Raw genomic sequence first — 57,057 nt, 5'->3', positions numbered from 1 at the left:
TGGAAAAATGGCTGGCGTTCTTATCTGACAAGCGTCCGAGAACCGGAAATATTGCCTCCCTATGTAGTGGCAGATTTATATCAAAGACGTTGGCGAATTGAAGACGCCTTTTGTATAGTAAAGAGACTCCTAAATTTAAGTTATTTATGGACAGGTTCGGTCAACGGAATCAAGCTCCAAATCTGGGCTACCTGGCTATTTTATGCAGTTTTGGTAGACTTAGGGGATGCTGTTGCAGATGAATTAGGAGTACCAATTGAACGTGTTTCATTAGAAATGATTTATCGGGGAATGTATCATTTTTCTGTGGCTTATCAAAAAGGAGCAGCTTCTGATCTAGTTAAGTATTTTGCCGATCAGAAAAATCAAGATTTAGGGATTCGATCGCGAATGCGAAAACCTCATGTCAGGCTAATTATTTCTCCTTTCCCTGGAACTCAAAGAAGTCCCGAACAATTTTTTGGCAATAATAAGGCAACAAATGGAGTCATATTTTAATTGGTATCTCGGTAAAAAATGAGTAAGATTACTCATTGACAACAGTGTTTTTAGCTTAACTTGTGAGTAATGGTCTCCAGTAAATATAAAGCCGGCCACTGAAGAAGAGGTTTTAAACCCTATTTCCTGATAAAATTAACCAGCAGTACCGGTTTTATGGTAGTGTTGGTTAATGGTCCTGTCAGACCCACACCTCTCACATCAGTAGCAAACCAACGGTGCAGACCTGTGCCTGCCGCAAGTCTTTTCCTCGTAGTTTTTGCACAGCATTCAGGGTAATGCCATAAGGATAATCTGCACCAGGCGCAACGCCCTGTAAAGATTGGTTAGCAAACATGAGAATTTATTCCCAACCAGGAATTCAGCATTGGCAGCATCGGTTAATCCATTAACCGTGTTATATTTCCTCCCCCACCGCTCGGGTGTTGGGGCTTTCCACACTCCCGTCATGTCTGATGAAAGGCTGCAAAAAATCCTCGCCCAGTGGGGCATTGCCTCTCGCCGTCTTGCAGAACAGATGATTGTAGCTGGACGAGTCCGGGTTAATGGCAATATTGTTCGTTTAGGACAAAAGGCGAATCCCGATCGCGATTTCATCGAAGTCGATGGAGTCCATGTGAAACCAACAGATAGACCGGCAGAGGTCTATCTGTTGCTCAACAAACCCGCAGGCGTAGTTTCTACTTGCAGCGATCCCAGGGCGCGCTCGAAAGTTCTCGACCTGCTGCCGCCCAAACTGCGATCTGGTCAAGGCATCCATCCCGTAGGACGCTTAGATGCAGATTCCACAGGCGCCCTATTGCTCACCAATGATGGTAAGCTGACATTTTGTTTGACCCATCCGCGTCACTCGATCGCCAAAACTTATCAAGTTTGGGTGCTCGGCGATCCCCCGGAACCCATACTACAAGCGTGGCGTCAGGGCATTATCTTGTCCGGTAGAAAAACATTACCCGCGAAAGTTAGAGTTATCGATCGCGCGCGAGACCAAACTCTGTTAGAAGTAATTCTATCAGAAGGGAGAAACCGACAGATTCGGCGCACCGCCGAGCAGTTGGGATATCCAGTGGTACGCCTGCACCGCACAGCCATTGGCCCGATTCAATTGCAGCCCCCCGCAGGGCCGATATTGGCACCGGGCTGCTACCGACCCCTAGAAGATTCAGAAATTATTTTTTTATGGAATCTAGTCAACCTAACATCAATAAGCGTGCCAGTGAATCCCCAGGAGCACAGCATATGACAAAGAATTTATTGTTTTTATTCTCCCAAATAACTAAGAAGAAACTGCACTCCCAAGAGCCAGAAACTCCTCAGAAGAAATTAGCGGCAATAGGAGCTCAACTCCGCGAGTACCGCGAACAGCAGTCGATTTCTTTGGACAGAGTAGCTGTGGTAACCATGATTCGGCGGAATCTGCTGCAAGCCATCGAAGACGGCCAACTCGACCAACTCCCCGAACCCGTCTACACTCAAGGTTTGATCAAGCGGTACGCCGAAGCAATGGGTTTGGACGGAACTCAGTTTGCCGACTTTTTCCCGATCGAACCGCCACCGCGATCGACCACCAAGCTATCCTGGCAGAATGGGCCACAATTGCGGCCGATGCACCTGTACCTTTTTTACACATTTCTAATTATCTGTTCAGTCAATGTCTTATCTCAGTTGATGGGCGGTTCTCTGACAACAAAAAACGGTACGGGAACCAAAGAACTAGCTCTTGAGCAAGAACAAGCTCGTTTAGCCCAGAGCGCCTCAAAAAATCAGAAAGCCGATAGTTACGATGCTGTGGAAGCAACAAGAACAGGTCAAAATTTAGATAAATCTGGCAATAAACCAGTCATGGTTAACGTCAGTTTAAAAGACGAATCATGGATGAAGATTGAAGTTGATGGCAAACCCGAGTTTGAGGGAACTTTGCCTTCAGGAACTGTCCGCACCTGGCAGGCCCAAAACAAATTGGTAGTTCTAGCTGGTAACGCCGGCGGTGTAATGATTGCTGTGAATAACGGACAAGCCGAACAACTCGGAGAATCTGGGGTTGCCAAACAAGTTGTTTTTACCGCCGACGAACTCAAGCCTTCAGCAAAGCCCAAAAATGAAGGATAATCGGTAATCGGGAATCGGGAATCGGTAATTGGGAATGGCTGGAACTCCACATTTTTTAATTAGAATGTCGGTCTTTATTGACTGATATCATGTCAGGTCGATTACCATAACAATCACAGTTCGTAGTGCGGACTTCAGTCCGCCACCGTATAGCGGACTGAAGTCCGCACTACAAACCAATCTGATTGCGGTCGATCGATCGGACACGATATGATTACCAAATACCAATTACCAATTACCCACTACCAATGTTTGTTCAATTTTTCTGGGGAGCGCGCCCGCAGATGTAAGTCATGGTTTTGAGCCGATCGCGCACCTCCCAATTCAAAGCTTCGCGCCGATACCGCCAGCCCCAATTTCCCTCTGCTTTCCCCGGAAAATTCATCCGCGCGTCGGTATCCAAACCCAACAAATCTTGAAAGGGCACGATCGCCAAATTAGCAATAGAAAACCAACCCATGCGGATTAAAGACCAGTGAATTCCTTGGGGATCGATGCAGCCCAAATAACGCAAAACCTCATCTCTTTCGTAGTTTTGCAGTTGATTGAACCAGCCAACAGTCGTGTCGTTGTCGTGGGTACCCGTGTAAACTACACAGTTACGAACATAATTGAAAGGCAAAAAAGGATCGCCAGGCCCCGCACCGAAAGCAAACTGCAAAATCTTCATTCCGGGAAACTCAAACCGATCGCGCAAAGCTTCCACTTCCGGAGTAATTACCCCCAAATCCTCAGCGATAATCGGCAAATTGCCGAACTTCTCGTTAATTACCTCAAACAAAGCCGTTCCCGGCGCATTAATCCACTCTCCGTCGATCGCAGTTTCCTGCCCGCGTTTCACCGCCCAGTAAGCATCAAATCCTCGAAAGTGGTCGATCCGAGTCACATCTACATAAGCGAAAATCGCCTCAAAACGCTGCACCCACCACTGAAAATTAGTTGCTTCCAAAGCCTCCCAATTGTAAACAGGATTGCCCCACAATTGACCTGTTGCGCTGAAGTAATCCGGCGGAACTCCCGCCATCAAAGCTGGTTCTCCAGTTGCTTCATCCAAACAAAACAAGTCCGGATGCGACCACACATCAGCACTGTCGTGAGCGACATAAATCGGAATGTCACCAATAATTTTAATGTCGCGCAGGTTCGCATAGCGTTTCAACTCAGTCCACTGGCGGAAAAACTCGAACTGCACGTATTTGTAGTAATAAATCTCATTATGTAGCTGCTGCCGCCACTTGTCTAGCGCCTCCGGTTGGCGCTGTGCAATTTCTGGTTCCCAAGTGTGCCAGCTCGTGCCGTTGAAGCTGTCTTTTAGTGCCATAAATAAGGCATAATCTTCCAGCCAAGTCGCTTTGCTCTCGCAAAAAGCCGAGAATTCTCTTTGCTGCACCGGCGATGCTTTCGCTTTGAAGTTTTCGCAGGCTTTTTTGAGCAGGGGTATTTTGTGTGCGATCGCGCGATCGAATTCTACTGTATCCAGGGGAAATTCCGGCGAATGAGCTAAATCTTCATCGCTGAGCAATTGCTCGTCCCGCAGAATTTCCGGGCTCAGCATCAGCGGATTTCCTGCCATTGCTGAATAGCACGAATAAGGAGAATTGCCGTATCCTGTCGGGCCCAGCGGCAATATCTGCCAGTATTGCTGGTCGCTCTCTACTAAAAAGTCAATAAAGCGATATGCTTCTATTCCCATATCCCCAACGCCAAATCGGCTGGGAAAAGATGTCGGGTGGAGTAAAATGCCGCTAGCTCGGGGAAAAAGCATAATCTATCTAAAGATATAGGAGTTAAACATTGACAATTTGACCGATATTCCCTACAGGTTAAACTTTGCAGTTTGTTGGGCGATTTTCAGGGCAAATACTTTTGCGATTGTCTCATATTTTCTGCTGGAACGTGCTTGCTAAATATTTGTGTCGCAATCTCATCACAAATGCTGAGGCGATCGCAAAATATCAAGCTCCCCACTTACACCCTTGCCAGCACTGCGGTCAATTGGGATCTCTTACCCAGGATCGTTTGCTGCTGACTATTTTGGTCGATCGCACCCAGTTTATGCACAAGTTTATTTATAACTTTTAAGTGGCTTTCGCTCTATCTGTCTGGAGTCGTACATTGCGATCTCCGGGCCAAACATCAAACAAGTTCCCAAACAGGATGCAACTATATCTCGGCGTTCCAAATCCTTATGCAGTAAGTGCTTCGATTTTAGATTTTAGATTCTTCGACCGGAGCGACCGAACAAGTTTTAGACTTTAGGTTTACTTCACATATTCATCACCCGAGCAGGAACAGGAGTCTAAAATTTTGGGTTCTGCACACTCATAGCTTCAGGGGCACGGTACCGGTTTTTGGGCGGGGTTATCGATCGTCGAAAATCTTTAATGCCCAAATCAAAAATGGCATCAGCCCTGCTTCTCATCAGAGCCAATGCACAAATCAGCCGACTGTTTTTGTATCTCAACAAACAGTCGGCTGCAAAATTACGGTGAAAATGCTGAGTTTAAGTTTCCTTATTCAACAATTTCTCAACTTGTTTGAGAGCTATAGTGCCGACGTTGTAAGCAGCCCAGCCGCCCGCCAACAAAACCGGACTCAATACTATTAGTATGCGCCAGTCAAAATCCATGAGTTCTCCTCCTAAAGTTTTTTAACAAATTCTCATAATCTATTTGTATCTCATTTTGTCGCCATTCTCCTGACTCCTCAAGCAAATATTGTCGCCGAAAAAGTTCCTCTGCAGCAACGAGCGATCGCGCTTGCAGGAAATCGCGCCCCAGTAATTGAGACTGCAACTCGCTCTCGTCAACCTTCATCAGAAAATTGGGTTGGAAACCCCGTCCTTCTAGGACGGCTTTGTGTTAAAATCTAGATGGTCAATGACCCACCCGTGACGATGGATCAGACAGCTCGGGCGGGCGAAGCCCGGATGTATCCGGCGGCGCAGCAAAATCGGTAGACCGGGAAAAGAGGACGGGGCAATGGTGAACATCCCTAGAATCACGCACAGCACCAAGAATTCCTTTTAAGGTTTTCGACACATAAAAACCGCTGGACTAGCGGGGTTAGTCTGTGGAGCGAGCGTAAGACCATAAAACTCCTTGGAGGGTGGAGGCAGTTGCTATGAAGCAGAAACCTAAATCGTGAGGTTTAGGAATCACCGCACTTTTAGGGCGGTGAGGATGTCAACCGCTGTCCTTACACCAAATTATCCCAAAATCTGTTTGGCAATCCCTTCCACCACTTGAGTTAGAGGGTCTTTAGGGAAGTGCAGGGCAAACACCCCCTTGCTGGCTAACAGCATCATCTTGTCGCTGTGGGGCAGCACCCCTCCAACTGGGATGTTGTAAATACTCTCTACTTGCTGCTTCAAATCCTCGAAATCCAAGGATTCTGGCGCTTTGTTGATCGCGATCAAAATCTTGGGAACTTCTAATTTGCGGGCCACATCTACCGTGACAGCCGTTCCCTGAAAATCTTGCTGATCCGGACGCAGAATCAGCAGCAGGATGTCCGAAATCGTGATGCTGAGCAGGGTTTCTTCGTTGAGTCCTGGGTGCGTGTCGATAAATAGGTAGTCTAAGTTCAGAACGTCGATCAGTTCTTGAAAGCCGTCCGTAAGCAGTCCCACGTCGTAGCCTTCCCGCAAAACTCGCGCTATCTCCCCTGCTTTAATGCTCGAAGGAATCAGGTAGAGGCTGCCGTTACGGGCTAATTTTGGCAGCAGCGAACTCACATTGTAGGCCGTATCCGAGATCGGACACCGGCCCCACAGGTAATCGTTGAGGCAGCGATCCATGTTGTTCTCGCTGAAACCGAACAGCACGTGAATCCCGGGCGATTGAATGTCTGTGTCCACAATGGCGACCCTGTTTCCGCCGCGAGCGATAATAGATGCCAGGTTTGCAGTCATGTTAGATTTGCCAGTGCCACCCCGGTAAGAGTGGACAGAGATGATTTTGGACATGATAGGCGTATTGCAAAGATTAAACAATTATCTCTTTAAGTCTAATCATTTATGGACTTTCAAGTTTTTGAGATGCTGGACTTTTATTTAGATTCAGTTGTTGATTTATGTCCTCTATAGTTGGGAACCCTGCTTAGCTACGAAGTCTGCCAATCAATCAGACTCTAGAAAAGAAGGCATTAATGAGAGGTAGATCGGATTGTAGTCTACAACCAAAAGTAATCTCAATAACCCGATAGGTAAAATAGATACAGGGCGTAGTAATTAGTCAACTAGGCTTAACACCGTCAAAACGGAATGTAAATCATATTTGACCGTAGATTCTACAACGATGACAGGGAGAAACGCGGACAATCAATTATTATGCAATTCACGATCGCATCATATATCATAAAGTATCAATTTTTTCCTCTTCGATCTTCTTGTCTGCCTTCCGGCGCTGCCGCATCTGCTTTGCCCTGGCTTGCAAATCGCTGAACCCCTCATCGGGTTCGGTTTCGCCAGAACTAGCACTCGCGCCAGGATCGATCGCGCTTTCTGTTTTTGAGTCGCTTTCCGATGCAGTCGCCGCGGCCCGCTGCTTCTGCTGTTTAGCTTTTAGCTGCAACTGAGCTAAGAATTCGTCTGCGTCGCTTTGGGCCTGGGGAAGATCCACATTACCCACCGTTATTTCTTGGGGATCCGAGGGAGTTTTTTCAGAGGTATCTTTTTTACTACTTTTGAGTTCATCTTTCTTGAGCTGCAATTCTTTAAAGAAATCTGATTCTACAATGTCTGCAACTTGTTGTTCTTTTTGGGCTTGGTCTATTTCGATTTTGAATACTTGTTTTACGCGATCGGTAATTGCTTTCCCGTATCCCGATTTATTAAATCTGTCTGCTGATACAATGCTGCCACCAGTTAGGATTAATGCTAAGGCTGGCGCTGCTACAGGCACCCACCCTCCCAACAGAAAAATCCCAAAACCGATCGCGCCACACCCCGACAGTATTGCTGCGAATGTCAGCGCCAGCTTCCATGGGTGAGCCATCCGCGATGCCACGGTTCCTCCCACAATTGACCATCCTGCAATCCACAGGATTTCTGCCCATTCCGGCCAAAACCAAAACATCGGTCTCTTGTCTAAAACAGCACTCAAAATTTGGCTGATTACTTGTGCGTGTACCACGATCCCCGGCATGAATTGGTTTTTTTGCTGCTGTCCACTGTAAGGAGTATAAAATATATCTTTAACGGTTTCTGATGTGTAACCGATCAGCACTATTTTATCTTTCACTAAATTCGGATTGACTTTCCCTTGTAAAACATCGCTAATTGTAACTTTGTTTGCAACTTGGTTTCTGGAGTGATAGTTAATTAGTATTTGATATCCCCTCGCATCGATATTGCTGTATCCTCCGTCATTGCTTTTTAATTTTTTTAAATTAGTTTTTCCCAGCCATAAAGATTGATCTGCTCCCAGTCTGGGGAAAATTTTATACTTTTGCAAGTAGCGGAGTGATAGCTGGAGGTTGAAGGAAGTTAAAACTTGAAAATTGTCATTGCAAAGATGTTTTTCTACCGAGTTATCGCCCTTAATTATCGGTGGTTTCATAAATAATAAAGCCCTGCGGAGTATGCCGCCCGGATCGATTCCAAAATCTGCAAATCCCACCCGGTTTGCTGGTATTCCCGGAGGAGGGGGAGAACCGGGAGTGTCGGGGCCTCCGTCGGTGACTAAACATACCCCGATAATTCGATCGCTTTTTTGTAAAACTTTAGTTAATTCCTCGCGCCCCTCTCCTAAAGGTACATCTCGCAGTACGTCTAAGCCGATGACTGCCGGCTGCATTTTTTCTAGTTTTTGTAATATTTCAGCTATTTTGCGATCGGATATCGGCCACTGCTTTAGTTTCTGAATGTCTGCTTCGGTAATCCCCACAATTAGCAAGCGCGGATCTGGCTTTTCGTCGGGACGCCATCTCAGCATTTGGTCGTAAGCGCTTAATTCTGCTGGTTCCAGTATTCCTAGGTGCCTAGCCCCACCCAACCATAATGTTACTGCCGCGCTTCCAATTAATACAGAGCTAACAACTGTTAGTGATGGTTTATACAGTTGACTCAATTGAGCCGCTGCCCAACGAATTTTGTCAGATAGAAATTTGTTAGATATTTTAGTCATTGCCAGATTATAAAATTTTGAGTCGTTTCACCGAACAGCAGTTATGTTGCTTGTCGGCACCTACACGAGACTTCTTCCATCTTAGAACACCCGGAAACTCCGACCGATTTGTAACAAAACTTTACAGTTCGCTGGTAGCGAAATGTATATGGAATCACACTCGCGACCTCGACCGCTGGATTTACCGTCCCCAGAATCCAGTTGCAGCTCCAATTAATTAATGTTATTGATTTGTCAAGCTTCAAATTCTGTATCTGCGGTGTGAGACTAGCTTCTCAAAAATATTGGTCGCCAGCAGGGAGAAAAAATTTATGTACCAAAAAACATTTAAAGTTGATGAATCCGGGATTGTTGAAATTAGCATTCTCGCTACGGGCGACAGCAACAAATCACTGGAAGTTGGCAAGCGTTACGTGCGATCGTTTTCGATGATTTGCGAACCAGACGCTCGATCGGCAGATGGCAGATACAGTTGTTAAAGGGTTCGTACAGCGCATCGCACCCCAGCCAACTCTCAATAGCGATTTGGCAAATCCCGACCCGATGACGTGGCTCGAAGTTTATGCTAAAAATGAGATTTGGTACGAAACTCTCGCTACTTGAACCCAAATGCGGCGACAGACACCGAGATATGCGAGACCCAGAGCCAAGTAGACCTAATTGTTGCAGTCCCAAGGACTGGAATCAGTGGTAGGTCAATCGCTGGTTGAGTCTCTTTAAAAATCGCTATTTATTGAACTTTTTTCCTTCTTTTGATGGCGATGCGAACAATCAAAACTTGACCGGATCGCGCCCGGGCTGAGAACTCCGGACTAACAGTAGAGACGAGATCTATAATATATCTATAAGGTTGGTGAAAAAATGAAACGTTTTCTACATTTTACTGCACTCGCGATCGCTGTATGTGCGATCGCACTTAGTCTCCCCAGTTTCCTGCCACCGATGCAGGCTGTGCCTGCACCAATGCTGCTGAGTCAGAATGTTAAATTTAAACCTCCCGATGTAGACGCCCCCGACAACAGGCAATCGGCGACGCATCGAGGGAATGCTTGTCCGAAGGATTTATCTATTGTTCCTTTAATACCTAAAAGCAATGATGGTTTAACCATAGCAGAATCGCCAACATTCTTGGCCTATGTTTCTCACCCTTCGACTCAAGTCGAGTTTACGTTGCAAGCTGACGATGGAAAAGGAATCGATGCTTATAAAACGACTTTCAAAGTTGAAAAACCGGGGATAATTGAGGTCAGTATTCCTAACAAAGGGGAGGGCAAAAAATCTCTGGAGGTTAACCAGCGGTATCAGTGGTCGTTTTCCGTGGCTTGCAATGACGATCCGTCGGGAAATTATTTTGTTAAAGGGTTTGTGAAGCGCATTGAACCCGAGGAAACTCTCAAGAAAAATTTGGCAAATCCTGACCCTATGGCCTTGGCGATCGCTTATGCTGAAAATAATATTTGGTACGATACAATTGGTACTCTAGCCCAAATGCGGCGAGGATCACCCAATGATGCGAGTCTCAGGGCCGAGTGGAAGCAATTGTTGCAGTCCCAAAAACTCGAATCAGTTGCCGATCAACCGCTAGTTCAGTCTTTTTAAGCCTCCCTATTTCTCAAGGCTTTCTTTTGTCCTTCTTCTGAGGCTCTGAAGATTGACAAATTAAACCGATCGCCCGCTGCGATTCCTACTCCTAGTCAGGAGTAAAAATCCGAACCCTGATTTTATTCTATCTGGTGAAAAAAATGAAACGTTTTCTACATTTTACGGCACTGGCGATCGCTGTATTGGCGATCGCAATTACTCTCCCCAGCTTGTTTTCACCGATGCAGGCTGTCCCTGCACCAACTCCCCTGGGTCAGAATGTTAATTTCACACCGCCAGAGGTAACAGCCCCCGAGAACCGGCAAGGGGGAGCACATCGAGGCTGTCAGTTGCAGGATGGCTTATCGATTACTCCCTTAATACCTGAAAGCAATATTGGCTTAACCCTCACAGAGTCGCCAACATTTTTTGTCTATGTTTCTCAGCCGGCGGCTCAAGTAGAGTTTGTTTTGCTAAACGAAGATGAATCCGAAGTAGTCTACGAATCTAGTTTGAAAGTTGACAAAGCTGGAATTGTGGGAGTCAGCCTTTCTGACAAAGGTAAGACAAAAAATATTGAGGTTGGTAAGCGATATGTCTGGTCGTTTGCACTGGCTTGCGATCCTCAGGAACGATCGGGAGATTATATTATTAAAGGATGGATGCAGCGAGTTGAACCGCAAGGAACTCTCAAGAGCGCTTTGGCAAATCCCGACCCGAGGGCGAAGCTGATCGCTTATGCTAAAAATGGCATTTGGTACGAGACTCTGGCGACTTTAGCCCAAATGCGTAGTGTCGCACCCGATGATGCGCGGCTGAAGACTGAGTGGACGCAATTGTTGAAGTCCCAAAAACTCGAAGCAGTCGCCGATAAACCCCTAGTTCAGCCTCTTTAAGCGTCCCGATTTCTCAAGGCTTAATTTGTCCTTCTTATGAGAATCTGAAGATTGACAAATTAAGCCGATCGCCCGCTGCGATTCAAACTCCTAGGGATGATTCAACAGTTGACAGTTGACAGTTGACAATTGACAGGTTGAGAGCGACCTCTACCGATAAGGAAGAGAATTGAAATAGTTAATAATTTTGTTTTATTTCCCTGTCGAAGGAGGAGGCTTTAAACCCATTCTTCTTGGTAAAAATGCCAACCCCAACCTTCCTGTTATGTGGTTAAAAAATGAAACGTTTTCTGAATGGGGTTGCACTCGCGATCGTCGCATTGGCGATCGCACTTACTATCCCCAGTTTACTGCCACCGATGCAGGCAGTGCCTGCACAAATTCTCCTGAGTCAGAATATTAATTTCAAACCTCCAGATGTTACAGCACCCAATAGTAGAGTAGCAGGGACTCATCGAAGCGGAGGTTGTGTGAAGGATGTATCTATTATTCCTTTAATACCTAAAAGCAATATTGGTTTAACCGTAGCAGAAATGCCAACATTTTTGGCTGACATTTCTTCTGCTGCGACTCAAGAAATCGAGTTTGCTTTACAAACTTACGATGGCAAAAATAACGAGGTTTACCAAACTACTTTCAAGGTTGAAAAACCAGGGATAGTTGAGATCGATATTCCTAAAAAAGGCGATGGCAAAACATCTCTTCAACTTAACCAGCCCTATCAGTGGTCGTTGTCAGTGCCTTGCAATCAAGATTATTCCGAGGATTATCTGGTGACAGGATTTGTGCAGCGTATTGAACCACAGCCAACTCTTAAGGAAACTTTGGCAAATCCCGATCGCATGGAATTGGCGATCGCCTATGCTAAAAATGGGATTTGGTACGATACTATTTCTACTCTAGCCCAAATGCGGCGACAAGCTCCTGACGATCCGATGCTGAAAGCAGAGTGGGCGCAATTGTTGAAGTCCCAAAAACTAGAAGCAGTTGCCGATAAACCGCTAGTTCAGTCTTTTTAATTGAGACTATTCAGCCAAATCCCAAATCCCAAATCTAAACTCTAAACTCTAAACTCTAAACTCGGTTGATGACTAATAACTCTCCAACAATTCTAGCCCTTGATTTTGACGGTGTAATTTGTGACGGACTAATCGAATATTTCCAAACCGCTTGGCGAACCTACTGCCAAATCTGGCAACCAGTCGAAATAGTCCCCGATGCAGATTTAGCTTTGAGTTTTTACCGAGTGAGGCCAGCCATCGAAACCGGCTGGGAAATGCCCCTGCTGATTCGCGCACTGCTGACAGGAATTACCGAAGAGCAAATTTTGCTAGACTGGCCAAACATTGTCCCGCAGTTATTGACCGAAAATAATTTAAAAGCCCAGTCTGTCGGCGCCATGTTAGACGGACTGCGCGATAGTTGGATTGCTGAGGATTTAGCTGGGTGGCTGTCTTTGCACCGCTTTTATCCAGGAGTAGCCGATCGCCTGCATTCGTTACAGGATAGTTCGGTCAAAGTCGCGATCGTCACCACCAAGGAAGGCCGTTTTGTGCGGGAACTCTTGCAGCTAGCGGGCGTACAAATGCCGTCGGAGTTAATTTTTGGCAAGGAATACAACAAGCCGAAACACCAAATATTGCGGGAATTTTTGGCGGCGTCTGGCAAAGATACGACTATTTGGTTTGTCGAAGATCGGTTAAAAACTTTGGTTTCTGTGAAGCAGCAGCCGGATTTATCTCAGGTGAGGTTGTTTTTGGCTGACTGGGGTTACAATACTTTGGCAGAACGGGAATCTGTGGCTCAAAATCCACCAGTTCAATTGCTTTCTCTGTCGCAGTTTGCCGGAGATTTTGTCGATTGGCTGCCCGACGAATGTTGATGTTAGACTTGTTGGCAGGGAGATTTTTTTTCGCTTAGCAGAGTCAAAAAAAATCTCCAAATTTTACACTTTTTTTGTTGACTTTTGTGGTGCTGGTATGGTATTTTTATATAATGGGATGGTTGCAAAAATAATATTTTTGAACATATTCCCATTATGATATAAATATAACAGGAATTCCCCAAATAATCAAGCATACCGACAAAAAAAATCGATTTTTTTTTATCGGTGACTGTAATAAAATAGGTTCGTAGTGAGGACTTTAGTCCTTCTTTTCCAGGAGGTTCGTAGTGAGGACTTTAGTCCTTCTTTCCCAGGTTCGTAGTGAGGACTTTAGTCCTTATTTCCCAGGTTCGTAGTAAGGACTTTAGTCCTTATTTCCCAGGTTCGTAGTAAGGACTTTAGTCCTTATTTCCCAGGTTCGTAGTAAGGACTTTAGTCCTTCTTTCCCAGGTTCGTAGTAAGGACTTTAGTCCTTATTTCCCAGGTTCGTAGTAAGGACTTTAGTCCTTATTTCCCAGGTTCGTAGTGAGGACTTTAGTCCTTATTTCCCAGGTTCGTAGTAAGGACTTTAGTCCTTCTTTTCCCAAGGACTTGCATTCCGAACGATCGCACCAATCAGAGACTTAAAACCAATGCTAGATTTAACTAAAGCAGCCAAAGCAATGCAGGGAATGAGCCAGCATTTGAATGTGGAAGCTTTGGCGGCTCGCCAGCGTTTGGAAGTGGCTCAGAATTTGCTGGAACAGGCGGCAGTGGGACAAGAAAAATTGGTAGAATTGCAAGAGAGTTGGAGCGATCGCACATTATTCAATGCAGCCACGCCGATCGAGCCCTTGGGCGATCGCACCTACATCACCGCACCGCCCGCCGCCCACACAGTCTTCGCCACAGACGGATCGCAAATTTCGCCCAGCCATCACGAAATAGCCTACTGCTACCTGATCAACGTCGGTACAGTCATGCTGCACTACGGGCAAAGTCGGCACCCAGTTTTAGACAGCGTGCCCGAAGTTTTCTACAAACCCGAAGACTTGTATGCTTCGCGCCAGTGGGGAATTAGAACCGAAGAGTGGATGGGATACCGGCGCGCCGTTTCCGAAGCCATCGCCCTCGCGGAAATGGGCTGCAATTGGGCAAAATTTAACGACAATCAACTACCCGCGCCAACTTTGGCAATGGTAGATGGTTCCCTGATTTATTGGTTTTTGGAACAGTTACCTAGCGAAGCGCGCGATCGAATTTTGCAGCCAATTTTAGAAGCTTGGGACAAATTGCGCCTAGCAAAAATTCCCTTATTAGGATACTTGAGCGCTTCTCGCAGCACCGAAAGCTTATCATTTTTGCGGTTTCAAGCCTGCACCCACGAAGTACCAGACTGCATGACAAACTGCCCCAACGTCGGATTTTCCGCCACCAGTGCTTTCGACGAAAAAGCACCTTGTCAAGAATTTGAACCATTGCGAGATGCCGTCTTGTGGGCCACAATCCTGCTACCCGGACAAAGAAGCCCGTTGTGGAAATCCCACGCTCGAATTTTAGATTTATACGGTCTCAATCCCATCTATTTTTGTTATGTTCACGTTGGCACAGAAATTGCTAGAATAGAAATTCCGGAATGGGTAGCACAAGATAATACAGAGCTAGATTTAGCCTTAGGAATGATGCTAGCTCAAGTACACAAAGGTGGCGGCTATCCCGTGACGCTAGCAGAAGCCCACAACCAAGCAGTAGTCACCGGGGGCGATCGAAGTAGCTTTTTTGCTTTGTTAGAGCAGCAAATGATTAAAGCTGGTTTAAAAAATGTCGGAATTTCTAATAAGGAAACCCGGAAGCGCGGTAGTATTGCTTGAATTAAAAATAAGAGTTAAAAATGTTATATGCCAATAGAGTTAATCATCTTAATTGCTTCCTTACTTGTTTCTTGGCTGGTGTTTAATTGGGCTTTTAAAGTATTGAAAGCCAGCGCGGGTACAGCAATTGCTATAGCCGCAATTGTGTTGGCGATGCAGTTATTGTTTGGCATCGGGCCAAATCAGCTTTTTCAGCATATCACTCACCTGCCACAAACCCTTGGAAAAATCATTTTTGGTAAGTGATATGATTTTAGATTTTAGATTTGTTCTCTCATCTAAAATCTAAAACCGCAAATCTACCGAGTTTAGGAAAAAAATTCCTTTCTCCTGACTTCCTTCGGTCAACTGTCAACTGTCAACTGTCAACTGTCAACTGTCAACTGTCAACTGTCAACTGTCTAACTTCCGAGCATTTGCAGCTTGTACAAACTCGCATACAAACCTTCTTGCTGCAACAACTCTTCGTGGCTGCCAGACTCTACTAACTGCCCGCGTTTGAGCACCAAAATGCGATCGACATTTCGGATAGTCGAGAGCCTGTGAGCAATGATTATAGCCGTTCTGTCAGCCATCACACGCTCCAGAGCCTCTTGAATCAAAGCTTCCGTTCCCACATCCAAACTAGCAGTCGCCTCGTCGAGCACTAAAATACTGGGGTTGCGAATGGCGGCGCGAGCAAACGCTAACAACTGCTTTTGTCCCCCGGAAAGATTCGTTCCCCTTTCCCGCAATTGCGTGTCATAACCTTGAGGTAATTCTTCAATTAAACGAGCAACATTCGTCTTTTCTGCTGCTGCTCGAATCTCCTCCATCGAGTAACTTTCGCCAAGGCTAATATTGCTCTTCACATCGCCAGCAAATAGAAAGCCATCTTGAATAATCACACCTACGTGTCTTCGCAATTCTGCTTGAGGTAAATCGCGAATATCTACATGATTAACCAAAATTCTGCCCCGTGTGGGCTCGTAGAGACGACACAGAAGACGAATAATTGAACTTTTTCCTGCACCTGTCGGGCCAACTAATGCGACTTTTTCGCCAGATTTGATGGTAAAATTCAGGTCTTGCAGAACATATTCATTATCTTTGTAAGCAAACCATACATTGTCAAATTGGATTTCTCCTGATTCAGATTCCTTTGATTGGGAATGAGCAACTAGGGATTTTTGATTGTTAGCTGATAGGCGATATTCAGAAGTTGCAGGAGTTTGATTACTTTCTACAAATTCTGGCTCATTTGAAGATAAATTATAAGCAAGTGCCTCTGGATGACCGGCCATCAGCAACGGCGAATAATATTCCCTTCTTCCTGCTTCCCTCTTCCCTCTTCCTTCTTCCGACTTCCATCGGACTTCTTCCTTCTCCCATTTTCCTTCTTCCTTCTCCCCGCTAGTTGGATCTTTAATTTCGATCGGTTCGTTGAGAATATCGCTAATCCGTTCGACGGCGGTAAATCCTGCTTGAATTGCCGTAAATTTCTCCGCAAATTGCCGCAGCGGATCGAAGAGACGCTGAGCAAATAAAATAAATGCAGACAGAGTACCAAAGTTAATTGTACCTTGCAGAAGGCTTTGACCGCCCATCCACAAAACGGCTGCAATCGCCACTAAAGCAATCCATTCCAATGTCGCAGATACGGCAGAGTCGTAAAAAATAGTTTTATCAACGGCTTTAATGTAGCGTTTGTTGGTGACATTAAACAATTCTGAGTTGAATCTTTCCCGGCGGAATAGCTGCACTACGCCAATACCCGTCAGGTTTTCTTGCAGTTGTGCGTTGAGATCGGAAAGTTCTTCTCTGGTAGTGTAATTTGCAATTCGATATTGGTACTGAAAATAAACGATTAAAGCGGTAATCGGTATCATCATCGTCACCAACATTAAAGCTAGTTGCCACTGCATGGTAAACATGAAAATGGCAATTACTAATATTGAAAATAAATCGCTGACAATCCCGATCGCCCCTGAGGAAAAAACCTCTCCCAAAGCTTCCACGTCACTGGTGAGGCGCGTCATCAATTTACCGACAGGAGTGCGATCGAAAAATCGCACCGCTAGCGAGGTGACGTGCACAAACAAATCATTTCTAATATCAGTAGTAATAATTTGCCCTACTTTTGTGACTAAATATCCTTGAAATGATTGCAGTCCCAATCTAAATGTTATAGTTAGCATCAGCAAGACTGCCAAAACATTTAATGCAGTAGATAAAGGCAATCCCTGTAAAAATTGATAGGTAGGTTCTGCTCGAATTACCGAAATTGCCTGTCCGATCAGAATCGGTTGAATTGCTCCTGAGACTGCTAGCGGTACTAATAGTGCGATCGAAATAATCAGCAAGCGTTTGCTGCGGGTTGCGTAAGCTGCCAACCTCAGGAATAACCGCCAGTCTGTATCGCGGCGGGGTTGGTTTTCGGTGTCTGCTACTGGTGAGGAAATGGTCATTTACAGGAAAACTGGTATAATACATCCAATTAATAATTGTAACAAAGATAATCAATATTTTAGACCTCTCCAAAAAACTAAGTCTAGAACAGGCATCCTGCCTGTTCCACAAGAATTATTGGAGATGTTTTTTGCATGAAGATCGGTAAACCGTAGGTTGGGTTGAGGAATGAAACCCAACCAAAATGTTTGTATCCAAACAAAACTGGTATAATAATCTACTGGTAGAAGTTATACAATCATCATGGAAGAGATAGAGACAGCCCGATTGTATCTGAGACAATTTACGCCAGACGACTTAGATGAGCTGTACCGCATCTACAGCGATTCAGAAGTGATGAAGTATCTAAGCGAAGGCGTCAGAAATAGAGAAGAAACAGCAGCAGATTTATTGGAGATAATCGCAGATTGGGAAAAACATGGTTTCGGTTTGTGGGCTGTTGTCAACAAACAAAATAACCAATTGATCGGGGACGGGGGGCTGAGATTTTTAGGCAAAACACCTGAAGTAGAAGTCGGTTACGTGTTAGCAAAAGCATACTGGGGGAAAGGTTTAGCATCGGAAGTTGCAGCGGCTAGCCTCAAGTATGGATTTGAAGTATTGAAACTAGACAAAGTTGTTGCAGTTGCAGATACCGAAAACAGATCCTCGCGGCGGGTAATGGAAAAAGTGGGGATGAAATACCAGCATAATTTTGACGATTGCGGTCGCGATCGAGTATATTATGCGATCGCAAGACTCTAATATTTTACCTCGAACGAAACCCAACTAAAATATTTTTAGCCAGACAAAATTTGAAATATTAAAGTTGGAGAGAATAGTTGCGATCGCCCGCCCCCAAAATATCGCATTCCAGCGGGTGATGCAGAAAGTTGGTTTCAAATATGAAAACAACGCTCGTTATTATGAAACTGATGTAGTATGTTATTCAATATCGCGATCGCAATATTCTCAGGAGTAAAAATCTATGCGTAAACTTTTGTTGCAAATAGTGCTGCTAAGTCCAGTCATTTTAACTTTTTACTGGATGAATCCCAAAAGTGCGATCGCCCAAAAAGTCGATCGCCAAACCAACGCACCAACTCCCACAAATGTCTCTCAATCGGCTGACATTGCACCGAGTAGCTGGGCTTTTCAGGCACTACTATCCTTAGCAAAACGCTACAGTTGTCCGATTGTCTCCCCGGTTGGTACTACTTTAGGCGATCGACCTTTAAAGCGCTCCGACTTTGCGGTAAGTTTAAATAGTTGTTTGGTAAAAGTCGATCGGGCGATCGCAGCAGGTACGCCAAAAGTCGGCCCCGAAGATTTAGCGATTGTGCAGCGTTTACAGACTGAATTCGCCCCTGAATTAGCGACGCTGCGCGGTAGAGCTGACGCATTAGAAGCTCGTAGTGGTGAATTGGAACAAAATCGAAATCCCCAACTTTCAGAACCAAATTCTGTACCTTTACCAGCGCCTTCTCCCCAAACAGCCCCTCAGCGAGTGAGACTTAACCTTGACAATCGCGCTCCTAACAATCTTACAGGACAAGATTTATTAAGAACTAGAAATTTTGGCGGCATTAATCAGCCAGTAACTCCACTACCATCACCTACAACCACAGCCTTGCCCGCCCAAACCCAAGAATTCGATCGCGAAGGATACAACCGCATTTATGATAACTCCTATCAGCGGGCTAGCAACAACCCGCTTTCCACATTTGGCATCGATGTCGATACAGCATCCTACAGCAATGTCCGACGCTTTATCAACAGCGGGGTGATGCCGCCCAAAGATGCGGTGCGCCTCGAAGAACTAATTAATTACTTTACCTACGACTATCCGCAGCCAAAGGGCGATCGACCTTTTTCAATTAATACAGAAGTCGCCAATGCTCCCTGGAATCCCCAACACAAATTAGTCCACATCGGCTTGCAAGGAAAAAGCATTTCCACCAAAAATTTACCGCCGAACAATCTCGTATTTCTAATCGATGTTTCCGGTTCCATGAATTCGCCGGATAAATTGCCGTTAGTCAAAGCATCTTTGAAATATCTAGTGAGCGAATTGCGAGCCAAAGATAGCGTTACAATTGTAGTCTACGCCGGAGCCGCCGGGTTAGTTTTGCCTCCAACACCGGGCAACCAAAAAGAAAAGATATTAGATAGCATTGACAAGCTAGAAGCAGGCGGTTCTACCGCAGGCGGAGCGGGTATTCAACTAGCCTACAAAGTTGCTAGAGACAACTTTATCAAACAAGGAAACAACCGCGTTATTCTGGCAACGGACGGAGATTTTAATGTCGGCGTTTCCAGCGATGGCGAACTCGTGCGGATGATTGAAGAAAAACGAGAACAAGGAGTTTTCCTCAGCGTCTTGGGATTTGGTACTGGCAATTTGCAAGATGCAAAAATGGAACAGCTAGCCAATAAAGGTAATGGAAATTACGCTTATATCGACAGTTTGCTGGAAGCCAAAAAAGTTTTGGTAACTCAAATCGGAGGCACGCTATTTACCATCGCCAAAGATGTGAAAATTCAAGTAGAATTCAATCCGGCTAAAGTTCAAGCCTACCGTCTAGTCGGTTACGAAAATCGAGTTTTGCAAAATCAAGACTTTAACGACGACAAAAAAGATGCAGGTGAATTAGGTGCAGGGCATTCGGTAACGGCAATTTACGAAATTATTCCGGTTGGTGTCGCCAGCAATGTCAAATTGCCGGAAGTCGATCCGTTGAAATATCAACCGAACCCAGCCACTGCTTCAGCGTCTCAAACTGATGAATTGATGCAGGTAAAGTTGCGCTACAAAAAACCTAACGAGACAGTGAGTCAGTTAATTACGCAGTCGATAATCGACAAACCTGTGAAACTAGAAAATGCCTCTGCTAACTTCAGATTTGCTGCTGCTGTAGCTGCTTTCGGGATGGTTTTGAGAGATTCTGAGTACAAGGGGGCAGCTAATTTCGATCAAGTATTGAGGCTGGCAAGTCAGGCGAAAGGTGAAGATAAGGAAGGCTATCGAGCAGAGTTCATCCGTTTAGTTGAAAGCTGCAAGACGCTAGTGGCAAAGATAGGAGTAAAGTAGTTTTGTAGGGTGCGAATTAATCGTTACCAGGCAGAGCCTGGTAACGCAGATATGGAGGATATACCTCCAATTTTTATGGTAGAATAATGATTGTCATCATGCAACAAATAGAGACAGCCCGATTGTATCTGAGACAATTTACACCAGACGACTTAGACGATTTGTACCGCATCTACAGCGATGCGGAAACAATGAAATACCTCACAGGAGTTAGAACTAGAGAAGCCACAGAAAGCGCCATTCATGCTATGCTCCAACGTTGGGAAGAACACAACTTCGGAATGTGGGCTGTAGTACATAAGATAGATCGTAAAATGATTGGTCGCTGCGGACTTGCTTTTCTGGACAAAACACCGGAAGTTGAGCTTGGCTATGCCTTCGATAAAGTTTATTGGAATCAAGGATTGGCGACAGAAGCATCTTTTGCTAGTCTAAACTATGGATTTAACATATTACAGTTGGAGAGAATAGTTGCGATCGCCCGCCCAGAAAATATCGCCTCCCAGCGGGTGATACAGAAAGTAGGCATGAAATATGAAAAAAATGCTCGTTATTACGAAACTGATGTACTATATTATTCTATTTCACGAGAAACTTACCAGTCCGCAGTATCTGCGTAGGATGGATAATGGGTACCCGATCGCGTTTAAATTACTCGCATCACAAATTAGGATCGGAAATTAAATAATTTATACCAATTTTCAACGAAATAACAGCATTCTTGTTCCCCCCCTTAGCAAGGGGGGGCTAGGGGGGGTCGAAGAGTGTTGTACAATTTTAGATAAATGGTATTACATAAGCTTGTGGAATGGGCGTCCCGCCCGTTCAGAAAGGACGGGCGGGACGCCCATTCCACTAGAACCATCAAATTGTAAGTTATTTATAGCCTTTCTCAAAAAGATGAGGTATAAATGACAGCTTATATAACCACTTAAACCAAGAGGGCTGAAGCCCAACAACGTACCTCATCTTTGTGACAACCGCTATAATTCTCATTCCTTGGCATGATTGTCTGCGGATAACTACGAAGTCCGTTGCAATTGCTTGTTAACCTTAATAATCTTCTTGTCAAAATACTCTTTTCTGTGTCCCAATCTTTTAGCCACTTCCAACCCCTTCTGATAGGCTTCCAAAGCTTTCTTGTAATCCTTCATTTCCTGATAAACTTGACCGAGATTGTCGTAAGCATTCATCAATCCGTACCAATTGTAAGCCCGTTCTTCCAAAAGCAACTGCATTTGATAGATTCGCACAGTCGGTTCTAGCTGTTTTTGCGATCGATAAAGCAGTGCTAATTTATCCAAAGCTTCGCTAGCTTGGGCGTACTGTTGGATCGGGACGGCTAAATTGTATGCTTCCTGATAGTATTGAGCTGCTAGGTTGATTTGACCTATAGTTTGGTAATCGGTGCCGATCGCAATTTTGAGCGGTGGTATCGCCGCCGGATTTTGCAGGTTGACATACACAGATGCTAGTTTTTCCCGGGCTGCGATCGCCTTTAGGGGCTGTTTCGACTGTTGGTAAACGTAGGCTAACTGTCTCAGAGTATCTACCTCTGTCGGAGCAGTTACAGGCTGTGGTGGCGCGCCATTTCCCGCCGTTACAGCAGTAACTGGTACAGCAGCATTAGCCACAAATAAAGCGCGGTTTTCCTGAATTAAAGTTGCCAATTCCTCATACACCGCAGCCGCTTTATCGTAACTCAGCCAATTGACGTGAATAAGTGCGATCGCCTTTAAAATCTGACCCTGAGCCAATATATCTTGATTTTGGCGCGCATTTTCCAGGATTTGTTGGTAAACTTCTACAGTCGGGCCTTTAGCGCGCACCTGCCCAAAAGCCGCAGCTAAAGCCGGGAGCAACTCAGTATTTACCGGCACTTGCGATTTAACTTGTTTGTGAATTGCTTGCAGCCGTTTAGTAATAAGCTGAAGTTCCAGGTTTTTATTGCTACTCCAAGCAACACTTCCCACCCGACTCAAAGCAGCAATTTCCGCCGCCGGGCCAAGATATCGGCGCAGTCGCAATTCTCGAAACCAAATATCAAAAGCACCAGCCCCATCTCCAGCTTCCAGTTTAGCCGCTGCTTCTAAGCTTAGCTTTTCCAAAGCCGCACTCAGATCCTCCCGCTGAGTGCTACTCAAAGATTCAGTAGCGGGTTTTAGGGGATCGGGTGTGGTAAGTTCTAGAGGATTAGGAGAAAATTGATCGAGGGGTGGTGGATTAGTTTGGGCGCTAGCGATCGAACCAGCACACAGCCACAACCAAAGCAAGCACCCAAATGGCACAGAATTTCTCATAAAAGAAATATAATTGCCACCATTCGGCAGCCCTGCTCGAAACATCAAGTTTTGCATATTTAACAAAACGGTATAAATTATGTCACAAAGATGGCACACCAGCCAACTGTTCAACAAGAGCAACAAAATACAACTTACCGCACTGAGCAATTATTGGAATTTACAGGCTTTGGGCCAACGCATTTTGCGCCTATTCAGTTTAGCTCTAATTTTCCTAACTGTATGCACAGCTTGCGCCGCCCCTCCCGCTGTTGCTAGAGATCGCTCTTTTCCAGAAATATCCCTAGGCTTTTTGGGCGAGTACCAATTGCCAAAAATCAACTTTGAAGGATCGCCAGTCGGCGGTTTATCAGGAATCACCTACGACGCCAAAGGTATTAGCGGCGTCACTTCCAAAGCTTATCGTTTTTACGCCCTTTCCGACGACAAAAGCGAAAACGGAGAAGCCAGATTTTACAGTCTGCGACTCGATCTTAAATCCAGCGATCCAGCCAATATCAGCCTCGAAAAAGTTTCTGTTGAAGGCGTTACATCCCTCAAAAAAGGGGATGGCGAAACCTTCCTTTGGGGTTCCATCAATCCCGAAGGTATCGCCCTGTCTCCACGGAATTCAGTATTTGTCGCCAGCGAAGGCAGCCCTCCTTTTGTCGGAGAATTTGACCTCACCACCGGGAAATTGCGAGGAAATTTGCCAATTCCCAAGCGCTACATTCCCGATACCAACGATGAACAACAACAGCAAGGAGTCCAGAAAAGTTTAGGTTTTGAATCCTTAAGCATCGACCCAGAAACCTTTAGTCCTGGCGGTCTCGATCCGTTTAGGTTGTTTACAGCGACAGCAGCGCCGTTAATTCAAGATTTAGACCCAGACAAAGCAAACAAAGTCCGTCTTTTACATTATATCATCGTCGATAAAACACCACAATTAGTCTCAGAGAATCTTTACAAGACAGACGAAGTGCCGATGACTGTTTTGAACGGGCTAACAGAATTGGTAACTGTCGGTGGCGGTCAATTTCTGAGTTTAGAGCGTTCTTTTGGGATATCGGGATACAGCGCTAGAATTTATCAAGTAGCGGTTGGCGCGGCGACGGATACTTCGAGAATCGAGAGTTTGAAAGGGCAAATGGCAATGGTCGAACCTGTGAGGAAAAAGTTGCTTTTGGACTTGGGTGAATTGGGCATTCCGCTGTACAATTTAGAGGGAATGACTCTCGGCCCGCGTTTGCCAGACGGCAGTCAAAGTATAGTTTTGGTGAGCGACGATAATTTTGAGGAGGCTCAGAAAACTCAGTTTATTTTGTTGAGTTTAAAAGGTAAAATTTAGGGTGATGATTGTGTTTGGTATCGCAGTCCTTGCAGGAGTCTTCAAAAGTTGACAGTTAAGAATTTTAGAGCGACCTCTACCTAGAAATGTGAGGTACGTTGTTGGGCTTTAGCCCTCTTATGCTTTAGCTCTGTTATATTTATTATATAGTAAGCAAGGTCGCCTCAAAAAATCTATTTACAGTCATACCTCATCTTTCGCTCTAAAGGCTATATATCAGAAACAAGATTCCTCCGAGTCATTGGTTTGCTAACAAGTTTTTTGGTGACGAATGCAAGTCCTAGTTAATGGATGCGGACTAAAGTCCTCACTACAAACTTTTGGATGCGGACTAAAGTCCTCACTACAAACCTTTGGATGCGGACTAAAGTCCTCACTACAAACGTTTTGCGTATTCCTGAAATTAGTCAAACTTTTTCTATATGCCTGCACGCCACAGTTTAAAATTACCAGATATCGAACTTTCTTATCTAGAATGGAACTCACAAACAGGGACAGAAAAAGTTCCGCGTTTGCTGTTATTGCACGGTTTAGCAGATAGTGCAGTGGTTTGGACTGGTTTGGGTAATTACTTGTCCAACCGCTATCATGTTGTAGCGCCGGATATGCGCGGCCACGGAGAGAGTAGCAAACCGGAAACGGGTTATACTTTTTCAAGGGCGATCGCAGATTTGGAAGCTTTGATGGCACACCTCAACTGGCAAAATGCCCACATTCTCGGACATTCTTGGACTGGAAAACTAGCATTAATTTGGGCGCGGCACAATGGCGATCGCATTTCGAGTATGATTTTAGTAGACCCAATCTTCATCACCAAGCTGCCCGCTGTGATGAAACTCAGTCTACCAATAGTTTACCGCAAATTAGACTGTCTCAAATGTATGGGCCCGTTTGCAACTTTAGCCCAAGCCGAAGCAGCCGCCAAACAATCGGGAGAATACGCAGGCTGGAATGAAATGCAACAAATGATCTTCCAAAACCACATCGAACAAAAATTAGATGGAAGTTGGGGAAGTAAATTTGTGATTGCCGCCAGAAATCAGATTTTTGCTGAAGTGATGAAAGTTGCCGGTTTAACGGAAAATATAGATATCCCAACTTTGTTCGTACAGCCGGAAACAGGCGTAAATCGCATGGATTGGCAAATGCAGCCCTACAAAACATACTTGCAAAATCTGACAATTGCCAAAGTACCGGGGAATCATTGGTGTTTTTTGACTCAACCGGAAACTTTCAATCAAACTGTGGCAGAATTTTTAGATAGCTGTTCGTAGTGAGGACTTCAGTCCTTCAGGTTCGTAGTGAGGACTTTAGTCCTTCTTCAGACAAAAGAAAAAGGACTGAAGTCCTTACTACAAACTGGACTTTAGTCCTTCTTAAGACTTGCACAAAGGACTAAAGTCCTTACTACAAACTAGGACTAAAGTCCTTACTACAAACTAGGACTAAAGTCCTTACTACCAAGAATGAATTTAGAAATTATTGCACATCGGGGATTTTCGTCGATCGCCCCTGAGAACACTTTAGCAGCTTTTGAATTGGCGATCGCCCGCGGAGCCGATTCGATCGAGTTTGACATCCAGCTATCGGCTGACGGCGTGCCCGTGGTTTTCCACGACGCCACGCTGGATAGAATCACCGGAGTTGCCGGTAAAGTCAGGGAAACAAATCTGTCAGACTTGCAGACACTCAATGCTGGTAAATGGTTTAGCGATGAATTTTCAGGGGAAAAAATTCCTACCTGGAAAGAAGCCTTAGCTATCCTCAAGAATGTTGACAAATTTCTCTACTTTGATGTCAAGCCGCACTGCGAATGGTCGGATACAGAAGTTGCGGAGTTTGTCAATACTTTGCACCGTGCAGGAATTCAAGAAAAATGCGTTATTACCTCGTTTAGCGAGAAATTTCTCGGACAAGTGCGGCGGCTAGATGGCGATTTGGCGATCGGACACATTGTTGCTAATTTAGAAGCATATAAAACTCAATTGTCTCAAGCTGTCGCCCATCGCGATAACTTGATTACCAGCCTGTATCGTGTTTTATTGGAAAACCCCGCACTAATTCCAGAAACCCGCAATCAAGGAGTTGACATTGTAGCGTGGACGGTGGACGATCGCGCAAATATGCAAAAGTTAATTGATTTGGGTATAACTCGGATTGTCACTAATAGTTTGATATAATTTTGCAACCGCAGATGTAGGCAGATAAACGCAGATGAACGCAGATAAAAGATGAACTACTTTCGCAAAAGCATCCACGAAATGTCCGGTTACGTGCCGGGTGAACAGCCACCGCTAGGCACAAAAATTATTAAACTAAATTCTAATGAAAATCCCTATCCGCCTTCTCCAAAAGCCTTAAAAGTGCTTCAGGAAATAGACCCAGAAATGCTGCGGCGCTATCCAGATCCAACGGGTAAAACTTTCCGCATCGCCGCTAGTAAAGCCTTGGGGGTTCCTGACGATTGGATTGCCGTAGGTAACGGCAGCGACGATTTATTAAATTTGATCGTTCGCGCGGCGGGCGAATCGGGTAAACAGATTGTTTGTCCCTCACCTACCTATGTATTGTACCGCACGCTGGCAGAAATTCAGGATGCAGAATTTGTCCAAGTTCCCTATCCCGATGACTACAAGTTACCCGTAGATTTGCTAATAGCAGCCCGAGGTGCTGTGACATTTATAGCTTCGCCGAACAGTCCGTCGGGAACAGCGATATCTGTGGCAGATTTGGAGAAACTTGCTCAAGAATTATCGGGTATTTTAGTCATTGATGAAGCTTATGTAGATTTTGCCGAAAACAATGCTTTGGAGTTGACAAAAAAGTACAGTAATGTTATAATTTTAAGAACGCTTTCCAAAGGTTATTCGCTAGCAGGATTGAGGTTGGGTTTTGCCATAGCAAATCCGGCGCTGTTGGCTGAATTAAATAAAATCAAAGACAGCTACAATGTGGATGCTATAGCCTATGCGGTGGCGGCGAGTGCGATCGCAGATTCAGACCACAAAACAGCCAACGCCGAAAAAATCAAGGCTTCCAGAGCGCAACTAGCTGTTAGTTTCCAGGAATTAGGCTTTGAAGTTTGGCCCTCGCAAACCAACTTTTTGTTAATCAGGCCGCCAAACGGCGATGCAGAAAGGATTTATCAAACACTGAAACAGCAGGGAATATTGATTCGATACTTCAATCAGCCGCGATTGGACGATAAATTGCGAATTAGTATAGGTACGGAAGAACAGAATCAAATATTACTTAAAACATTGAAAGAAATCCTCTAGATAACCACCCAGCAATATAGGTTCGTAGTGAGGACTTCAGTCCGCATCTATCGGAGGACTCGCATTCCCCACTACAAACCATTTGATTGCGGATAATTATTAGGATTGTCGATCGCCAATCCGGCAGACTGAGCAATATCCAGCAGCCTGTTATCCGCCGAAACAAAAACTAATTGAGTTTCTGGCATTAATGTTAAAAGAGATTGAACGCGCAAAGCAGACGCCAATTGCACAGCATCGTAAGCGCGCAGCGGATATTGAACAATCAGTTCACCAGCCCTTTCAACCAGTCGCTCATCAACTTCGATAACTCTATACCGACTATTGAATTCAGAACGAAAATTGTGAATAAGTGCAGCAACTTCCGCAGCATTTATACTGCCTTCACGCTGTCTGCGTGCAAAAGCACTAAGAACTTCCACCCACGTTATCCGCACCAGAAGCAGCGAGTTACCAGTCTCGAAATCCGTGAGCGTCTTGATCCAAGGGCTGCCAATTTCAACCACATATCTTTTGATAAGGGCGCTGCTATCCAAAAAATAAATGTTTACCACGGGCCGCGATCCTCGATAATAATTTCTGATAAAGGCTTGCCAGGTTTTGCCGCTAACCTTTGAGCCAATTCATACACATCTTCATCAGTGACAGCCTCGACTTTATCAGGAGCGTTAGGTAGTGGAATCACCAATCCTCGGTCAACTAAAAACTGGATTGCCAATTCTGCCTGCTTTTTTGGATCGTCTGGCCAGAGTTGAATCCGCACAGTTTCCCCATCTTGGAAAGACACAGAACTCAGGGGACGAAAAACCCCATTTTCATAGACAGCAGTAATAGTTTCTGGCATAATTAGCCTCTCAATTAAACACTTGGACTTATTGTACTTCTTTTAATTACTTCGTTGCCACCACAGCCAAATTCCAAGCCAACCGCTTCATCAGAGGCAACTTCTTCAACCACCCATCCAACCCTTCCAAACGAGAATATTCCGGCTTCAATCTCTCTTGTTCGATAATAATCTTCTTCCAATAACGCTCTTCATTCGGATGCACTTTTTCGATCAAATAAAAGCGTAAAAAAATCCAAAGGGAAGTCAACCAAAACGTATCGTAAGCAGTCTGGGAAAACAGAGACTTGACAAGTTTCACAATATTAATATCCAAAGGAGTTTCATCCTCAGTCCGCACCTCAGTCGCCATCCTGCGGTAAACATTAATCACTGGATTGTGCTTCATCGGGTCCCAAAAACAAGCTTTGCCGCCCGGTTTCAGGACGCGGTACATTTCGCGAATCGCTTTTTCTGGTTCCGGCAAATGGTGCAACAAATTGGAAGCGTAAACAATATCAAAACTGTTGTCTGGGAAATCCAGCGCCATGGCATTCACCGTACAACCTTCGATTGTTACGCCATTTATTTCTGCCAATTTCATGGCCACTTCCACCATGCCCTCAGAATAATCAGCCGCCACACAATGTGCACCTTTCTTCGCAAAATAAATGCTATTTTCTCCGGCGCCACAGCCTAAATCCAAGAGGCGTTTACCCGTGACATCGCCCATGTGCTGGATGATGAATCTATTTTCTGGGGCGGTGCAAGCTTCAAAGTAATCGTTGACACGGATGCCGTCAACATCGATTGTGGATGCCCAAGCATCGTGGAATTGTCGCTCTTTTTTTAAAGTTTCGTCTTGCATTTTTTTAATGTTTGTTGTTGGGAAAAAATATGTTTAAACCGCAGATGAACGCGGATTAACGCAGATTTATTGAGATTTATCTGCTTCGATCGGTGTTCGCCTGCGGTTTGCTTTAAGGAAGATGGCTGAGAATCAATTTATCAGCGCTGTGCTTCTGCGACAACTTGATTTGCGATCGCAGTTGGCTGTGCGGAGGATTTTTCTTGACTGGCCTGCAATGCTTGATACAGGCGATTTAAGGCGCTGATGTATGCTTCTGCGGAGGCTACGATAATGTCGGTATTTGCCGAGTGGCCGGAAAATACTTTGCCTTCGTGCCGCAAGCGGATTGTTACTTCGCCGATCGCATCTATGCCCGCTGTTACCGATTGTACAGAAAACTCGATCAACTCGTTGGGTACGTTTACCACGCGGTTAATTGCCCTGTAAATGGCATCTACAGGGCCCGTACCGATCGCAGCATCCGTCAATTCTTCTCCCGCCGGATTCCGCACCGTGACGGTTGCTGTCGGGCGCGATTTGTCGCCGCAGGAAACCTGTACCAATTCTAACCGGAAAAGTTCGGGAGCTTGGTGGACTTCGTTATTGGCGATCGCCTCCAAATCCCAATCAGTAATCTCTTTTTTCTTGTCGGCTAAATCCTTAAACTTGACAAAAGCCTTATTTAGCTCATCATCTGCCATTTCAAAACCCAACTCTTTCAAGCGAGTGTGAAAAGCGTGGCGCCCCGATAATTTGCCCAAGATAATTTGATTTTCCGTTAAGCCGATCGACTCAGCGTCCATAATCTCGTATGTCAGCTTATTTTTCAGCACCCCATCTTGGTGAATTCCCGACTCGTGGGCGAAAGCATTGGCACCGACAATCGCTTTATTTGGCTGCACCAACATCCCAGTCAAATTGGAAACCAAGCGCGAAGTTTTGTAGATTTGGCGCGAGTCAATATTGGTCAGCGGTTCCTCAGAATCCGCCGGCCGGCCCAAGAACGGATTAAAGTATTGGCGGCGTACATAAAGCGCCATTACCAACTCTTCCAGAGCCGCATTTCCCGCCCGTTCCCCAATCCCGTTAATCGTGCATTCCAACTGTCTGGCGCCATTTTTTACAGCTTCCAAAAAGTTAGCAACCGCCAATCCTAAGTCATTGTGACCGTGAACCGAGATGATTGCCCGATCGATATTCGGCACATTTTCCTTAATTCCCCGAATCAAATCCCCATACTCGCTGGGAGTTGTGTAGCCCACAGTATCGGGAATATTCACAGTAGTCGCCCCGGCCTCGATCGCCCTTTCTAGAACCTGATACAAAAATTCGCGATCGGAACGACAAGCATCCTCCGGCGAAAACTCCACATCATCCACAAAAGACTTAGCATAAGCCACCATTTCCGGCACAATTTCCAGAACCTCAGCCCGCGTCTTTTTCAGCTTATATTCCAAGTGAATATCAGACGTAGCCAGAAACGTATGAATTCGCGAATTTACCGCTGGTTTAATCGCCTCGGCTGCTGTTTTAATATCCGGCTTTCTCGCCCTTGCCAAACCGCAAATTGTCGGCCCATCTTCCGTCCCAACAGTCCGAGCTATTTTTTGGACAGCCTCAAAATCTCCCGTGCTAGTGAAAGGGAAACCTGCTTCAATCACATCCACGCCCAATCGCGCTAACTGACGGGCAATAGTTAGCTTTTCGTCCCCATTCAGAGATGCGCCCGGAGATTGTTCTCCGTCCCGCAAAGTCGTATCAAAAATAATAATCCGGTCTTGACTTGGTTGAGTTTTCATAGCTCTAAAAAAGTGTTGTCCTGATTTTTACTTGTCCCCTGTTCTGGGTACGCGAGTTCCCAGTAAGTCGATCAATTTTAGATTTTAGATTTTAGATTTTAGATTTAGTTCACAGATTCAGATTCATCTAGGAGTTTGAACTTTGGTCTAAAATTTGTAACTGCTCGCGACAGGAGTCGGAAACTTGTAAGCTGTTCGACATTCAAACTGCACTATTTGTGTGCCAGACCCCATACTGTAAGGGGTTGAGGCAATAAATTTAAATGACTGACAGCTTATCCGTTTTTGGGCGATCGCACCAGTCTTGTGTTTCGCGCCCATAACCCAATAACCCATAACCCATAACCCATAACCCATAACTACTGACTGCTGACTGCTGACTGCTGACTAATAACTACTAACTAATAACTACTGACGACTGTCAACTGTCAACTGTCAACTGTCAACTGTCAACTGTCAACTGTCAACTGACTAATAATCCATTTTCTCGATATGTTCCCGAATTTCATTTAGGTCTATATACCTATCAGTAGCATTTCGCAATTCTCTAGCAATCATTCCTTCGGTAGATACCACAGTAATGTGAGTATTTTTCGATCGCAGTAGCTCGATCGCCCTCTCAAAATCCCCATCCCCGCTAAATAGCACAACTTGGTCGTACTGATCCACCGTATTAAACATATCAACCACAATTTCTATGTCTAAATTAGCCTTTTGAGAATATCGGCCCGAAGCATCATCGTAATATTCCTTAAGAATCTTAGTGCGAACCGTGTAACCCAGACTGATCAAAGCATCTCGAAATCCCCTTTGATCTTGCGGGTCTTTCAAACCCGTATACCAGAAAGCATTGATCAAGATGACATTTGGCTGCGAAGTTTTGAAATATTCGAGCACCCTGCGTGGATCAAAAAACCAGCCGTTCTTTTGTTGAGCGTAGAACATATTGTTCCCGTCCACAAAAATAGAAAGGCGGTTCATTAAGTTTGTCATAGAACTTAGACCTAATAATTGTAGAAAGAAGTTAATCTAAATATCACATTTTAGCAATATGGAGCTAACTGAGGCAATAGATTAAACTTCAGAAAACTCCATCCCCCCAGTATTTCATATTTTTGCCTCTACCGCCAGAGGGCTCTTTTAGGGGTGCTTGGATTCGATCGACCAACCTTCAAAAACCCGACTCTCAGTAACTCGGTAGAGGCTGTGGTTTGAACCTCCCCAGGGCTAAAGCGACGGGGATTCGGGCCCACCCAAAAGGGCGACAGTGGGACATTCAAATATCCCTCTAGACCCTCAAGCTTGTGGCTATTGGGCTTACTTTTTATTTGTTTGTTTTCCGAGTCCATCACTCTTGCCAGATAGGTACGCTCCTCAACCTGCCTTTATTTGCCCTTTAAGTATTCTGGGTTAGCGTGCCAGATATCTCGGTTGCCGGGATTTCTCCGCACTAGGTTGATTCAACACGTAGATGGTTATTCTTACTCACCTCTGGATTTTACCACTGTGGCTGAAGCCGCGCACTCGCTCCAAGGCGACTGAAGTCGCTAATCGGCTAGACCCCAGCCTTAAAAGGACGGGGCTTGCGCCTCGTTTTTCGGTCAAGCTTAATGGGGATCGAAACTACCACGCCAACCACCCTATCGCCCAGCAAGCATACCGAATCGGATTGCAGTATCTTTTTCTCCCCTAATTTCACAGCGCTAGAGCCTAAACTCAAGCCTTTTTGCTTTCCAGGGCCCAGCGAGCTAGCTCTGTCCGGTTGTGCAGACCTGTTTTGCCCAGCATATTGCTAACGTGGCTCTCTATAGTGCGCTGGCTGACATTCATCACGTCTGCGATCTGGCGGTTTGCCATACCCTGCGCTAGCAACTGTACCACCTTTAACTCAGTGGGAGTCAATTCGACATTGCGGCGCGCCTTAATTTTCGGGCCGCTCTCAATACCTGGATTTGAGTGACGAATCAAGCGGGACGCTGCTTTCAGAGAAGATTCTACTTGGGCTACCAGTTCTTCGGGTTCAAAAGGTTTAACTATATAAACATCAGCTCCAGTGCTCAACCCTTTTACTCGATCGGAACTTTGACCTTTGGCGGACAAGAAAAGAACCGGAATCCAACTCGTGCGCGGGTCTTCCCTGATGTGTTTGACTAAAGTGTACCCGTCCATTTCCGGCATCATCACATCACAGATGATCAAATCGGGGACTTCTTGTTCGAGTTTTTCTAGAGCGTGTCTGCCGTTTTCTGCTGTGATGACGTTGTAGCCCCGAAACTCTAAGTAATCCTTGACTAGCAAGATCAAGTTCGGGTCGTCGTCAACCAGCATCAGCCGTTTTTGCTCTCCTGAATTATTGTCCTTCATGTTTCTTCCCGCTAGAGTATCCCGCACAATTCCTTGTTTTTCACTCCTGTTTTTTCCGTCAGTCCAGTGTCAGCCCGGTTGGTTGGGAGTTGAGGACGGCGGTGGGGTGAAGGGATGGCGGTGAGGGGAAAGCGGGGCGGGTGTTACCGCTTCCCAACCAGTGTTCGATGCCCGTTTGTGAATGTCTTGCGACCTGGAACGGAGCCAAAACCTGTAATGGACGATCGCCTGTCACGATCGGCCTTGATTGATGGAAGACTCACGCTCCCGAGCCCAAGTTAAATATTTAATCTCGATCGGTTCAATTGCAAGTTGATGCCCCGGTTTTAAATGATACTTCTGATATAGAGAAATTTAAGCAGGCTCCCTACTTACGTATTTAACTATTTCTAGTGTAGTTTGGCAAACTGCCGGATGTCTGCTACTGAGAAACTTTTCGGTAAACTCTCGCCAGATCGCGATCGAACTGCTTCGATACACCTCCTAAAAAAAACACACAGCGACAAGCAAGACTACCAGAAACAGGCAGGAGAGTACAGTTGTTCGATCGAACCACAGGTGCGATCGCCCAACGCGCTCACGCTCTCTACTTTACCGTCTTAAACCTAACACCTTACTTATCCTGCTGTGCTTTTTCACCGCGCTATAGTTAAATATCTGCTTTCGCCTCAGCAGGCTCCGGCAAAGGATGAGTTAAAAAAGCGTATTCTTCAACCACCTCCTGGCCGATCAGATGTTCTTGAATAATTCTCTCGATGACGGGGGGCGTAACATCGCGGTACCACACTCCGTCTGGGTAGACTACCATAATAGGGCCCGACGCGCACACTCGCAGGCAGTTAGCTTTAGTCCGAAAAATGCAAGTTGGCCGATCGGCTTTTGGCTTGTCCAACCCCAATTCTTGCAAGCGTTTTTTTAAGTAATTCCAAGCCACCAGACTGCTTTCTCGATCGCAACACTTGGGCACGGTTTGGTCGGCACAGATAAAAATATGTCGCTCGATTCGATCTATTCCCAGGCTTTGAACGCAAGCGCTCAAGCCTTGGCTGCAAGATTCATCGTTGTTATTTTCAGATTTATTTTCAAACATTTTATTCATTCGTTAACAATAATTAATTAGCGATCGAAACTCATCACCCCTCTCCCCCTCTCCCCCTCTCTCCCAATCTCTCCCAATCTCTCCCAATCTCCCCCTATCTCCCCTAATCTCCTCCAATCTCCCAACTGTCAACTGTCAACTGTCAACTGTCAACTGTTGAACCCTCATCCTCGGTTCGGGAACCCGTACAGACAGATAAGTTGCGATCGCCCCTTACTAAAGCTAAATTAGCACTCAGGAGTCGAGAGTGCTAATATGTCAGTGTAAGCAGTCAGCCGTTGCTTTCATCGCGACCACTGACGGCTAACTGACTAGGATCTGTAATCTGGAGATTTATTTATGGCAGCAGTATCACTGAGTGTTTCTACCGTTAAACCGCTAGGCGAGCGCGTGTTCGTAAAAGTAAGCGCTAGCGAAGAAAAAACCGCCGGCGGCATCCTTCTACCCGACACAGCTAAGGAAAAGCCCCAAGTAGGTGAAGTCGCGGCCGTGGGCCCCGGCAAGCGCAACGACGACGGCAAGCGCGTTGAAATGGAAGTCAAAGTCGGCGACAAAGTTCTCTACTCGAAGTATGCCGGTACCGACATCAAACTCGGCACCGATGAATACGTCTTGTTAGCCGAAAAAGATATTCTGGCGATCGTCAACTAATTAATCATTAGTCATTAGTCATTAGTCATCAGTCATTAGTTCGATCGCGAGCAACGCAAAAAAACTAATGACAAAGGACAAATGACCGCCATCCCTCCCCAATCAAAAATCTCAAACCCTCTCATCCCCAAAAACTATGGCTAAGCGCATCATCTATAACGAAAATGCACGTCGCGCCCTCGAACGCGGTATGGACATTCTCGCCGAAGCAGTCGCCGTTACCCTCGGCCCCAAAGGACGCAACGTCGTTCTCGAAAAGAAATTCGGAGCTCCTCAAATCGTCAATGACGGCGTAACCATCGCCAAAGAAATCGAACTAGAAGATCACGTCGAAAATACAGGCGTTGCTCTAATTCGTCAAGCCGCCTCCAAAACCAACGACGCAGCAGGCGACGGCACCACAACTGCTACCGTTCTCGCCCATGCAATGGTCAAAGAAGGCCTGCGGAACGTAGCTGCTGGTGCAAATGCGATCGCCCTCAAGCGCGGTGTTGACAAAGCAACCGGCTTCTTGGTCGAAAAAATTGCCGAACACGCCAAACAAGTAGAAGATTCCAAATCCATCGCTCAAGTCGGCTCAATCTCTGCTGGTAACGACGATGAAGTCGGCCAAATGATTGCCAATGCAATGGACAAAGTGGGTAAGGAAGGCGTAATTTCCCTGGAAGAAGGGAAGTCTATGACCACCGAACTGGAAATCACCGAAGGGATGCGCTTCGACAAAGGCTACATTTCTCCCTACTTCGTCACCGACACCGAACGGATGGAAGCGATTCTGGAAGAACCCTTCATCTTGCTGACAGACAAAAAAATCGGCTTGGTACAAGACTTAGTACCAGTGCTCGAACAAGTAGCTCGTTCCGGCCGCCCGCTGTTGATCATTGCAGAAGACATTGAGAAGGAAGCACTAGCTACTCTCGTTGTCAACAAACTGCGCGGTGTGTTGAATGTAACTGCTGTCAAAGCACCTGGTTTTGGCGATCGACGCAAAGCCATGTTAGAAGATATCGCCGTATTGACCGGCGGTCAACTAATCACCGAAGACGCCGGTTTGAAACTGGAAAACACCAAGCTGGACATGATCGGCAAAGCCCGCCGCATCACCATCACCAAAGACAGCACCACAATTGTTGCCGAAGGTAATGAAGTCGCAGTCAAGTCCCGCTGCGAACAAATTCGCCGTCAAATGGACGAAACCGAATCTTCCTACGACAAAGAAAAGCTGCAAGAACGTTTGGCCAAATTGGCTGGCGGCGTCGCAGTCATCAAAGTCGGCGCTGCGACTGAAACTGAAATGAAGGATCGCAAACTGCGTTTGGAAGATGCAATCAACGCAACCAAAGCTGCTGTCGAAGAAGGCATCGTTCCTGGTGGCGGTACAACTTTGGCTCACCTAACTCCTCAATTGGAAGAGTGGGCTAATGCCAATCTGAAGGGCGAAGAATTGACCGGTGCATTGATTGTTGCCCGTGCTCTAGCTGCTCCTCTGAAGCGGATTGCTGAAAATGCTGGTTTGAATGGCGCTGTCATTGCTGAGCGCGTCAAAGAAAAGCCATTCAACGTTGGTTTCAATGCAGCGACAAATGAGTTTGTCGATATGTTTGAAGCTGGTATCGTTGACCCTGCGAAGGTAACTCGTTCTGCTCTGCAAAATGCCGCATCTATTGCCGGCATGGTGCTGACAACCGAGTGCATCGTCGTTGACAAGCCTGAACCGAAGGAAGGCGCTGCTGCTGGCGGTGGCGGCGGCATGGGCGGCGGCGACTTCGATTATTAAGTCGATCGTTTGATGGGGCGGGCTTTAGGGCCGGCCCTGTTATTTTGGTAACGGTTTTTAGCATAGGCATAACTTTAACTCTGAAGCGAAATTAACTAAACGCACAATCTATAAGGCCCCGTGCCTCTGTACTCAAAACGCGAACGAGGTTATATACCCAAAAACCTAACCCTGCGTGACCGTTGACAAACAGAGGAGTTAAAATGAACCTGCCAACTGCTGAACAAAGCATCAAGTGTGTCATACTATGTCAATCCTTAACCAATAAATTCACCATCCCTGTTTTCATCTGCCTAGACGAGCGAACAGGTAATCTATTTATACTGGCAGGAGATGATATAAAGATAGAAATCGATCGCGATGGTTCTTGGTTAGACAAAAATTAGAGCAACTGAAGACGAGTTAGCTCTAAAAAAGCGATCGCCCCTTGCCTGAAATGGTGAGGGATTTTTTTCTGCGATACAATCAAGACAGCACTTAAAAATCGTGATTTAAACATGGTAACAAGCTTAAATGTATTGCAATCCCAACCATCTAGCCAATGGAAAGTGACACTCCTGTTAGAAACTCTCTCATCAGGACAGGTTTCTGCTTCTGTTTTCGAGTTTCCGCACTGTCGAGTTGAAGCAGCAACTCGGGAAGAAGCCATTACCCAACTTCAAACCACATTGTTAGAAAGACTTAAGCATATTGAAGCTATTTCCTGGGAAGTACCAATTCAGGCTTCAGAACCCACCTGGATGCAATTTGCGGGTGTGTTTAAAGACGATCCAGATTTTCAGGAAATTATGGACGAGATTCGTGCCGAACGTACCTCTGACGATGACTCTGAAATCGATCCCTCATACTACCTGTAGAGGTGATTGATAGGATAGTAAGCTAACATGAATTTATCATTTAAAGATTTAAGGTTTATTATAGAAGCGATTGATCATCAAATCAATGCCTATCAAGAACGTTTGCAAATAATTGAAGATATAGAAAAAAATGAGGATGAGGCTGCGGATCTAGGGAATGATCTTAAATTCTTAGAGCTTCTCCACGCAGATATCGCTAGTTTGATGGGGCGGGCAATAATGCCCGCCTTTTTGATAAACAAAATAGCTGTCACCTGGTGACAGCTATATTTTTTTTGGCTGACTGATATACTCAGAAGGAGCTTAGGTACTCCTACTTTAGGGAACCGCTGTATAAAAAAATTTGAGGTAATGTGTCTATGTCTAATGAAAATAAAGAGAATCTTCAGAAACAGAAGCCCAAACGGAGTTGGCAAAATCAACTCTTGAGGGAGTTGCAGCAAAAATTAGACAAATTGAGCGAGAGTCATGGCAGCCTGCTTGAGCAAAACCAGAGAATAGAGCAAAAACTAGAGGATTTAAAGTCTCTGTTAGAAAATCGACCTGATATCATCACAAGTCAGGTCGATGAACCCAGTGATAAGCAATATGAAGATCGGCTAGTGTTTAACCGTCCTCATAGTCGAAAAGTGCTTAGTGATGCGCTGGAAAATGTTCAAGAGCGATTGATTCTGGTATGTCCTTGGCTGACTTCTTGGGCTACTGCTGTAGTGATTGAGAAGTGCGAAGAACTCATAAAGCGAGGTGTTCGGATTGATATTGGTTGGGGTACATTGAAGGATCTGGCTAGAGATCAAATAGATCCATTTTGGTATGGAGCATTGCCCACATTGCATGAACTCCAAAATAAAGATCCTGGGTACCTCAATTTGCTCAATTTGAAGAAATTGGGTACCCATGAAAAGTTTTTGGTGTGTGATAACAACTTTGCCATGCTGGGAAGTCATAACTTTCTCACCTCTAAGGAAAGTAGCCCAGAGTTTGAAGTGGGAATTTTGATCAAAGACACCAACACCATCCAAAAATTAATCAATCGTTTTGATGAATCTACTTTCGATAAGAGTGCGGCTCTTGATTACTTAAGTCGTGAAGGTGACACCTATGACCTTGAATATGACCTTGAAGAGCAACCAATAGAAATTGAGGTTTTGAAAAAAATTATTGAGAAGGCTGAGAAAAGGGTGGCTGAGAACAAGCAGAAAACTGTGGTTAAGCTTCCTCCTCCACAAACACCACCGGTCACTACTCTGAGAGAAGAGCCTATTGTGTTGCTAACTAAGTCTGAAAAAAGCGCTGATTTTACCACTAATAATTCAACTCCGCCTCCTCTTAAATTAAATTCAAATCGGAGAACTAGAAAGAGAACTATACAGTCAGAAGTAGGCAATGATTTGGGGGTAACATCTACAGCAAGTAGTGATAAAAAGCCAGATTTTCCTGTTTATAATAAACCAAAGGAAGAGGCTGTAAAACCCCCGATAATTACGCCAAGTGGCGGACTGGGTGAAATTATAGTTCAACTGAATTGGAGTCAAGGAACTGGAGAAGATGGTAGCAAAACTGCCATTGATCTTGATCTGGGTTGCTTGTATGAGCTAAAAGATGGACAAAAGGGCTGTATACAAGCCCTGAACGAATTCTTTGGTGATTTCTTTACAACTCCGTATATTCATCTGGGTGAAGATGACCGTAAGGGTGATAAAGGTGAGATTTTGCGGATAAATGGCGACAAGGTTGCTGAATTTAACCAGATTCTAGTTTACGCTTGGATCTATAAGGGCATAGCTAAATGGTCGGAGGCTAATGGTGTTGTCAAAATCAAATTGCCAGAGGTAATTGCTCAGGAAGATATCGAAGTGAAATTGGAGAATCCTAATGATGGTATAACGATACGTGCCATTGCCTTGTTTCAGAATGTTGGTGACAACAATCCTTTTAAAGTTACCAAGATTGAGGAATATTTTAGATACCACCCAGAGATGGATAAAGCTTTCAACTGGGGCTTAGAGTGGGTTGAGGGCTCTAAGGACTGAAGTAATTTGGGACAATTTTTCAAGGTAGAGGTTGACAATTTTTACTCGTTACCAGGCAGAGCCTGGTAACGCATATCCGAAGGCTCTGCCTCCATTGTCGCAGCACATAGAGTAGGGTGCGTCAGTTGCGTAACTCCCACATCAAAAAAAAATATCTCAAGTGTAGTAATAAATATGAGTTCTCCTAGAATCTTTGCAGACTTTCATGATGCTGATAAACAGAGTCGCCTTCGTCTGAATTGTGTTGGTACAATTGAAGATTTAAGTCGCCAAAATATTAAATTGCAAAATGGTCAATTGCTCACTCTCTATAGCGAAGAATTAGAAGTGGATGGCGTGGTGCAATATTCTGAAGAGGAAAGTCTTTGGGTTGCAGCAATTGATTGGAAGCAAATTAGACAAGTAGAGGATATGCTTCTTCAAGCAACTGTCTAGTTGGGTTTTGCCGAATATTCGTTCTTTGGCAGGGAAATCATATGAACTTATCATTTAAAGATTTCAGGTTTATTATAGAAGCGATTGAACACCAAATCAATGCCTATCAAGAACGTTTGCAAGTTATTGAAGATATAGAAGAGGATGAGGATGAGGCTGCCGATCTAGGGAATGATATTAAATTTTTAGAGCTTCTACTCGCAGACATGAAGAAAAGTTTAGATCGTAATACTTCAGTCAAGCCCTTAAGTTCTGATGAGGTTTTTTCGCCAGATCGGAATGATAATTCTTCCGAATATGCAAAAGAAGAATTATCTTTTCAAGAATTAATGAAATTAACGCTTAATTTGTCACTTAGCGAGCGATTATTTCTAGTAGAGGCGATTACCTCGTCTGTCCGTCAGGAAGTCACGATCGGCCAATAATCAGCCTACAGGAGCTTCAGAAGTTTGTTGTGATGATATACTGATCAATGATTGATTAATCCTAAGTGAGCAGAGGTCGGGCAAATGTCAGCCAGAATCACAATTAGCCCCAGCGAAATTCGGCAGATATTTCAGCCACGCACGTCCAGCGCTTCAAGGTTTTGGGAACTGGCTCAAAAAGCAAACAATTTAGCTGTAATAATTGAAGACCGTTGGGAAAAAATTCCTGCTGAAACGCAAGAATTACTCAAAATTTTTGCCTATACTTTTATTGAACCGCCTCAAGGAATTAAAGAGAGGTTGCTTAAATTTGTGGGGCTTTTTTCTTTGGCTATCGCTTTACCTTGGATTCTGCTTAAAGGTGAATTCGATAGTTATGTAGCTTATAAGAATGCCCTTGACAGAATTGTTAATGCGATTTTGAGTGAAGTAGAACGGGAAGATATGGCTTATCAAAAAGCACTATCTGAAGCCCTGGAAGAGACTTTTACAGAGTGGGAAACTAGCTCGGCGATGACGGCGGAGGAGGCCTGTGAACGGATCAGAGCAATTTCAAATCAAGCTCTCGAATAACTTTGAGAGAATTCAGCAAAAACTGATAGAATATTCTTAATTGCCCAAATCCTTGTCTTCAGAGACTGCCAAATTTTTAGTCATCAGAAAACGGTTATGAGGTTGATAACCGACTCTGTGATAAAGACGCTGTGCATCGGGATTTTCAAAATCTACTTCCAGATGAAGTGCTTGAACTTCTAAAACTCGGCAGGCATCCTCTACGAATGCTAAAGTCTGAGTTCCAATGCCTTGTCCGCGATACTTGGATCGGAGGTAAAACTCGTCAATAAAGGCATCTCGTCCTCGGTATTCCAAACTGTAACCAAGCGTCAAAATAATATAGCCGATCGCCTCATCTTCTTGCTGAATCAGCCACACTTGTCCCAAAGACGCATCTGCCAAAAGATTTGCTAGGACATCACGATCGACTTTTTCGTCGAATTCCAATTTTTCTTTTTTATGAAACTCTTTAACAAGTTCTAAAAGAAGCGTCATATCGGCGATTGCTGCAACTCGGTAGTTAATGGTCATAATACATCCTCCAAACTCGACAAGCGATCGACCGCTGCGTGCTGTACCAGTTTAGCAGCGTAAGTTATCAAATGCTATCCAGGCTCGATCGCACTACAGGTAATGATGTCCGATCGCACTAGAAGCCCGATCGCCCCCTGTGCGTGTAAAATTGACTAAAATCTAAATATTTTCAGCAGCGCGAGAGAACTCAATCCTTAACACATCACTCTCAACAAGCACCACAATCATCATGAAACTTTACCATATTCCCATTTCCACCAACTCCAGCCGCGTGTGGGTTGCCCTCATCGAAAAAAACCTACCTTTTGAATTGGTAACAATCCACTTGGACGGCGATCACTTGGAACCTGAATTTGTCGCCATGAATCCTTTTCATCGCGTCCCTGTTTTGGTCGATGGTGACTTCACTGTTGTCGAGTCTCTGGCAATTCTTGACTATCTAGAAGCGAAGTATCCCGAACCGGCCATGCTGCCGAAAGATCCGAAAGATTTGGCAATTGTGAAAATGGTAGAATTGGTCACAGTTAACGAACTTGGGCCGGCACTTTATCCCCTCAGCAGTGAAAGAATGGGTTGGGGAATTCCTGAAGCGCAGGTAATCGAAAAGGCTAAGGAAAAAGTCGATACTGTGCTGACATTCTTTGAAGGTTTGTTGGACGATCGCCCTTTTTTCGCTAGCAACACCTTAACATATGCCGAGTGCGTTGCTGGTACTGTCGTGCCTTTGCTGTCCTGGGTTGATGTATCCATAGACGGATATCCCAAAATTCAAGCTTGGTGCGATCGGCTAATGTCTCGTCCCTCATGGCAACAAACCCGATTCACCGAGGCAGATTTGGCAGTTTACGCCTCTCGGAGACAAAAATTTCTCGAACAATCTCAAGCCTGATGAACAAATTCATTATCAAGGAATCGCTATTTGTTGAGGCTCAAGTTCAACTAGAAGTGAAGCAGAAGGTAGAAATTGGGTAGTGCTGCTTTCTTGAATGATGCAATTGATACAAGCCTTTCTCCATAACGATTGAGCGTGTGAAAAGCAGGCGCTGATGCACCACTACCCATACTTAGTTGATGAGAGGGAAATCTCCTTGCGTAAAAATAGCCGGCGCGGCTGGCCGAACAGCCAATAAGTCCAATGCCAATCCACCTGTTGCAAGCGGTAGCCTGCTTGATAGTACAATTGTCGCGCCCCGTGATTATTTTCCAAAACGTGGAGGTAAATCTCCGAAAATCCCCATTCTCGGGCTGTATTCTCGCAGTTGTCGAGCAGTTGTTGAGCAACTCCCTGCCGCCGATACTCGGGGTGAACTGCTAAATTTGACAAGTAAGGATAGTCGGAATTGGGTATTTGCCAAGGGAATCGAGAACGCAGAGCCATTTCTATTGTTCCTGCTATAGACTGAGTTTGGTGCGATCGATAATTCTGCATTCCTGACTCCCGCGAGACTAGCTCAGCCACGAGACAAATATAGTGCTCTGCCTTAGAACGCAGTCGATTTTTTAAATCTTCGTAAATGCCTAAACGCAACACTGGATACACCCATTCTACAAACCCCTCACGGGAGTGAAAGCTCATGGCCAAAATATCTGCTAGTTGTGTCAAGTCATTCGATGCAGCCACCCGGATCGAAAAGCCAGAAAGTCCGGGAGTTTGTTGTTGGTGAGAAGCTGAGGAAAAAAAGGAAGGATTCACAATTCCAGGTCACTATATTAATTTTTCTACGGGGGTTACCGAGTCTGCCCATCTGAGAAATTTCACTTCTGGTGATAATGTAATATCACTTTTTAAAAAAGAATGTAACTTTAGACCAACTCCCAATCATGATATTTGTCATCGAGAATCTTAAATTTAAGAGATTAAATTGTATGACTTATACTCAGAGTTTATGAATGCGATTCAGTCACATTCTTTTTGTACTTTACTCTAACTATTATCTGATGTAAATTGGAGATATTCAGTATTTTAGACTAAATTTATTTCCAATGAAAACCCATCCCTTAATACTAGATTTGTGGGTAGCGGGAAAGTTATTAAAAACAATCAAAAAGGTTTTAACGTCTGCTTCCCGGAAGCGTACCGCTCTCTGCTTGCGGAAATACCCGATCGAATATAATTTATCCGTCTAGCGGTAATTGACAATATCAACTATCTACCAGACCAATACCGGGCGCGATCGCAAGTCGGATGTTGGCTGCCTGTCCCAGAACCAGACAACGCAGCTTTCAGCAGTGCTGGGCAATCAGCAAGCCCGTCCCCTCGCGAACTGGCCTTACCTGTTGCGCCGGGGGGCTAGATATTGTCCAGCGATATTGTGCTGCGATACTGTGCTGCGGGCGATCGAGAGCTTCAAAACTTCGATCGAGCGGCTCGATCGGTTTCCACAGAGTACATCCCTAGCTAAGATTAACAGATGGATGCTCAAGATAGCGGTGTTTCGCCGCAGTAATTGGCTTGGGCGTTGGTCTGCACGAGGCATAAAAAATGCCGCGCTCTGCCCAAAAAGTGCCAGTCTCACTAAAATGGTACAGCAATTGCGTCACTCGCACTTCCCCGCCTGTGTTGTCTGTCTGTCCCCCCCCCCGAATATCAGTCAGGGACACAGGGGCCGGAGAGGAAAGCCATATCCTTGGCAGAATGTGAAAGTTGCTGTCACCTAGGCAGCAAAAACACAGGGGAAGATGTTGGTTGTCTATTGTATCCTGCTACAGACAGTTTTTACACACCAAATAAAACAGGAAGATGAGCGATAATAGCACATAAAGAAAGGCAAATCCACTCACGATCGGGACGATTATTCCTATGTATTATGAGATATCCAGAGGGCAGTTAAAAGTTGCGGATTCCTATTTTCACGCTCAACATAGAGGTGAGGGGTTAAGGACACTTCCCGCAAGACGAGATTCTTGTGAATATCATTAAATAATAAAATTGGGGTGCACTACAGGCAACTGTGGCGATCGAAGAATTCGGAATTGAAAACCCATAAATTAAAAATCAAGGTTGATTCTTGCCTCGGCTAACTCACAACAACTTCAGATTCACGAATTTGTGTGACACCAGTTTCAAAAAATAATGCAACTGCAGGCAAACTCCAAACTCTTATGCCATAAGTCATCCCAATCGAAAATCACAAATCGCAAATGGTATGACTCGTGCAATTGAAACCTGCGAATTCTTTTTTTCAACAGACTTATTAAATCGAACTGCCCCGGGGCACAGGAGAACGGTGCATGAATTCCCAATCAAATCCTAAGCTCAAACTTCTAATCGTCGATGACGAACCGGATAACCTCGACTTGCTTTACCGCACATTCCATCGAGACTATAAAGTGCTCAGAGCCGAATCTGGCCCCGCTGCCCTCGAAATTTTGGCAAAAGAGGGAGAGGTTGCTGTGATTATTTCCGATCAGCGAATGCCAAAAATGAGCGGTACAGAGTTTCTCAGCCTGACTGCGGCTCAATACCCCGATGTGATCCGAATTATTTTAACTGGCTATACGGATGTTGAAGATTTAGTTGAAGCTATTAATGCTGGCAAAGTATTCAAATTCGTTACCAAGCCTTGGGATGCTGAAGAACTCAGAGCTCTTGTCAGTCAAGCTGTTGATACTCACAATGTCCTGAAAGCCCGCACTAATGAACTCCGCAGGGCTCTCTCGCAAGAATCGCTGCTTTATGCCGTTACCAATACTATTCGATCGGCTCCCAATTACCAGCAAATGCTGCAAAGAATTGTGGAAACTGTCGGGCAGATGTTTGAGGTGAGTTGCTGTTTGCTGCGGCCGTTCCAAGACGGCCGGGTGGCTGATGAGTGGTTCGTTTACCAGAAGGCGGAAACTAAAGGGTTGCGGAGCGATTTTGAAGCTAGACGAGATGCTTCTAGCGCCAGACTTTCGCCGGATTTGCTGCCGGATTTGGTTTGGGAAACTCTGGATGTGGAGGTGATTCAAGATGCTCAAACTGACGATCGAGTTTTAAGCTGGGACAATGAGCAGCGATTGCAGGCTTACCAAGCTGCGAATATTCGATCGAGCTTAATCGTACCGCTGTTTTACCAAATGGAACTGATGGCAGTCTTGGCGCTGCACCAGTTCGATCGACCGCGCCAGTGGGAAGACTACGAGGTACAGTTAGTAATTACGGTGGCAGATCAAGCGGCTTTGGCCCTTTCTCAGGCCAGGGCTTACGAACAGGTGCGGGCGCTGGCAAAGCGCGAGACCTTAGTCAATACTATTACTACGGCAATTCGATCGAGCCTCGACCCCCAAAATATTTTTGCAGCGATTACTCAACAACTCGGCCAAGCTTTGCAAGTTGACGGCTGCGCCCTATCTCTGTGGACAGAAGATGATGAATATGTCCAGTGCGTGGGGCTCTACGACACAAATAGGGATACCGTGGATGTCAAACAAAGTTTTAGCAATCTAGAGGTAGTTGCGAACCGTCCTGGCCCTGGAACTGCTGCTGAGAGTGCTGCTGGAAACCCTCGCGACTGGGTTTTTGCTCATCCTTCCATGCCGCAGTCTTTGGTGCCGATTCGCGGCAATCCGGTACTGCTGCAAGTTATGCTATCAAAAGAGCCGGTGGCGATTGAAGACCTCAACGAACGCCCCGATTTAAATGTTACAGAACTGCAAGTGCGATCGCCAGCCAGGGCTCTGTTAGTCGTTCCCTTAATCTCCGAAGGCAAAATCATCGGCAGCATTTCCCTGCGCCAAAATTGCAGCACCCGCCGCTGGAACCTCTCAGACATTGACTTGGCTCAAATAGTTGCAACTCAAGCTGCTTTGGCGGTGCAGCAGTCGCGCCTCTACCAGACTACCAGACAGCAGGCAGAACGGCTCTTGGAAGCCGATCGGCTCAAAACCGAATTTTTCCAAAATATCTCCCACGAATTCCGCACCCCTCTCACCCTAACTATCGGCCCTCTAGAATCAGCTTGCGGCCGCAAAGAAGATTTACCCTACGAACAAGCCGTCATCGCCTTGCGTAATTCCCGCCGCCTCCTGCGCTTGGTAAATCAACTGCTGGACTTGCAGCGCCTAGATGCAGGACGGATGCAGCCGAGTTTTCGCCCGTGCGATTTAGTCGGTTTCTGTTACTCTACGGCAGAGTCTTTCCGCGCCTACTGCGACAAAAAAGGACTGCACTTAATTACCCAACTGCAAGACTGTCCTTTACTTTATTTAGATATTGAAAGATTTGACAAAGTTATTTACAACCTGCTATCAAATGCTGTCAAATTCACCCCAGAAGGGGGAACAATCACCCTCACAGTTGAACCAGCGGGCGCTCACTGCTTGTTGCAAGTAAAAGACACCGGCATCGGCATTCGCACCGAACAAATTCCCTATTTGTTCGAGCGCTTTCACCAAGCCGAAGGTTCTGCGAGCCGTTCCTACGAAGGCAGCGGTTTAGGTTTGGCACTTGTCAAAGAATTAGTCGAACTCCACGGCGGTCAAATTTCCGTCGATTCTGTTTACGGCGAAGGTACTACTTTTAGTATTTGGCTGCACTTCGGTTCGACTCATTTGCCCCCAGAACGGGTACTGGAAATCCCCGCCGAGTTTCACGCATCCAAAGCTGCGGTGGAACTGGCAGATGTCGAAGCTGATTTATCGGAAGATGAAGCAGAAAATCATAACTTTGAGGCTCTAGAACCGATAAATTCTGAAACAGTAGCTGGCACGGTTTTGGTGGTTGACGACAATCCAGATTTGCGCTTTTATGTGTCGGAAATTTTGCGAGAGTCAGGCTTTGCAGTTTTGCTCGCCCGCAACGGACAAGAAGGATTTGCCGTGGCAAAAAACCGCCGTCCCGATCTAATTCTCACGGATTTGATGATGCCTGTAATCTCGGGTTTGGATTTGATTCGGATGATTCGACAGGATGAAGAATTGCGGGGAACTCCGGCAATTTTGCTAACTGCTAAAGCCGATGCAGATACTCGGATTGAAGGAGTAGAACGGGGTGCTGATGCTTATTTATCGAAGCCTTTTAACGATCGCGAATTGTTGGCAGAAGTGCGGAATTTAATCGCCCTCAAGCAAAACGAGCGGCGAGTGCAGCAGTTGAACAATTATTTAACTGAGTCGGTGCTGCGCCGATTTTTGCCGCCGTCGATGGTGAAAGCCGCTGCGGCTGGAGATTTAGCCTTGGATTTGCGCCCGGAACCGCGATTGATTACTATTTTGTTTAGCGATATTGTCGGTTTTACTCAAATGGCAAATACGCTGCGCTCGCGCCGGGTAGCTGAGCTGTTGAATGAATATTTGGCGGCAATGACTAAGGCTATTTTTGACAGTGGCGGTACAGTGGACAAGTTTGTGGGAGATGCCGTAATGGCTCTCTTTGGCGCGCCGGAGGAACTAACGCCAAACGAGCAAGTACGCCGCGCTATAGCTGCTGCAAGGCTTATGCTGCGAGCTCTGAAGCAACTTAACGAGCGCTGGTTGGAGCAGGGAATTGTGGGGGAAAATGGGGTGCCTCCGGTGCGGTTTCGGTGCGGTATTCACCAGGGTACTGCGGTGGTGGGGATGTTTGGCGGCCCAGATCGATCGGATTATACTGCGATCGGGCCGAGCGTGAATATTGCCGCCCGTTTGCAAGAGGTGGCGGAACCAAACTCTGTGCTGATTTCGGCGGCGGTTGCAGATTATGTTGAGGAGAATCGAATTGTTAAATATAAGCCGCTGCAACTCAAGGGAATTGATGAAACTGTGTTGACTTTTATGCTGAATTGTGATTAGTCATTGGTCAGAAATGCTGTCCCCGCTCGCGAACATTATTAGTTGTTGATTTGGTATGACGAGTCTCGATCGCTATGAGTTTTGATTGGCGATCGAAACTCGTACAATCATCGCAGTATTTGGTATTTGGTGTCAAGGGCGATCGGGCAATGCCTTCCTCTACACCTATAACGAGTCTGTCATCTGGATAGTGGTGAGTTATAATGATAACTATGGTAAGATCAAGAGACGAATCGTTAATGTGTGAAATGAGTGTGAAAGAGTGATTCCAGAATTCGATGAAAACGGCAATCTACCACCGGGAGTTCATTTCTGTGAATGGGAGGAGTTTGAGGAGAGATTTGGTACGAATTTTAAAAGAGAGAACCTGATACGGGGTTTGAGACTGGCAATGACCCAGTTAAAAGAAGCGGGTGCTAGAACTATCTATATTAATGGTAGTTTTGTTACCATAGAACCAAACCCTAATGACTTTGATGCTTGTTACGATCGCGAAACTGTAGATAGGGAGTATTTGAGAATGAATGCTCCTAGATTGTTCAATCATTCCGATCGAAATGCCCAAAAAGCTAAGTATAGAGGGGAGATTTTTCCCTCCGACGAACCTGTAGGCAATTACGGCGACAATTCCTTTGAATTTTTTCAAAAGGATAGAAAACACAGGAAGAAAGGAATTATAGCGATAGATTTAATGAGGTGGGAACCATGATTAAAGATGAACTAGAGTATGAAGTCAGCAAAGAATGGGTCGAGAAATTCAACAAAACTCTAGCAGCAATGGAGCGGGATGAAGAAGCAAAAAGGAAGGACTTTCTCAAATGGGATGCAGGTAGAGGCTCGATCCAGCGCCATTTGGATCAATTGCATGAAGAAATAGCGGAATATGAAAGATTGATGGCGTGGGACAAAAGCAAGCCGATCGAAATTGTAGTTGAGGATTTCAATAGACTGTCAGAGGCTTTAATTAAAGCTAGGATGGCTGCCAAAATGAGTGAAGAAGAACTAGCGAAAATTTTGGATATTGACCCAGAACGCATCAAGGAATACGAGAAAAGAAAATATCAAAATGCTAGTCTGATGGAAATTCTTGAGATTAGCTTGGCTTTGGGTTTGGAGTTTAAAACTGCTGTGATGCAGGTGGATTTTGAGGAAATACAGGCTATTAAAGAAACAGCGGAAAGATGGCGCAAACGAAAAAGGGAGAAGGCAAGTAAAACAGCCTAAAGATTTGGATAATTTGGTCAAGAAAACTGCTGAATATGTCGGGTTGGTTGGCGGTGAATTAGATAAGGGCGATCGCTCTTTCATTTTAGGCGATCGGTCATCAGAAAGAAGAAAGGGCGATCGCACTCCGCGCAATCATGGCAGTGTTTGGTATTTGGTGTGAAGGGCGATCGCTCTTTCATTTTAGGCGATCGGTCATCTGAAACAACAAAGGGCGATCGCTCTTTTTTAACTCAAGCATTGCAACTCGTAAAATCATCGCAGTATTTGGTATTTGATTTGAAGTGCAAGATTTTTTATTGACTATTTGATACGACTACTCTGGTGGATCGATATCTAAAGGCGCTTGACGGCGGTGGCGAATGTGTAATATCGCGACGGTATCCTCCTCCACCACAAACAGAATCCTATAGTTTCTTCCTTTTCCAACCCACAGTTGTCGAATTTCCCTACCAATAATGGCAGCTTCGGGTGCGACTGAGCAACGGTAAGGAAACTGTTGTAGAGATGCGATCGCGTCTTGAAGCTCGTAATACCAATGACTTGCAGCATCAGCACTTTGATAATCGCACATCCAACGGTAGGCAGTTTCAATGTCAGCAAAGGCGGGTGGTTAAATTAGGACTTGATAACTCATAGACGGGGAGGTATGTTGAACTGCTGCTGTAGGGCTGTCATAGCTCGATCTACTGGTATTCCTTCACCTCGATCGAAGCTTTCAAGTCCTTTGCGAATGCCGATGATTGCTTCGAGGTAATCGATGCGATCTAGCAGTTGTTCGTAGGTATTGAGTTGGGGGTGTAGAGGCGATTTGAGCGATCGCACCAAGCTGAGAAGATCCGCCAGCACTTCGTCAGGGGTGCTATCGATTTCTTGGATCAGGAGTTCTTTGATAGTCATCGTGGCATCTGGTGGAGGATTGATACTTTGATTATAACGAGTGTCGATCGATATTTTATTTTAGGCGATCGGTCATCTGAAAGAAGAAAGGGCGATCGCGTGGGGGTGAGAAACTGGCTTTCTGAACAAAATCTTGGCTGGGATGCTTTAGTTATATGAGAAACCCGGTTTCTTGAAAAAGGGGCAATTTTTAATTAGACTTAGGCTTTTTTTTGAACATATTAAAAAGTGCTTCACTATACCAATCTCTTATAGAAAGTTCTTCCTGTACCAAATCTTCTAAATCATCTCTAATAGCAGCTATAAGCGATAGTACAGTTCGCTCAACTTCGCAAGGATTATTATGAAATTTATAGTCAACAAGATGATTCCATTCATCTCGAAGGCGCTCAACTATCATTTCAGAATAACCTGATTTCTTTCCATGAAATGACTTATGAATTTTTTTAGGCAATGGAATTATATTTTCTGCCCCATTCATATTTATATTTGTTATTTTCACTGCCTGTTTTATCAGTTCCGATTTATCCCAAAGATGCACTGGAATAATATGATGGTCTATGAGTTCTGTAGTTTGAGGCGTTTCTCCTCGTTCGAGAGCTTTAGCTATTTCTGGATCTATTTTCTCAGATATATGCAAATGCGAGATCAACATAACAAGGTCTAATGGTGAACTAAGTTGCTCTCTCTTTACAATTTTACCTGTTTTAGCATCTTTGATAAGAAACTCTTGTGCATATTGATCGTACATCATCGAATACTCACCAGGCTGAATATTGTACCTGTTATGAAAGACGGAGCCTGGTGTAACCACCTGATTTGTCCACTGTCCCATTCCCATGAGATTACCCTAATTCACCACTAAGTAGTTTCAAAAGCAACAGAAAAAGTATTTCAAGTTCGTTTATATCCAAATTATCTCTCACAACTTGAGAGCGCAGTTTTGAGCGATCTAAACCTTTGATTTTGCGGATAACTCTTTTCTCTTCAGGTTCTAGCTTATTGCCATTTTCAAGTTCTTCAAACTGTTTGTTAAACTGATTAATAAGGTCTTCAACCGTAGCATTCTCTAACTTGTTTCGGAACTGATTTGGATCGAATTCAGGTTGCTTCTTATCCCAAGGAGCAGGGATAGGATTACGACCATCACCTAACCAAAGGTCAAGAAGCCAAAATATTACTCCAACTGAAAACATTGAGATCCAGAACCACCATTTGATGATTTTTCCAAGAACTTCAAAGACCTTACCTGATATTTGCAGGAACTTTTCGCTGAAATCTTTTGCTTTTTCTGGCTTTCGATTCTCGGTCATCTTACCTCCTAAGTTTGTGGCTTAAGTGAAAACTAAAAGTGGATCAATATTTGTAAGTGGAACTGAAAGTTAGCATGGGGCGTGTTCCCGAAGGGTGTTATAGGCGATCGCTATTCGTATAATCTTTACATTAGAATAGTAGAAATGGATAAGATTGTGAGTGGAAAAAGAGGTTGGGTTTCCTTGCTTCAACCCAACCAATAAGTAAGGGCGATCGCACTACGAATTTTGCTAACGTATTGCGGGATCGTTATGAACCAGGAAAGTTGTTTCCCAATTGTTGTTGTGAGGAACTACTCGAACCATAACAGGAGATCCACGGAAAGGATTTTGACAATATGTCTGCTGATTATGTTGAGGCGATCCAATAATACATTTTTGCTGGAGTGTGTTTAATCGCTTTCCATCATCTTTGAATTCTACTTCTCCACCAACACTAACAACCTGTGTTTCTATTTTAGCAGTTACTTTTCCAGAAAATGATGCCCCTTGAATCTCTTGAGCAGTGTACCAGAAAACATCAGCCCCACTTCCACCTTTATATTCAACAGCGAGAGCATTACCGTATGTCCATGTCACCGACGGGAAATAACAAGTGACACGTTCTCGATTACGTCCGCTTCGACAAGTTCCCTCTTGAGGGCTATCAATTATTCCAGGAGCTCTTGATGACGCAGAGATAGAGATAGCCGAAGTAGTCACTATCAATCCTGCGATTAGTAATGAACGCATTGAAAAGGTGAAAAACCGCCATACTCGATTTTTTTGATATGCTGTTTTCATTTGCTGGTTCCTTTTTTGACGGATAACTATTTTTTCTATTCTTAGTGGAAATCAATTTTGAAAGCTAATCCTTAATTAGACAGCCACTGCGTTAGAATACACCATTAAATTGGATAGAACTGCAACTAATCAATCCTTACGGTGACGCTTTATACTTCTCCTATAATCCCTATAAATCAAAGCTTTGTCTAGCCCAAAAATGTTCAACTTTGTTCCCAGTCTGCCTCCAGCGATCCTTAATTTAATTTAAATTTGTATCAAAATGTATTAAAATGTAGTAAAATTCGAGCTATAATACAAGCCAACTAATAGTTGCTGAGCCAAATGAACCTAAAAGAAGCGTTAAAACTAGCAGACAAAATAGTCTTCGAGAAAACTGGTGCACACCTAGACGACGTACAGGAAGCGGTACTAAAAGGCACTGTAGAACGTGAAACATACAAGCACATAGCCAAAGATTTTGACTGTTCAGCCAGTAGTGTGAGGAAAGTAGGCTCAGAATTATGGCAGATACTTTCAGAAGAGTTAGAAGAAAAAGTCAGTAAAACGAATTTTAGAGCAGCTATGCAGAGGTTACAAAACTCGAATCTTTTAAACTTTGCACAAAACGTGACACAAAATGTGACAGGTAGTTTCAACATTTGTGGAGAAGCTAGACACCCGCCAAACATACCAAACTCACACCCACCAAATCAACAAACATCGCATCAAGATTTAAGCGAGATGCCGGAATTAGGTGCTTTCTTCGATCGCACTTCCGAACTCCAAACCCTCACAACCTGGATTTTACAACAAAACTGCCGCCTCATAACCCTCACCGGCGGACTCGGCATCGGCAAAACATCCCTAGCAGTCCAACTCGTACAACAAATCAAAGACGAGTTTGAATGCGTCATTTGGCGGAATCTCGACACATCCCCCACCCTCGGTGAATTTGAGGTCAACTTAATCCAGTTTTTCTCGCACTCCCAAAAGCAAGATTCCCCGACAACTAACCAGAAAGCATTACCCCTAATTAAATATTTACAAAAACATCGGTGTTTAGTAGTCTTAGATGACATTCACAATTTGTTCAGCAGCGGCGAATTAGCAGGAAAATATAAACCAGGATACGAAGAATATCGCTCTTTATTTAAACAAATAGAAAAATTATCCCATCAAAGTTGCTTCCTGCTAATCGGTTGGGAACCACCCAAAGAAGTTCCTCAACTCACCAGCGAAAATACTCCCATTCGTATTTTACAACTCACAGGCTTAGACACTGCGGCCGCGCGGGAAATACTCCGAGATAAAGGATTAACAGAAATCGAGAACTGCGAAACACTCATTCACCGCTACCAAGGCAATCCGTTATGGTTAAAAAGCGTGGCGACTCTGATTCAAGAGTTGGGAATTGGCGCGACTGAGTTATTGTTAAATGATACCGTATTGTTGCCAGAAGATTTGAAAGATGTTTTGCAGCAGCAGTTTAGTCGCTTATCGGAAATAGAAAAACAAGTCCTCTCCTTGTTTTGTCGGGAAAGTGAACCAGTCAATTTGACAAAATTACTAGAATATGGCACTATGCGATCGCCAGATTTGCTCAATGCCCTACAATCTTTATCGCGGCGTTGCTTCATTGACAAAACAGAAAGTTTTTATACTTTGCCACCTGTCTTGAGGCAGTATAGCCTTTCTCAAAAATATGAGGTATAACTGACACCACACACAATCCTTAAACTAAGAGGGCTGAAGCCCAACAACATACCTTATCTTTCTGAGAACTGCTGTATGTCCAAGAATTTATGATTTAACTGTTAAAAATCGCTTAATATGGTGTTGACTTTTCTCGGTCTTTTGCTGTACTATGAGAATGTATATAGGATAATGGAAATAGTGAGTTTTTTATTTTTAAGTCTCCAATTCCCATTATAAATAAAGTATATGTCAATTTCCAAGAATTTGCAATACTAAAACAATACTTTTTTGCCGCCGATCGCACTTAAGCACCAATCAATGAAATATTCTGCATCCAGCCCCAGAAACAACAGCCAAACATCTCGCTTTGACGGTTTATCTTTGGACGATCGCAATCCCGACTTCATAAAACTAATGCTGCCGCTCTGGGAATGGCTGTACCGCTACTATTTTCGCGTCCAAAGCGACGGGTGGCACCACGTCCCCGCACGCGGAAAAATGCTGATTGTCGGCTCTCACAACGGGGGAATCGCCGCTCCTGATATGTTTATGTTCCTATACGAATGGTTCCACAGGTACGGTACGGAACGCTTGGCCTACGGATTGATGCACCCGACGGTTTGGGACGTTTCTGCTGATATTGCTGGTATGGCGGTGCAGTGCGGTGCAATCAAAGCACATCCGAAAATGGCGATCGCAGCTTTGCGAAAAAATGCCCCGGTTCTGGTGTATCCTGGTGGCGCCGAAGATACTTTTCGTCCCTATCACTTGCGTAATAAAATCTACTTTGCCGGACGTAAGGGATTTATTAAGTTAGCATTGCGAGAAGAAGTGCCAATTGTACCAATTATATCGCACGGTGCCCACGATACTTTAATAGTTTTGGCAGATTTGTACGAAGAAGTTAAGCAATTGCATGAATTGGGGATGCCGTGGTTGTTGGGCATCGATCCGGTAGTATTTCCGGTGTATTTGGGATTGCCTTGGGGGTTGAGTATTGGGCCTTTGCCAAATCTGCCTTTTCCCGTGCAAATTCGGACTCGCGTGTGCGAACCGATTGTGTTTGAGAGGTACGGTAAGGAAGCTGCGGGCGATCGCGATTATGTTGATGCTTGTTTCGATCGAGTTACCACCGAAATGCAACGGGAATTAGATTGTTTGGTTGGAAATTGAGAATTGCCTAAAGTATAAATACACAGGTTTGTAGTAAGGACTTCAGTCCTTTGTCTGAGGGATTTTTATCAGTAATTTTGTAGTTAAAAGTTCGGTCTCGTCGAGTTTTATGAGGACTGAAGTCCTCACTACGAACCTGGTTTGTAGTAAGGACTTCAGTCCTTTGTCTGAGGGATTTTTATCAGTAAGTTTGTAGTTAAAAGTTCGGTCTCGTCGAGTTTTATGAGGACTGAAGTCCTCACTACGAACCTGGTTTGTAGTAAGGACTTCAGTCCTTTGTCTGAGGAATTTTCATCAGTAAGTTTGTAGTTAAAAGTTCGGTCTCGTCGAGTTTTATGAGGACTGAAGTCCTCACTACGAACCTGGTTTGTAGTAAGGACTTCAGTCCTTTGTCTGAGGGATTTTTATCAGTAAGTTTGTAGTTAAAAGTTCGGTCTCGTCGAGTTTTATGAGGACTGAAGTCCTCACTACGAACCTGGTTTGTAGTAAGGACTTCAGTCCTTTGTCTGAGGAATTTTTATCAGTAAGTTTGTAGTTAAAAGTTCGGTCTCGTCGAGTTTTATGAGGACTGAAGTCCTCACTACGAACCTGGTTTGTAGTAAGGACTTCAGTCCTTTGCCTGAGGAATTTTCATCAGTAAGTTTGTAGTTAAAAGTTCGGTCTCGTCGAGTTTTATGAGGACTGAAGTCCTCACTACGAACCTGGTTTCCCGATCGCCTTTACCGCAATTCTAGGATGAAAAAGAATCGTCGGTGGTTCAATCATGTGTAGCACTTCCAAAAAAGCTTGACAAACTTTCGCATCTGTAGTCAACGCTTTTAACACCAGATCCATGTAATTAATTGTCAGTCGCGCAGCCAGGTTTGGTTTCGCACCCTCACTTCCCCGATAGCGCGAATCCTGACTGATCGCAAACGTCCAAGGAATAGTATGCAATTTTGCAAGTTTTTGTTGAAAATGTCGCCCAAAGCTTGTTAAATCGCCTTCAGGATACCGCTGACGCTGTTTTTGCAGACATTCATCCAGCATCAAAGCATCCAATCCAGCAACCGTCATTCCTTGCCCGTAAACTGGGTTGAAAGCACAAACTGCATGGCCGACAATTACCAAGTTTTCAGGATAACGGGATAGGCGTTCGTAGTGGCGCAAACGGTTTTCTGTACCTCGATAACTATACACAGGTGCGATCGCCTTTGCATCTTTAATCGCATCATAAATCACCGGGGTTGGCAGACTGCGCGCAAATTCTACAAAACCTGCTGCGTCTGCGGGCGGATAATCGCGATCGCCCCCGCCGAGAGTCACCAGCCAGCGATTCCCCTCGATCGGGAAAATTGCACCGCCGCGAGTGCGAAATGGCGGTGCAGTTGACACAAATACAGGCGCTGTATCTGACAATTTACCGCTGGATTCATAGATGCGGGTAGCATAGCCGACAAAAGCATTGATAACTGTTTCTGGCGGAGATTCATAGCCGAGTTTTTTCAACCATTTAGGTGTTGACGAAACTTTGCCGCTAGCATCGACTACTAAATCCGCGCTAGTGTCATGAATTATTCGCGGAGATGACAGGAGCGATGAAAAGCCGCTAAAACGAGAAGGTACCGCCATTTCCCGTAATTTGCCATGACGATTTTAGAGCGAGAAGCCCAGATTTTACGAGTC

Annotated in this window: 59 protein-coding genes and 1 pseudogene (1 of these 60 only partly in view); 38 read left to right on the top strand and 22 right to left on the bottom strand. The window is 44.9% G+C overall.

Annotated elements, in window-relative coordinates; genetic code table 11:
• Positions 1-498: the 3' portion of an IS4 family transposase gene (locus QZW82_RS10265; RefSeq protein WP_293147751.1), read on the top strand. It extends 864 nt beyond the left edge of the window; only the last 498 of its 1,362 coding nucleotides appear in the window; its start codon lies beyond the left edge, outside the window; its stop codon occupies positions 496-498.
• Between the two features lie 196 nt (positions 499-694).
• On the opposite strand, the gene QZW82_RS10260 is transcribed toward QZW82_RS10265, so the two are convergent.
• Positions 695-835, bottom strand: coding sequence for a hypothetical protein (locus QZW82_RS10260; RefSeq protein ID WP_293147663.1), 141 nt, complete (start codon positions 833-835; stop codon positions 695-697).
• Positions 836-946: 111 nt separating this feature from the next.
• Here QZW82_RS10260 and QZW82_RS10255 point away from each other — a divergent pair, with 111 nt between their 5' ends.
• Positions 947-1,741: a pseudouridine synthase gene (locus tag QZW82_RS10255; RefSeq protein ID WP_293147750.1), complete on the top strand. Its 795-nt coding sequence runs from the start codon at positions 947-949 to the stop codon at positions 1,739-1,741.
• Entirely contained in the window at positions 1,738-2,607 is an 870-nt protein-coding gene (locus QZW82_RS10250) for a RodZ domain-containing protein (RefSeq protein WP_293147661.1), read from the top strand. The genes QZW82_RS10255 and QZW82_RS10250 overlap by 4 nt, the downstream gene beginning before the upstream one ends.
• 256 nt (positions 2,608-2,863) lie before the next feature.
• Here the strand turns inward: QZW82_RS10250 and malQ are convergent, their stop codons facing one another.
• Positions 2,864-4,372 carry a 4-alpha-glucanotransferase gene (gene malQ, locus QZW82_RS10245; protein ID WP_293147659.1) on the bottom strand — a complete coding sequence of 503 codons (1,509 nt, stop codon included), beginning with the start codon at positions 4,370-4,372 and terminating at the stop codon, positions 2,864-2,866.
• A 107-nt stretch (positions 4,373-4,479) separates the two neighbouring features.
• On the opposite strand from malQ, the gene QZW82_RS10240 reads away from it, so the two are divergent.
• A complete protein-coding gene (locus QZW82_RS10240; protein WP_293147657.1) occupies positions 4,480-4,689 on the top strand; it encodes a hypothetical protein in 210 nt (69 codons plus the stop codon).
• 421 nt (positions 4,690-5,110) lie between these two features.
• Here the strand turns inward: QZW82_RS10240 and QZW82_RS10235 are convergent, their stop codons facing one another.
• The 3 genes from QZW82_RS10235 to QZW82_RS10225 form a co-directional block, all read right to left on the bottom strand.
• A complete protein-coding gene (locus tag QZW82_RS10235) occupies positions 5,111-5,236 on the bottom strand; it encodes a photosystem II protein Y (protein ID WP_265235804.1) in 126 nt (41 codons plus the stop codon).
• A 579-nt stretch (positions 5,237-5,815) separates the two neighbouring features.
• Positions 5,816-6,574 (bottom strand): MinD/ParA family protein, encoded by a 759-nt coding sequence (locus QZW82_RS10230; RefSeq protein ID WP_293147654.1) that lies wholly within the window; start codon positions 6,572-6,574, stop codon positions 5,816-5,818.
• A gap of 388 nt (positions 6,575-6,962) precedes the next feature.
• On the bottom strand, positions 6,963-8,735 hold the full coding sequence (locus QZW82_RS10225) for a CHASE2 domain-containing protein (protein WP_293147652.1): 1,773 nt from the start codon (positions 8,733-8,735) through the stop codon (positions 6,963-6,965).
• 311 nt (positions 8,736-9,046) lie between these two features.
• On the opposite strand from QZW82_RS10225, the gene QZW82_RS10220 reads away from it, so the two are divergent.
• The 8 genes from QZW82_RS10220 (at position 9,047) to QZW82_RS10185 (ending at position 15,193) form a co-directional block, all read left to right on the top strand.
• The gene (locus QZW82_RS10220; RefSeq protein WP_293147650.1) at positions 9,047-9,214 is read left to right on the top strand and encodes a DUF928 domain-containing protein; all 168 of its coding nucleotides are present in this window, start codon (positions 9,047-9,049) and stop codon (positions 9,212-9,214) included.
• Positions 9,195-9,338 carry a DUF928 domain-containing protein gene (locus tag QZW82_RS10215; RefSeq protein ID WP_293147648.1) on the top strand — a complete coding sequence of 48 codons (144 nt, stop codon included), beginning with the start codon at positions 9,195-9,197 and terminating at the stop codon, positions 9,336-9,338. Before QZW82_RS10220 ends, QZW82_RS10215 begins: the two co-directional genes overlap by 20 nt.
• A 258-nt stretch (positions 9,339-9,596) precedes the next feature.
• The gene (locus QZW82_RS10210; RefSeq protein ID WP_293147646.1) at positions 9,597-10,334 is read left to right on the top strand and encodes a DUF928 domain-containing protein; all 738 of its coding nucleotides are present in this window, start codon (positions 9,597-9,599) and stop codon (positions 10,332-10,334) included.
• 143 nt (positions 10,335-10,477) lie between these two features.
• Positions 10,478-11,212, top strand: coding sequence for a DUF928 domain-containing protein (locus QZW82_RS10205; protein WP_293147644.1), 735 nt, complete (start codon positions 10,478-10,480; stop codon positions 11,210-11,212).
• 278 nt (positions 11,213-11,490) lie between these two features.
• Complete coding sequence (locus QZW82_RS10200; RefSeq protein WP_293147643.1) at positions 11,491-12,231, top strand: DUF928 domain-containing protein; 741 nt, start codon at positions 11,491-11,493, stop codon at positions 12,229-12,231.
• A 68-nt stretch (positions 12,232-12,299) separates the two neighbouring features.
• Positions 12,300-13,094: an HAD family hydrolase gene (locus QZW82_RS10195; protein WP_293147641.1), complete on the top strand. Its 795-nt coding sequence runs from the start codon at positions 12,300-12,302 to the stop codon at positions 13,092-13,094.
• Positions 13,095-13,729: 635 nt separating this feature from the next.
• Complete coding sequence (locus QZW82_RS10190; RefSeq protein WP_293147639.1) at positions 13,730-14,947, top strand: DNA double-strand break repair nuclease NurA; 1,218 nt, start codon at positions 13,730-13,732, stop codon at positions 14,945-14,947.
• Positions 14,948-14,974: 27 nt separating this feature from the next.
• Positions 14,975-15,193, top strand: coding sequence for a hypothetical protein (locus QZW82_RS10185; protein ID WP_293147637.1), 219 nt, complete (start codon positions 14,975-14,977; stop codon positions 15,191-15,193).
• Between the two features lie 155 nt (positions 15,194-15,348).
• On the opposite strand, the gene QZW82_RS10180 is transcribed toward QZW82_RS10185, so the two are convergent.
• On the bottom strand, positions 15,349-17,394 hold the full coding sequence (locus QZW82_RS10180; RefSeq protein ID WP_293147635.1) for an ABC transporter ATP-binding protein: 2,046 nt from the start codon (positions 17,392-17,394) through the stop codon (positions 15,349-15,351).
• Positions 17,395-17,638: 244 nt separating this feature from the next.
• Here QZW82_RS10180 and QZW82_RS10175 point away from each other — a divergent pair, with 244 nt between their 5' ends.
• From QZW82_RS10175 to QZW82_RS10160, 4 genes are all read left to right on the top strand, one after another.
• The gene (locus tag QZW82_RS10175; RefSeq protein WP_293147633.1) at positions 17,639-18,139 is read left to right on the top strand and encodes a GNAT family N-acetyltransferase; all 501 of its coding nucleotides are present in this window, start codon (positions 17,639-17,641) and stop codon (positions 18,137-18,139) included.
• Between the two features lie 64 nt (positions 18,140-18,203).
• Complete coding sequence (locus QZW82_RS10170; protein ID WP_293147631.1) at positions 18,204-18,356, top strand: GNAT family protein; 153 nt, start codon at positions 18,204-18,206, stop codon at positions 18,354-18,356.
• 6 nt (positions 18,357-18,362) lie between these two features.
• The gene (locus QZW82_RS10165) at positions 18,363-20,465 is read left to right on the top strand and encodes a VWA domain-containing protein (RefSeq protein WP_293147629.1); all 2,103 of its coding nucleotides are present in this window, start codon (positions 18,363-18,365) and stop codon (positions 20,463-20,465) included.
• A 98-nt stretch (positions 20,466-20,563) separates the two neighbouring features.
• Entirely contained in the window at positions 20,564-21,085 is a 522-nt protein-coding gene (locus QZW82_RS10160) for a GNAT family N-acetyltransferase (protein WP_293147627.1), read from the top strand.
• Positions 21,086-21,487: 402 nt separating this feature from the next.
• Here QZW82_RS10160 and QZW82_RS10155 read toward each other — a convergent pair whose 3' ends face one another.
• Complete coding sequence (locus QZW82_RS10155; RefSeq protein WP_293147625.1) at positions 21,488-22,810, bottom strand: tetratricopeptide repeat protein; 1,323 nt, start codon at positions 22,808-22,810, stop codon at positions 21,488-21,490.
• Positions 22,811-22,844: 34 nt separating this feature from the next.
• On the opposite strand from QZW82_RS10155, the gene QZW82_RS10150 reads away from it, so the two are divergent.
• From QZW82_RS10150 to hisC, 4 genes are all read left to right on the top strand, one after another.
• A complete protein-coding gene (locus tag QZW82_RS10150; protein ID WP_293147623.1) occupies positions 22,845-24,092 on the top strand; it encodes an esterase-like activity of phytase family protein in 1,248 nt (415 codons plus the stop codon).
• 422 nt (positions 24,093-24,514) lie between these two features.
• Positions 24,515-25,366 (top strand): alpha/beta hydrolase, encoded by an 852-nt coding sequence (locus QZW82_RS10145; protein WP_293147621.1) that lies wholly within the window; start codon positions 24,515-24,517, stop codon positions 25,364-25,366.
• 192 nt (positions 25,367-25,558) lie between these two features.
• The gene (locus QZW82_RS10140; RefSeq protein WP_293147619.1) at positions 25,559-26,272 is read left to right on the top strand and encodes a glycerophosphodiester phosphodiesterase family protein; all 714 of its coding nucleotides are present in this window, start codon (positions 25,559-25,561) and stop codon (positions 26,270-26,272) included.
• A 51-nt stretch (positions 26,273-26,323) separates the two neighbouring features.
• On the top strand, positions 26,324-27,370 hold the full coding sequence (gene hisC, locus QZW82_RS10135) for a histidinol-phosphate transaminase (protein WP_293147617.1): 1,047 nt from the start codon (positions 26,324-26,326) through the stop codon (positions 27,368-27,370).
• 71 nt (positions 27,371-27,441) lie between these two features.
• Here hisC and QZW82_RS10130 read toward each other — a convergent pair whose 3' ends face one another.
• The 6 genes from QZW82_RS10130 to QZW82_RS10105 all read right to left on the bottom strand — a co-directional run bounded on the left by QZW82_RS10130 (position 27,442) and on the right by QZW82_RS10105 (position 33,206).
• Positions 27,442-27,924: a type II toxin-antitoxin system VapC family toxin gene (locus QZW82_RS10130; RefSeq protein WP_293147615.1), complete on the bottom strand. Its 483-nt coding sequence runs from the start codon at positions 27,922-27,924 to the stop codon at positions 27,442-27,444.
• Positions 27,918-28,214 carry an antitoxin AF2212-like protein gene (locus QZW82_RS10125; protein ID WP_293147613.1) on the bottom strand — a complete coding sequence of 99 codons (297 nt, stop codon included), beginning with the start codon at positions 28,212-28,214 and terminating at the stop codon, positions 27,918-27,920. The genes QZW82_RS10130 and QZW82_RS10125 overlap by 7 nt, the downstream gene beginning before the upstream one ends.
• Positions 28,215-28,260: 46 nt before the next feature.
• A complete protein-coding gene (locus QZW82_RS10120; RefSeq protein WP_293147611.1) occupies positions 28,261-29,061 on the bottom strand; it encodes a class I SAM-dependent methyltransferase in 801 nt (266 codons plus the stop codon).
• A 140-nt stretch (positions 29,062-29,201) separates the two neighbouring features.
• A complete protein-coding gene (locus tag QZW82_RS10115) occupies positions 29,202-30,842 on the bottom strand; it encodes a 2-isopropylmalate synthase (protein WP_293147610.1) in 1,641 nt (546 codons plus the stop codon).
• Between the two features lie 471 nt (positions 30,843-31,313).
• Positions 31,314-31,835 carry an NYN domain-containing protein gene (locus QZW82_RS10110; protein ID WP_006633075.1) on the bottom strand — a complete coding sequence of 174 codons (522 nt, stop codon included), beginning with the start codon at positions 31,833-31,835 and terminating at the stop codon, positions 31,314-31,316.
• Positions 31,836-32,558: 723 nt separating this feature from the next.
• Positions 32,559-33,206 carry a response regulator transcription factor gene (locus QZW82_RS10105; protein WP_293125294.1) on the bottom strand — a complete coding sequence of 216 codons (648 nt, stop codon included), beginning with the start codon at positions 33,204-33,206 and terminating at the stop codon, positions 32,559-32,561.
• A 414-nt stretch (positions 33,207-33,620) separates the two neighbouring features.
• Between QZW82_RS10105 and QZW82_RS10100 the strand changes: the two genes are divergently transcribed.
• A complete protein-coding gene (locus QZW82_RS10100; protein WP_293125296.1) occupies positions 33,621-33,809 on the top strand; it encodes a hypothetical protein in 189 nt (62 codons plus the stop codon).
• Positions 33,810-33,855: 46 nt separating this feature from the next.
• Here the strand turns inward: QZW82_RS10100 and QZW82_RS10095 are convergent, their stop codons facing one another.
• A complete protein-coding gene (locus tag QZW82_RS10095) occupies positions 33,856-34,296 on the bottom strand; it encodes a ferredoxin (RefSeq protein ID WP_293125298.1) in 441 nt (146 codons plus the stop codon).
• 348 nt (positions 34,297-34,644) lie between these two features.
• Here QZW82_RS10095 and groES point away from each other — a divergent pair, with 348 nt between their 5' ends.
• From groES to QZW82_RS10055, 8 genes are all read left to right on the top strand, one after another.
• The gene (gene groES / locus QZW82_RS10090) at positions 34,645-34,956 is read left to right on the top strand and encodes a co-chaperone GroES (RefSeq protein ID WP_194008182.1); all 312 of its coding nucleotides are present in this window, start codon (positions 34,645-34,647) and stop codon (positions 34,954-34,956) included.
• A 136-nt stretch (positions 34,957-35,092) separates the two neighbouring features.
• Positions 35,093-36,733, top strand: a complete 1,641-nt coding sequence (gene groL, locus QZW82_RS10085; RefSeq protein ID WP_293147608.1) for a chaperonin GroEL — start codon at positions 35,093-35,095, stop codon at positions 36,731-36,733.
• Between the two features lie 497 nt (positions 36,734-37,230).
• Entirely contained in the window at positions 37,231-37,590 is a 360-nt protein-coding gene (locus tag QZW82_RS10080) for a hypothetical protein (protein WP_096828726.1), read from the top strand.
• 27 nt (positions 37,591-37,617) lie between these two features.
• Positions 37,618-37,851, top strand: coding sequence for a hypothetical protein (locus tag QZW82_RS10075; RefSeq protein WP_293147604.1), 234 nt, complete (start codon positions 37,618-37,620; stop codon positions 37,849-37,851).
• Between the two features lie 98 nt (positions 37,852-37,949).
• The gene (locus QZW82_RS10070) at positions 37,950-39,623 is read left to right on the top strand and encodes a phospholipase D-like domain-containing protein (RefSeq protein ID WP_293147602.1); all 1,674 of its coding nucleotides are present in this window, start codon (positions 37,950-37,952) and stop codon (positions 39,621-39,623) included.
• A 174-nt stretch (positions 39,624-39,797) separates the two neighbouring features.
• Positions 39,798-40,058 carry a hypothetical protein gene (locus QZW82_RS10065; RefSeq protein WP_293147601.1) on the top strand — a complete coding sequence of 87 codons (261 nt, stop codon included), beginning with the start codon at positions 39,798-39,800 and terminating at the stop codon, positions 40,056-40,058.
• Between the two features lie 41 nt (positions 40,059-40,099).
• Entirely contained in the window at positions 40,100-40,483 is a 384-nt protein-coding gene (locus QZW82_RS10060) for a hypothetical protein (RefSeq protein ID WP_293147599.1), read from the top strand.
• 84 nt (positions 40,484-40,567) lie between these two features.
• A complete protein-coding gene (locus tag QZW82_RS10055; protein WP_293147597.1) occupies positions 40,568-41,056 on the top strand; it encodes a hypothetical protein in 489 nt (162 codons plus the stop codon).
• Positions 41,057-41,092: 36 nt separating this feature from the next.
• Here the strand turns inward: QZW82_RS10055 and QZW82_RS10050 are convergent, their stop codons facing one another.
• A complete protein-coding gene (locus QZW82_RS10050; RefSeq protein WP_293147595.1) occupies positions 41,093-41,569 on the bottom strand; it encodes a GNAT family N-acetyltransferase in 477 nt (158 codons plus the stop codon).
• 232 nt (positions 41,570-41,801) lie between these two features.
• Between QZW82_RS10050 and QZW82_RS10045 the strand changes: the two genes are divergently transcribed.
• Positions 41,802-42,461: a glutathione S-transferase family protein gene (locus tag QZW82_RS10045; protein WP_293147593.1), complete on the top strand. Its 660-nt coding sequence runs from the start codon at positions 41,802-41,804 to the stop codon at positions 42,459-42,461.
• Positions 42,462-42,626: 165 nt separating this feature from the next.
• Here QZW82_RS10045 and QZW82_RS10040 read toward each other — a convergent pair whose 3' ends face one another.
• On the bottom strand, positions 42,627-43,265 hold the full coding sequence (locus QZW82_RS10040; RefSeq protein ID WP_293147591.1) for a GNAT family N-acetyltransferase: 639 nt from the start codon (positions 43,263-43,265) through the stop codon (positions 42,627-42,629).
• A 440-nt stretch (positions 43,266-43,705) separates the two neighbouring features.
• Here QZW82_RS10040 and QZW82_RS10035 point away from each other — a divergent pair, with 440 nt between their 5' ends.
• From QZW82_RS10035 to QZW82_RS10015, 5 genes are all read left to right on the top strand, one after another.
• On the top strand, positions 43,706-44,230 hold the full coding sequence (locus QZW82_RS10035) for a hypothetical protein (protein WP_293147589.1): 525 nt from the start codon (positions 43,706-43,708) through the stop codon (positions 44,228-44,230).
• A gap of 573 nt (positions 44,231-44,803) precedes the next feature.
• Entirely contained in the window at positions 44,804-48,322 is a 3,519-nt protein-coding gene (locus QZW82_RS10030; protein WP_293147587.1) for a response regulator, read from the top strand.
• A gap of 262 nt (positions 48,323-48,584) precedes the next feature.
• Positions 48,585-49,031: a hypothetical protein gene (locus tag QZW82_RS10025; protein WP_293147585.1), complete on the top strand. Its 447-nt coding sequence runs from the start codon at positions 48,585-48,587 to the stop codon at positions 49,029-49,031.
• Positions 49,028-49,546, top strand: coding sequence for a helix-turn-helix transcriptional regulator (locus tag QZW82_RS10020; RefSeq protein ID WP_293147583.1), 519 nt, complete (start codon positions 49,028-49,030; stop codon positions 49,544-49,546). Before QZW82_RS10025 ends, QZW82_RS10020 begins: the two co-directional genes overlap by 4 nt.
• A gap of 4 nt (positions 49,547-49,550) precedes the next feature.
• Positions 49,551-49,709, top strand: coding sequence for a hypothetical protein (locus tag QZW82_RS10015; RefSeq protein WP_293147581.1), 159 nt, complete (start codon positions 49,551-49,553; stop codon positions 49,707-49,709).
• Between the two features lie 153 nt (positions 49,710-49,862).
• Here the strand turns inward: QZW82_RS10015 and QZW82_RS10010 are convergent.
• Both QZW82_RS10010 and QZW82_RS10005 read right to left on the bottom strand, forming a co-directional pair.
• A pseudogene (locus QZW82_RS10010) lies at positions 49,863-50,147 on the bottom strand (type II toxin-antitoxin system RelE/ParE family toxin); the annotation flags it as partial.
• A gap of 32 nt (positions 50,148-50,179) precedes the next feature.
• Positions 50,180-50,446: a hypothetical protein gene (locus tag QZW82_RS10005; RefSeq protein WP_293147579.1), complete on the bottom strand. Its 267-nt coding sequence runs from the start codon at positions 50,444-50,446 to the stop codon at positions 50,180-50,182.
• 27 nt (positions 50,447-50,473) lie between these two features.
• Between QZW82_RS10005 and QZW82_RS10000 the strand changes: the two genes are divergently transcribed.
• Positions 50,474-50,605 (top strand): hypothetical protein, encoded by a 132-nt coding sequence (locus QZW82_RS10000; RefSeq protein ID WP_293147577.1) that lies wholly within the window; start codon positions 50,474-50,476, stop codon positions 50,603-50,605.
• Positions 50,606-50,636: 31 nt separating this feature from the next.
• Here the strand turns inward: QZW82_RS10000 and QZW82_RS09995 are convergent, their stop codons facing one another.
• The 3 genes from QZW82_RS09995 to QZW82_RS09985 all read right to left on the bottom strand — a co-directional run bounded on the left by QZW82_RS09995 (position 50,637) and on the right by QZW82_RS09985 (position 52,542).
• Positions 50,637-51,200 carry an AHH domain-containing protein gene (locus QZW82_RS09995; protein WP_293147575.1) on the bottom strand — a complete coding sequence of 188 codons (564 nt, stop codon included), beginning with the start codon at positions 51,198-51,200 and terminating at the stop codon, positions 50,637-50,639.
• Positions 51,201-51,291: 91 nt separating this feature from the next.
• Positions 51,292-51,759, bottom strand: a complete 468-nt coding sequence (locus QZW82_RS09990) for a hypothetical protein (RefSeq protein WP_293147573.1) — start codon at positions 51,757-51,759, stop codon at positions 51,292-51,294.
• A 231-nt stretch (positions 51,760-51,990) separates the two neighbouring features.
• Positions 51,991-52,542 (bottom strand): hypothetical protein, encoded by a 552-nt coding sequence (locus QZW82_RS09985; protein ID WP_293147572.1) that lies wholly within the window; start codon positions 52,540-52,542, stop codon positions 51,991-51,993.
• Positions 52,543-52,866: 324 nt separating this feature from the next.
• Between QZW82_RS09985 and QZW82_RS09980 the strand changes: the two genes are divergently transcribed.
• Positions 52,867-54,237, top strand: coding sequence for an NB-ARC domain-containing protein (locus QZW82_RS09980; RefSeq protein WP_293147570.1), 1,371 nt, complete (start codon positions 52,867-52,869; stop codon positions 54,235-54,237).
• Between the two features lie 300 nt (positions 54,238-54,537).
• Positions 54,538-55,392, top strand: coding sequence for a glycerol acyltransferase (locus tag QZW82_RS09975; protein WP_293147568.1), 855 nt, complete (start codon positions 54,538-54,540; stop codon positions 55,390-55,392).
• Between the two features lie 693 nt (positions 55,393-56,085).
• Here QZW82_RS09975 and QZW82_RS09970 read toward each other — a convergent pair.
• On the bottom strand, positions 56,086-57,003 hold the full coding sequence (locus tag QZW82_RS09970; protein ID WP_293147566.1) for a hypothetical protein: 918 nt from the start codon (positions 57,001-57,003) through the stop codon (positions 56,086-56,088).
• Positions 57,004-57,057: the final 54 nt, after the last annotated feature.

Source organism: Microcoleus sp. bin48.metabat.b7b8b9.023 (assembly GCF_013299185.1).
Taxonomy (GTDB): Bacteria; Cyanobacteriota; Cyanobacteriia; order Cyanobacteriales; family Microcoleaceae; genus Microcoleus.
This window is presented reverse-complemented; position numbering and strand designations above follow the sequence as displayed.

Bases quoted from the DNA above. Each gene is read 5' to 3' on its own strand.
- QZW82_RS10260 (WP_293147663.1), bottom strand. From the start codon at position 835: ATGTTTGCTAACCAATCTTTACAGGGCGTTGCGCCTGGTGCAGATTAT.
- QZW82_RS10255 (WP_293147750.1), top strand. From the start codon at position 947: ATGTCTGATGAAAGGCTGCAAAAAATCCTCGCCCAGTGGGGCATTGCC.
- QZW82_RS10250 (WP_293147661.1), top strand. From the start codon at position 1,738: ATGACAAAGAATTTATTGTTTTTATTCTCCCAAATAACTAAGAAGAAA.
- malQ (WP_293147659.1), bottom strand. From the start codon at position 4,372: ATGCTTTTTCCCCGAGCTAGCGGCATTTTACTCCACCCGACATCTTTT.
- QZW82_RS10235 (WP_265235804.1), bottom strand. From the start codon at position 5,236: ATGGATTTTGACTGGCGCATACTAATAGTATTGAGTCCGGTTTTGTTG.
- QZW82_RS10230 (WP_293147654.1), bottom strand. From the start codon at position 6,574: ATGTCCAAAATCATCTCTGTCCACTCTTACCGGGGTGGCACTGGCAAA.
- QZW82_RS10225 (WP_293147652.1), bottom strand. From the start codon at position 8,735: ATGACTAAAATATCTAACAAATTTCTATCTGACAAAATTCGTTGGGCA.
- QZW82_RS10220 (WP_293147650.1), top strand. From the start codon at position 9,047: ATGTACCAAAAAACATTTAAAGTTGATGAATCCGGGATTGTTGAAATT.
- QZW82_RS10215 (WP_293147648.1), top strand. From the start codon at position 9,195: ATGGCAGATACAGTTGTTAAAGGGTTCGTACAGCGCATCGCACCCCAG.
- QZW82_RS10210 (WP_293147646.1), top strand. From the start codon at position 9,597: ATGAAACGTTTTCTACATTTTACTGCACTCGCGATCGCTGTATGTGCG.
- QZW82_RS10205 (WP_293147644.1), top strand. From the start codon at position 10,478: ATGAAACGTTTTCTACATTTTACGGCACTGGCGATCGCTGTATTGGCG.
- QZW82_RS10200 (WP_293147643.1), top strand. From the start codon at position 11,491: ATGAAACGTTTTCTGAATGGGGTTGCACTCGCGATCGTCGCATTGGCG.
- QZW82_RS10195 (WP_293147641.1), top strand. From the start codon at position 12,300: ATGACTAATAACTCTCCAACAATTCTAGCCCTTGATTTTGACGGTGTA.
- QZW82_RS10190 (WP_293147639.1), top strand. From the start codon at position 13,730: ATGCTAGATTTAACTAAAGCAGCCAAAGCAATGCAGGGAATGAGCCAG.
- QZW82_RS10185 (WP_293147637.1), top strand. From the start codon at position 14,975: ATGCCAATAGAGTTAATCATCTTAATTGCTTCCTTACTTGTTTCTTGG.
- QZW82_RS10180 (WP_293147635.1), bottom strand. From the start codon at position 17,394: ATGACCATTTCCTCACCAGTAGCAGACACCGAAAACCAACCCCGCCGC.
- QZW82_RS10175 (WP_293147633.1), top strand. From the start codon at position 17,639: ATGGAAGAGATAGAGACAGCCCGATTGTATCTGAGACAATTTACGCCA.
- QZW82_RS10165 (WP_293147629.1), top strand. From the start codon at position 18,363: ATGCGTAAACTTTTGTTGCAAATAGTGCTGCTAAGTCCAGTCATTTTA.
- QZW82_RS10160 (WP_293147627.1), top strand. From the start codon at position 20,564: ATGCAACAAATAGAGACAGCCCGATTGTATCTGAGACAATTTACACCA.
- QZW82_RS10155 (WP_293147625.1), bottom strand. From the start codon at position 22,810: ATGTTTCGAGCAGGGCTGCCGAATGGTGGCAATTATATTTCTTTTATG.
- QZW82_RS10150 (WP_293147623.1), top strand. From the start codon at position 22,845: ATGTCACAAAGATGGCACACCAGCCAACTGTTCAACAAGAGCAACAAA.
- QZW82_RS10145 (WP_293147621.1), top strand. From the start codon at position 24,515: ATGCCTGCACGCCACAGTTTAAAATTACCAGATATCGAACTTTCTTAT.
- QZW82_RS10140 (WP_293147619.1), top strand. From the start codon at position 25,559: ATGAATTTAGAAATTATTGCACATCGGGGATTTTCGTCGATCGCCCCT.
- hisC (WP_293147617.1), top strand. From the start codon at position 26,324: ATGAACTACTTTCGCAAAAGCATCCACGAAATGTCCGGTTACGTGCCG.
- QZW82_RS10125 (WP_293147613.1), bottom strand. From the start codon at position 28,214: ATGCCAGAAACTATTACTGCTGTCTATGAAAATGGGGTTTTTCGTCCC.
- QZW82_RS10120 (WP_293147611.1), bottom strand. From the start codon at position 29,061: ATGCAAGACGAAACTTTAAAAAAAGAGCGACAATTCCACGATGCTTGG.
- QZW82_RS10115 (WP_293147610.1), bottom strand. From the start codon at position 30,842: ATGAAAACTCAACCAAGTCAAGACCGGATTATTATTTTTGATACGACT.
- QZW82_RS10110 (WP_006633075.1), bottom strand. From the start codon at position 31,835: ATGACAAACTTAATGAACCGCCTTTCTATTTTTGTGGACGGGAACAAT.
- QZW82_RS10105 (WP_293125294.1), bottom strand. From the start codon at position 33,206: ATGAAGGACAATAATTCAGGAGAGCAAAAACGGCTGATGCTGGTTGAC.
- QZW82_RS10100 (WP_293125296.1), top strand. From the start codon at position 33,621: ATGTCTGCTACTGAGAAACTTTTCGGTAAACTCTCGCCAGATCGCGAT.
- QZW82_RS10095 (WP_293125298.1), bottom strand. From the start codon at position 34,296: ATGTTTGAAAATAAATCTGAAAATAACAACGATGAATCTTGCAGCCAA.
- groES (WP_194008182.1), top strand. From the start codon at position 34,645: ATGGCAGCAGTATCACTGAGTGTTTCTACCGTTAAACCGCTAGGCGAG.
- groL (WP_293147608.1), top strand. From the start codon at position 35,093: ATGGCTAAGCGCATCATCTATAACGAAAATGCACGTCGCGCCCTCGAA.
- QZW82_RS10080 (WP_096828726.1), top strand. From the start codon at position 37,231: ATGGTAACAAGCTTAAATGTATTGCAATCCCAACCATCTAGCCAATGG.
- QZW82_RS10075 (WP_293147604.1), top strand. From the start codon at position 37,618: ATGAATTTATCATTTAAAGATTTAAGGTTTATTATAGAAGCGATTGAT.
- QZW82_RS10070 (WP_293147602.1), top strand. From the start codon at position 37,950: ATGTCTAATGAAAATAAAGAGAATCTTCAGAAACAGAAGCCCAAACGG.
- QZW82_RS10065 (WP_293147601.1), top strand. From the start codon at position 39,798: ATGAGTTCTCCTAGAATCTTTGCAGACTTTCATGATGCTGATAAACAG.
- QZW82_RS10060 (WP_293147599.1), top strand. From the start codon at position 40,100: ATGAACTTATCATTTAAAGATTTCAGGTTTATTATAGAAGCGATTGAA.
- QZW82_RS10055 (WP_293147597.1), top strand. From the start codon at position 40,568: ATGTCAGCCAGAATCACAATTAGCCCCAGCGAAATTCGGCAGATATTT.
- QZW82_RS10050 (WP_293147595.1), bottom strand. From the start codon at position 41,569: ATGACCATTAACTACCGAGTTGCAGCAATCGCCGATATGACGCTTCTT.
- QZW82_RS10045 (WP_293147593.1), top strand. From the start codon at position 41,802: ATGAAACTTTACCATATTCCCATTTCCACCAACTCCAGCCGCGTGTGG.
- QZW82_RS10030 (WP_293147587.1), top strand. From the start codon at position 44,804: ATGAATTCCCAATCAAATCCTAAGCTCAAACTTCTAATCGTCGATGAC.
- QZW82_RS10020 (WP_293147583.1), top strand. From the start codon at position 49,028: ATGATTAAAGATGAACTAGAGTATGAAGTCAGCAAAGAATGGGTCGAG.
- QZW82_RS10005 (WP_293147579.1), bottom strand. From the start codon at position 50,446: ATGACTATCAAAGAACTCCTGATCCAAGAAATCGATAGCACCCCTGAC.
- QZW82_RS09995 (WP_293147575.1), bottom strand. From the start codon at position 51,200: ATGATGTACGATCAATATGCACAAGAGTTTCTTATCAAAGATGCTAAA.
- QZW82_RS09990 (WP_293147573.1), bottom strand. From the start codon at position 51,759: ATGACCGAGAATCGAAAGCCAGAAAAAGCAAAAGATTTCAGCGAAAAG.
- QZW82_RS09985 (WP_293147572.1), bottom strand. From the start codon at position 52,542: ATGAAAACAGCATATCAAAAAAATCGAGTATGGCGGTTTTTCACCTTT.
- QZW82_RS09980 (WP_293147570.1), top strand. From the start codon at position 52,867: ATGAACCTAAAAGAAGCGTTAAAACTAGCAGACAAAATAGTCTTCGAG.
- QZW82_RS09975 (WP_293147568.1), top strand. From the start codon at position 54,538: ATGAAATATTCTGCATCCAGCCCCAGAAACAACAGCCAAACATCTCGC.
- QZW82_RS09970 (WP_293147566.1), bottom strand. From the start codon at position 57,003: ATGGCGGTACCTTCTCGTTTTAGCGGCTTTTCATCGCTCCTGTCATCT.